40 protein-coding genes and 2 pseudogenes are annotated in these 47,337 nt (G+C 68.4%); 13 read left to right on the forward strand and 29 right to left on the reverse strand.

The genetic code is table 11. The features are described 5' to 3' along the window. Together ACEQX1_RS16425 and purD are read right to left on the reverse strand one after the other, a co-directional pair. Positions 1-1,562: acyl-CoA dehydrogenase (locus tag ACEQX1_RS16425; protein WP_370197101.1), on the reverse strand; the 1,562-nt coding region annotated here is incomplete at its 3' end. Between the two features lie 186 nt (positions 1,563-1,748). Next, the gene (gene purD / locus ACEQX1_RS16430) at positions 1,749-3,017 is read right to left on the reverse strand and encodes a phosphoribosylamine--glycine ligase (protein WP_370197132.1); all 1,269 of its coding nucleotides are present in this window, start codon (positions 3,015-3,017) and stop codon (positions 1,749-1,751) included. Between the two features lie 264 nt (positions 3,018-3,281). On the opposite strand from purD, the gene ubiA reads away from it, so the two are divergent. Continuing rightward, a complete protein-coding gene (ubiA, locus tag ACEQX1_RS16435; protein ID WP_370197103.1) occupies positions 3,282-4,289 on the forward strand; it encodes a 4-hydroxybenzoate octaprenyltransferase in 1,008 nt (335 codons plus the stop codon). A gap of 61 nt (positions 4,290-4,350) precedes the next feature. Here ubiA and ACEQX1_RS16440 read toward each other — a convergent pair whose 3' ends face one another. The 13 genes and pseudogenes from ACEQX1_RS16440 to ACEQX1_RS16500 all read right to left on the reverse strand — a co-directional run bounded on the left by ACEQX1_RS16440 (position 4,351) and on the right by ACEQX1_RS16500 (position 18,525). Next, positions 4,351-4,920: a DUF6101 family protein gene (locus tag ACEQX1_RS16440; protein WP_009210645.1), complete on the reverse strand. Its 570-nt coding sequence runs from the start codon at positions 4,918-4,920 to the stop codon at positions 4,351-4,353. 170 nt (positions 4,921-5,090) lie between these two features. Continuing rightward, positions 5,091-6,524: an FAD-binding oxidoreductase gene (locus tag ACEQX1_RS16445; protein ID WP_370193611.1), complete on the reverse strand. Its 1,434-nt coding sequence runs from the start codon at positions 6,522-6,524 to the stop codon at positions 5,091-5,093. An 87-nt stretch (positions 6,525-6,611) separates the two neighbouring features. Then, on the reverse strand, positions 6,612-7,580 hold the full coding sequence (locus tag ACEQX1_RS16450) for an L-threonylcarbamoyladenylate synthase (RefSeq protein ID WP_370193606.1): 969 nt from the start codon (positions 7,578-7,580) through the stop codon (positions 6,612-6,614). Positions 7,581-7,773: 193 nt separating this feature from the next. Continuing rightward, complete coding sequence (locus tag ACEQX1_RS16455) at positions 7,774-9,294, reverse strand: glycoside hydrolase family 25 protein (RefSeq protein ID WP_370193607.1); 1,521 nt, start codon at positions 9,292-9,294, stop codon at positions 7,774-7,776. A 398-nt stretch (positions 9,295-9,692) separates the two neighbouring features. Beyond that, complete coding sequence (glyS, locus tag ACEQX1_RS16460) at positions 9,693-11,984, reverse strand: glycine--tRNA ligase subunit beta (protein WP_370193608.1); 2,292 nt, start codon at positions 11,982-11,984, stop codon at positions 9,693-9,695. Between the two features lie 212 nt (positions 11,985-12,196). Beyond that, positions 12,197-12,640: an endonuclease domain-containing protein gene (locus tag ACEQX1_RS16465; RefSeq protein ID WP_370193609.1), complete on the reverse strand. Its 444-nt coding sequence runs from the start codon at positions 12,638-12,640 to the stop codon at positions 12,197-12,199. A gap of 34 nt (positions 12,641-12,674) precedes the next feature. Next, positions 12,675-13,571, reverse strand: coding sequence for a neutral zinc metallopeptidase (locus tag ACEQX1_RS16470; protein ID WP_370197105.1), 897 nt, complete (start codon positions 13,569-13,571; stop codon positions 12,675-12,677). A 115-nt stretch (positions 13,572-13,686) separates the two neighbouring features. Then, entirely contained in the window at positions 13,687-14,637 is a 951-nt protein-coding gene (locus ACEQX1_RS16475; protein ID WP_370197108.1) for a glycine--tRNA ligase subunit alpha, read from the reverse strand. Between the two features lie 196 nt (positions 14,638-14,833). Beyond that, a pseudogene (locus ACEQX1_RS16480) lies at positions 14,834-16,002 on the reverse strand (zinc-dependent alcohol dehydrogenase). A gap of 221 nt (positions 16,003-16,223) precedes the next feature. Then, the gene (locus tag ACEQX1_RS16485; RefSeq protein ID WP_228240113.1) at positions 16,224-16,418 is read right to left on the reverse strand and encodes a hypothetical protein; all 195 of its coding nucleotides are present in this window, start codon (positions 16,416-16,418) and stop codon (positions 16,224-16,226) included. A gap of 132 nt (positions 16,419-16,550) precedes the next feature. Then, positions 16,551-17,426: a S49 family peptidase gene (locus tag ACEQX1_RS16490; RefSeq protein WP_370192818.1), complete on the reverse strand. Its 876-nt coding sequence runs from the start codon at positions 17,424-17,426 to the stop codon at positions 16,551-16,553. An 87-nt stretch (positions 17,427-17,513) separates the two neighbouring features. Beyond that, positions 17,514-18,275 (reverse strand): methyltransferase, encoded by a 762-nt coding sequence (locus tag ACEQX1_RS16495; RefSeq protein WP_370192816.1) that lies wholly within the window; start codon positions 18,273-18,275, stop codon positions 17,514-17,516. A 31-nt stretch (positions 18,276-18,306) separates the two neighbouring features. Continuing rightward, positions 18,307-18,525, reverse strand: coding sequence for a DUF2007 domain-containing protein (locus ACEQX1_RS16500; RefSeq protein ID WP_370192815.1), 219 nt, complete (start codon positions 18,523-18,525; stop codon positions 18,307-18,309). Between the two features lie 294 nt (positions 18,526-18,819). Here ACEQX1_RS16500 and ACEQX1_RS16505 point away from each other — a divergent pair, with 294 nt between their 5' ends. The 4 genes and pseudogenes from ACEQX1_RS16505 to moaB all read left to right on the forward strand — a co-directional run bounded on the left by ACEQX1_RS16505 (position 18,820) and on the right by moaB (position 23,287). After that, a complete protein-coding gene (locus ACEQX1_RS16505) occupies positions 18,820-19,779 on the forward strand; it encodes a polyprenyl synthetase family protein (RefSeq protein ID WP_370192823.1) in 960 nt (319 codons plus the stop codon). A 206-nt stretch (positions 19,780-19,985) separates the two neighbouring features. Then, a complete protein-coding gene (locus ACEQX1_RS16510) occupies positions 19,986-21,803 on the forward strand; it encodes a tetratricopeptide repeat protein (RefSeq protein ID WP_370197111.1) in 1,818 nt (605 codons plus the stop codon). A 17-nt stretch (positions 21,804-21,820) separates the two neighbouring features. Then, positions 21,821-22,633 (forward strand): annotated as a pseudogene (locus tag ACEQX1_RS16515) (4-(cytidine 5'-diphospho)-2-C-methyl-D-erythritol kinase); the annotation flags it as partial. A 108-nt stretch (positions 22,634-22,741) separates the two neighbouring features. Then, a complete protein-coding gene (gene moaB, locus ACEQX1_RS16520; protein WP_009210659.1) occupies positions 22,742-23,287 on the forward strand; it encodes a molybdenum cofactor biosynthesis protein B in 546 nt (181 codons plus the stop codon). A 9-nt stretch (positions 23,288-23,296) separates the two neighbouring features. Here moaB and ACEQX1_RS16525 read toward each other — a convergent pair whose 3' ends face one another. Beyond that, a complete protein-coding gene (locus ACEQX1_RS16525) occupies positions 23,297-23,833 on the reverse strand; it encodes a hypothetical protein (RefSeq protein ID WP_024349945.1) in 537 nt (178 codons plus the stop codon). Between the two features lie 125 nt (positions 23,834-23,958). Between ACEQX1_RS16525 and ACEQX1_RS16530 the strand changes: the two genes are divergently transcribed. Further along, positions 23,959-25,116, forward strand: coding sequence for a PA0069 family radical SAM protein (locus tag ACEQX1_RS16530; RefSeq protein ID WP_370197114.1), 1,158 nt, complete (start codon positions 23,959-23,961; stop codon positions 25,114-25,116). Positions 25,117-25,211: 95 nt separating this feature from the next. Continuing rightward, positions 25,212-25,919 carry a ribonuclease HII gene (locus ACEQX1_RS16535; protein WP_370197116.1) on the forward strand — a complete coding sequence of 236 codons (708 nt, stop codon included), beginning with the start codon at positions 25,212-25,214 and terminating at the stop codon, positions 25,917-25,919. A 119-nt stretch (positions 25,920-26,038) separates the two neighbouring features. Here ACEQX1_RS16535 and ACEQX1_RS16540 read toward each other — a convergent pair whose 3' ends face one another. The 6 genes from ACEQX1_RS16540 to ACEQX1_RS16565 form a co-directional block, all read right to left on the reverse strand. Further along, positions 26,039-26,518 (reverse strand): F0F1 ATP synthase subunit B, encoded by a 480-nt coding sequence (locus tag ACEQX1_RS16540; protein WP_228240105.1) that lies wholly within the window; start codon positions 26,516-26,518, stop codon positions 26,039-26,041. Positions 26,519-26,528: 10 nt separating this feature from the next. Beyond that, positions 26,529-27,131: a F0F1 ATP synthase subunit B gene (locus tag ACEQX1_RS16545; protein ID WP_024349942.1), complete on the reverse strand. Its 603-nt coding sequence runs from the start codon at positions 27,129-27,131 to the stop codon at positions 26,529-26,531. Between the two features lie 74 nt (positions 27,132-27,205). Further along, positions 27,206-27,433 carry a F0F1 ATP synthase subunit C gene (locus tag ACEQX1_RS16550; RefSeq protein ID WP_024349941.1) on the reverse strand — a complete coding sequence of 76 codons (228 nt, stop codon included), beginning with the start codon at positions 27,431-27,433 and terminating at the stop codon, positions 27,206-27,208. Between the two features lie 81 nt (positions 27,434-27,514). Further along, positions 27,515-28,279, reverse strand: coding sequence for a F0F1 ATP synthase subunit A (locus tag ACEQX1_RS16555; RefSeq protein WP_370192807.1), 765 nt, complete (start codon positions 28,277-28,279; stop codon positions 27,515-27,517). Between the two features lie 133 nt (positions 28,280-28,412). Then, positions 28,413-28,805, reverse strand: a complete 393-nt coding sequence (locus ACEQX1_RS16560; protein WP_370192805.1) for an AtpZ/AtpI family protein — start codon at positions 28,803-28,805, stop codon at positions 28,413-28,415. Positions 28,806-28,847: 42 nt separating this feature from the next. Then, positions 28,848-29,897 carry a TerC/Alx family metal homeostasis membrane protein gene (locus ACEQX1_RS16565; protein WP_370192804.1) on the reverse strand — a complete coding sequence of 350 codons (1,050 nt, stop codon included), beginning with the start codon at positions 29,895-29,897 and terminating at the stop codon, positions 28,848-28,850. A 367-nt stretch (positions 29,898-30,264) separates the two neighbouring features. Here ACEQX1_RS16565 and ACEQX1_RS16570 point away from each other — a divergent pair, with 367 nt between their 5' ends. Beyond that, complete coding sequence (locus ACEQX1_RS16570) at positions 30,265-32,763, forward strand: heavy metal translocating P-type ATPase (protein ID WP_370197118.1); 2,499 nt, start codon at positions 30,265-30,267, stop codon at positions 32,761-32,763. 61 nt (positions 32,764-32,824) lie between these two features. Here the strand turns inward: ACEQX1_RS16570 and mmsB are convergent, their stop codons facing one another. Genes mmsB through ACEQX1_RS16585 form a run of 3 tightly spaced genes read right to left on the reverse strand, consistent with a single transcriptional unit; the run spans position 32,825 to position 35,906 of the window. Next, complete coding sequence (gene mmsB, locus ACEQX1_RS16575) at positions 32,825-33,688, reverse strand: 3-hydroxyisobutyrate dehydrogenase (protein WP_370197120.1); 864 nt, start codon at positions 33,686-33,688, stop codon at positions 32,825-32,827. Next, the gene (locus tag ACEQX1_RS16580) at positions 33,685-34,767 is read right to left on the reverse strand and encodes an enoyl-CoA hydratase/isomerase family protein (protein WP_370197122.1); all 1,083 of its coding nucleotides are present in this window, start codon (positions 34,765-34,767) and stop codon (positions 33,685-33,687) included. Before ACEQX1_RS16580 ends, mmsB begins: the two co-directional genes overlap by 4 nt. Continuing rightward, positions 34,764-35,906, reverse strand: a complete 1,143-nt coding sequence (locus tag ACEQX1_RS16585; RefSeq protein ID WP_024349934.1) for an acyl-CoA dehydrogenase family protein — start codon at positions 35,904-35,906, stop codon at positions 34,764-34,766. Before ACEQX1_RS16585 ends, ACEQX1_RS16580 begins: the two co-directional genes overlap by 4 nt. A gap of 301 nt (positions 35,907-36,207) precedes the next feature. On the opposite strand from ACEQX1_RS16585, the gene ACEQX1_RS16590 reads away from it, so the two are divergent. Beyond that, a complete protein-coding gene (locus ACEQX1_RS16590; protein ID WP_187391351.1) occupies positions 36,208-36,423 on the forward strand; it encodes a hypothetical protein in 216 nt (71 codons plus the stop codon). A gap of 151 nt (positions 36,424-36,574) precedes the next feature. Here the strand turns inward: ACEQX1_RS16590 and ACEQX1_RS16595 are convergent, their stop codons facing one another. Both ACEQX1_RS16595 and ACEQX1_RS16600 read right to left on the reverse strand, forming a co-directional pair. After that, positions 36,575-37,585, reverse strand: coding sequence for an aldo/keto reductase (locus ACEQX1_RS16595; protein ID WP_370192798.1), 1,011 nt, complete (start codon positions 37,583-37,585; stop codon positions 36,575-36,577). A 77-nt stretch (positions 37,586-37,662) separates the two neighbouring features. After that, complete coding sequence (locus tag ACEQX1_RS16600) at positions 37,663-38,847, reverse strand: CaiB/BaiF CoA transferase family protein (protein ID WP_370192797.1); 1,185 nt, start codon at positions 38,845-38,847, stop codon at positions 37,663-37,665. Positions 38,848-39,194: 347 nt separating this feature from the next. Between ACEQX1_RS16600 and ACEQX1_RS16605 the strand changes: the two genes are divergently transcribed. Genes ACEQX1_RS16605 through ACEQX1_RS16615 form a run of 3 tightly spaced genes read left to right on the forward strand, consistent with a single transcriptional unit; the run spans position 39,195 to position 42,180 of the window. Then, positions 39,195-40,169 (forward strand): Bug family tripartite tricarboxylate transporter substrate binding protein, encoded by a 975-nt coding sequence (locus ACEQX1_RS16605; protein WP_370192796.1) that lies wholly within the window; start codon positions 39,195-39,197, stop codon positions 40,167-40,169. Continuing rightward, complete coding sequence (locus ACEQX1_RS16610) at positions 40,156-40,617, forward strand: tripartite tricarboxylate transporter TctB family protein (protein WP_370192794.1); 462 nt, start codon at positions 40,156-40,158, stop codon at positions 40,615-40,617. The genes ACEQX1_RS16605 and ACEQX1_RS16610 overlap by 14 nt, the downstream gene beginning before the upstream one ends. 30 nt (positions 40,618-40,647) lie before the next feature. Beyond that, positions 40,648-42,180, forward strand: a complete 1,533-nt coding sequence (locus ACEQX1_RS16615) for a tripartite tricarboxylate transporter permease (RefSeq protein ID WP_370197124.1) — start codon at positions 40,648-40,650, stop codon at positions 42,178-42,180. 33 nt (positions 42,181-42,213) lie between these two features. On the opposite strand, the gene ACEQX1_RS16620 is transcribed toward ACEQX1_RS16615, so the two are convergent. Then, a complete protein-coding gene (locus ACEQX1_RS16620; protein WP_370192792.1) occupies positions 42,214-42,912 on the reverse strand; it encodes a GntR family transcriptional regulator in 699 nt (232 codons plus the stop codon). Positions 42,913-43,000: 88 nt separating this feature from the next. Beyond that, positions 43,001-46,108 (reverse strand): FAD-binding and (Fe-S)-binding domain-containing protein, encoded by a 3,108-nt coding sequence (locus tag ACEQX1_RS16625; protein ID WP_370197127.1) that lies wholly within the window; start codon positions 46,106-46,108, stop codon positions 43,001-43,003. 158 nt (positions 46,109-46,266) lie between these two features. On the opposite strand from ACEQX1_RS16625, the gene ACEQX1_RS16630 reads away from it, so the two are divergent. Continuing rightward, a partial coding sequence (locus ACEQX1_RS16630) for an alanine--glyoxylate aminotransferase family protein (protein WP_370197129.1) occupies positions 46,267-47,337 on the forward strand: 1,071 nt, incomplete at its 3' end.

Genomic DNA, 47,337 nt, shown 5'->3' on the forward strand with positions numbered 1-47,337 from the left:
CGCCAATGGCCGATGAAGGCGGCGTTCTTGGGCGCCGGTGCGGCCATGCCGCCGGTCCAGCCGCGCACGAAGCAGCGGAACGCATTGGTCAGCGAATGGCCGACATGCTTCCAGAAATGCGTGTCGAACTCCTTCAGTCCGCGATCCTCGTCCTCGTCGGACAGGGCCAGCAATTCCTTCAGCATGTAGGGATGGGCACGGATGGCGCCCTGCCCGAAGATCATCAGGTTGCGGGTCAGGATGTTGGCGCCCTCGACCGTGATGCCGATGGGCACCGACTTGTACTGGGCGCCGAGATAGTTCTTCGGCCCGTCGATGATGCCCTTGCCGCCATGGATATCCATCGCCCGCTCGACGGACTCACGCATGCGATAGGTGGCGTGGGCCTTCATGATCGCCGAGACGACCGACGGCTTGTGGCCCTCGTCGAGCGCCGCCACGGTCAGCCGCCGCGCGGCGTCGATCAGATAGGCGTTGGCGGCGATCTCGGCGAGCGGCTGCTGGATGCCCTCGAACATGCCGATCGGCACGTTGAACTGGGTGCGCACCCGGGCATAGGCGCCGGTGGTGCGGGCGCAGCAGGCGGCCGCCGCGGCCGATTGCGACGGCAGCGAGATGCCGCGCCCGGCGGCCAGTGCCGTCATCAGCATGGTCCAGCCCTGACCGATCTGCTCGGCCCCGCCGAGGATCCAGTCCAGCGGAATGAACACGTCCTCGCCGTAGAGCGGGCCGTTCTGGAAATAGGTGAAGGCCGGAATGTGCCGGTCGCCGGTGCGCACCCCTGGCGTGTCGGTCGGGATCAGCGCCACCGTGATGCCGAGATCCTCGCCGCGTCCCAGATGGTTCTCGGGGTCGAACATCTTGAAGGCGAGACCCATCACCGTCGCGACCGGGCCGAGGGTGATGTAGCGCTTGTGGAAGTTTAGCCGGATGCCGAGTTTGCGCTCGCCCTCGTGCTCGCCATATTCGACGACGCCGCGATCGGTCATCGCCGCCGCGTCGGAGCCGGCTTCCGGCGAGGTCAGGCCGAAGCAGGGGATCTCGCGGCCGTCGGCCAGCCGCGGCAGCCAGTGATCGCGCTGCTCCTGCGTGCCGAAATGCAGCATCAGCTCGCCGGGTCCGAGCGAGTTGGGCACCATCACCGTGACGCCGGCGACGACGCTGGCCGAGGAGACCTTGCGCACGACTTCCGAATGGGCGGTGTTGGAAAAGCCGAGGCCGCCATATTCCTTCGGGATGATCATGCCGAAGAACTTCTTGCGGCGCATGAAGTCCCAGACTTCCGGCGGCAGGTCGCGGTCCTCCCAGACCAGCTTCCATTCGTCGATCATGCCGCAGAGCTCGTTGACGGGGCCATCGAGGAAGGCCTGCTCGTCGGGCGACAGCCGCGCCGGCGGCATGGCGACCAGCTTGTCCCAGTCGGGATTGCCGGTGAAGAGCTCCCCGTCCCACCAGACGGTGCCGGCGTCGATGGCCTCGCGTTCCGTGGCCGAAATCGGCGGCATCACCGTCTTCGCCCATTTGAAGATCGGCCGCGTCAGCTTTTCCTGACGAAAGGACATGGGGTGCGCTCCCGGTTCGAAACTCCTGTGCGCCTAATGTATGGTCGCGCCGATGGTTTCCCAGCCATGGATGTGCATTGCCGCATGCGCGGACGCACGGCGACGCGTCACTGCGCCCTTCGACAGGCGCGGCGACGGGGATGCACGGGATGTGCGGGAGAATTCAGCGGCGACCGCGGCCTCGCCTCAGGCCTCGGTCATGATGGCGCGATGGCCGATGTCGGAGCGCCAGAAGCCCTCGGTCCAGTCCACCGCCTCGACCGCCTCATAGGCGCGGCGGGCCGCTTCCTTCACCGTGTCGCCGGTGGCGGTGACATTGAGGACGCGCCCGCCCGAGGCCACCAATCCGCCTTCGGTCAGGGTCGTGCCGGCCTGGAAGACCCGCATCGAGGCGTCCGGCGCCGGCAGGCTGCGGATCGCCGTGCCCTTGGCATAGGTGCCGGGATAGCCGTCGGCGGCCATGACCACGGTCAGCGCCCGGGCGTCGGACCATTCGGGGCGCACGCCGGAGACGTCGCCCTCGGCGGCCGCCAGCAGGATCGGCAGGACGTCGCTCTCAAGGCGCATCATCAGCACCTGGCACTCCGGATCGCCGAAGCGGACATTGTATTCGATCAGCTTCGGGCCGGTCTCGGTCAGCATCAGGCCGACATAGAGGACGCCCCGGAACGGCGTCCCGGCGGCGGTCATGCCGGCCAGCGTCGGCTCGACGATCTCGCGCATGACGCGCTTGGTCACCGCGTCGGTCATCGGCAGGGCCGGCGAATAGGCGCCCATGCCGCCGGTGTTCGGGCCGCGGTCGCGGTCGAAGGCGCGCTTGTGGTCCTGGGCCGTGCCGAAGAACAGCGCCCGCTCGCCGTCGCAGATGCAGAAGAGGCTCGCCTCCTCGCCCTCGAGGAAGTCCTCGACCACCACTTCGGCGCCCGGGCCGCCGAAGTCGCCCTCGAAGCAGGCGTCGACGGCGGCGATCGCCTCTTCCTTGGTCTCGGCGACGGTCACGCCCTTGCCGGCCGCCAGCCCATCGGCCTTCACGACGATCGGAACGCCGCCGGCATTGATGTAGTCGCGGGCCGCCGCGGCATCGGAAAAGCGCCGGTAGCGGGCGGTCGGGATGTCGTGCAGCGTGCACAGATCCTTCGTGAAGCCCTTCGAGCCCTCGAGCCGCGCGGCGGCCTTCGACGGACCGAACACCTTGATGCCGGCCTCGTTCAGCGCATCGGCCAGACCGTCGACCAGCGGCTGTTCGGGACCGACCACGACGAGGCCGATCTGATGGTCGCGGCAGAAGCCGGTGACGGCGGCCGCATCGGCCACGTCCAGGGCGACGATCTCGGCATGTTCGGCAACGCCGGGATTGCCCGGCGCGGCGAACAGTTTTCCCAGTTCCGGCGACTGGGCGATCTTCCAGGCGAGCGCATGCTCGCGGCCACCCGATCCGATGAGAAGAACATTGATCGTCATGCAGTCCTGCCAGCGTCTTTGTCGCGCGGGCGGAGATCGGCAAGTCCCCGCACCGGACGCGATGAATTTCCACGAGATTTCACGGCGGACGGACGGTCTTTGATCTTGGCAGACCTGTCCGTTCCGGCCGCGCCCGACAGCCGACGCTGCGGATTACGTTTCAGTCCGCCCTGCGGTCAAGTTCCCGACGCGAGAAAGTCGCACGGTTCTTCGTCGAAAAAACTTGACTGCGGCATTTTTGCGGACATGGTCGGAAGCATGTCGAATCTCAAAGGCACCCTCGTCGACAAGGCTGATCGCGTTGCCGACGCGCCGTCGAACAACTGGGTCTATCGCACGCTGCCGCGCGGCGCCTGGCCCTACGCGCAGCTCGCCCGCTGGGACCGCCCCATCGGCTGGCAGCTCCTGCTGTGGCCGTGCTGGTGGTCGGCCGCGCTGGCGCCGCAGGCGGTGGCCGCCGGCGCGGTGCATACGGGCCTGCCGAGCCTGTGGCACCTGGCGCTGTTCCTGATCGGCGCCATCGCCATGCGCGGCGCCGGCTGCACCTATAACGACCTCGTCGACCAGAAGATCGACGACATGGTCGCGCGCACCCGCTCGCGCCCCCTGCCCTCCGGCCGGGTCTCGCGGCGCCAGGCGAAGATCTTCCTCGCCCTGCAGGCCGCCGCCGGCTTCCTGGTGCTGATCCAGTTCAACAATTTCGCCATCCTGCTCGGCATCGCGTCGCTGGGCACGGTTGCGATCTACCCGTTCCTGAAGCGCTTCACCGACTGGCCGCAGCTCGGCCTCGGCCTCGCCTTTTCCTGGGGCGCACTCATGGGCTGGGCCGGCTATTGGGGCACGCTGTCGCTGGCGCCCGTGCTGCTCTATGCCGGCAGCATCCTGTGGGTCATCGGCTACGACACGATCTACGCCCATCAGGACAAGGAGGACGACGCGCTGGTCGGCGTGCGCTCCACCGCAAGGCTGTTCGGCGAGCGGACCAAGGGCGCACTGACGATCCTCTACCTGGGCACGCTGGCGCTGTTCCTCGCCGCCTTCGTCTCCACCGGGCAGGCCAGCGGCGGCGGGGTCAGCTGGCCGGCCTATGCGGGCCTGGCGATCGGCGCCTTCCAGATGATCTGGCAGATCCGCACCCTCGACATCGACGATCCGGACCAGTGCCTTGGCCTGTTCAAGTCGAACACGATCTTCGGCTGGATCGTCTTCTTCAGCCTGATCGTCTCGGCGCTCTGGTCGCTGTCCTTCCCGATCCCGGCAAGCTGAAACGCCGCGCATCCCTCACAGGATGCGCGGCGCTCGATCTGTTGCCGTCATCTGCCGACGATCAGTGGCGGGCGATGATCTCCTCGCCGCTGACGATCATGCGGATGCCGAGGCCCGGCTTGCGACGGGCGAGGAAGCGCGGCCGGCGCTGGCGGTTCGGCGAGCGCCGACGCGGTGCCGGAGCAGCCGCCTTGATCTTCCCCAGCGTCTCTTCGAGACTCTGGATGGTGCCGTCGGCCTCGACCATCAGCATCGGCAGGCCGAACAGGTCGGCCCAGCCGCGCCAGTCGGCGGCCACGTCGTAAAGGTCGCTGGCCACCAGGAGCGGCACGGTGCATTTGGGGTCGTGGTGATGCAGCTCGAGGGTGACGGTCACCTCGCCGTCGCCATTCTCCATGGCGCGGGCCGCGACGCCCTTGAAGGCGCGGGCCGGCAGCGCGATGGACACCGGAATGCCGGACTGATCGAGCTTGCGATGGACGACAGCGCCCCGGCGATCGACCTTGTAGGTGACCATTTCCCCGTCCTCGACCATCTCGATCGTCTGGCGACGGTCTGAGGCAGCGGGATCGAGGCGGACCGGAACGGTGGCCCAATTGGGCCGGGCTGCTGTGTTCGGAGCGATGCTCATGGATTGACGCCTTCTGCCTCTGTCGAGAGCCGATGTTTCGGTCTCTCCCTGTCAGCCGATGTCTCCCGGCTTTGATATGACGACAGTAGGATGCGCATCTTGAAGTCGCGCTAAGAAAGGCGGTTAAGTGTTCCTCACTCCGACGAGGGTTACCAAGACGAAAACTTGAATCAAACCTGAACGAGCTTACCGGGGTTCAAGATGTTGTTAGGATCGAACACCGTCTTGAGCCGCCGCATCAGCTCGATCTCGGCGCCCGCCTTGGTGCGGGCCAGCTCGTCACGCTTCAGCTGGCCGATCCCGTGCTCGGCCGAGAACGTGCCGTCCATCTCGGCGACGATGCCATGGACGAGGTCGTTCATCTCGTGCCAGCGGGCGAGGAAGGCATCGGCGTCGGCGCCGACCGGCTGCGAGATGTTGTAGTGGATGTTGCCGTCGCCGAGATGGCCGAAGGCGACGATCCGCGCGCCGGGAATGGCCTCCAGGACGGCCGCGTCGGCGGCGGCGATGAAGTCCGGCACCTTCGCCACCGGCACGGCCACGTCGTGCTTGATCGAGCCGCCTTCCGGCTTCTGCGCCCAGCTCATCTCCTCGCGCATCATCCAGAAATTCTCGGCCTGGGCCAGCGACTGGGCGATGGCGGCATCGGCGATGATCTCCGCCTCGAAGGCCGCGGTCAGGACGCCCTCCAGCGTCGTGGCCGCCTCCTCCTGTGACCGGCCCGAGGAGACCTCCATCAGCACATACCAGGGATGCTGCGATTCCAGCGGGTCGCGGGCGCCCTGGGTGTGGCGCAGCGTGAAGTCGAGGCCGATCCGCGGAATCAGCTCGAAGGCAGTCAGCTGCTGGCCGGCCTGCCGCTCGGCGAGCTTCAGAAGGTCCAGCGCCGCCGCCGGCGAGGCGAGGCCGACATAGGCCACCTCGCGTCCGGCGGGCTTGGGAAACAGCTTCAGCACCGCCGCGGTGATGATGCCGAGCGTGCCCTCGCCGCCGATGAACAGATGGCGCAGATCATAGCCGCGATTGTCCTTCTTCAGGCGGCGCAGGCCATGGATCACCTCGCCTGATGCCAGCACCGCCTCGACGCCGAGGCAGAGTTCGCGGGCATTGCCATAGGCCAGCACCCCGGTGCCGCCGGCATTGGACGACAGGTTGCCGCCGATCTGGCAGGAGCCTTCCGAGCCGAGCGACAGCGGGAACAGGAGACCGGCATCGTCGGCCGCTTCCTGGGCACGCTTCAGGACGACGCCTGCCTCCACCGTCAGGGTCCGCCCGACCGGGTCGACGTCGCGGATCCGGTCGAGCCGGGAGAGATTGACCAGCACCTCGCGCTTCGAGCGCGGCGACTGGGCGCCGACGAGGCCGGTATTGCCGCCCTGGGGCACGATCGCCGTGCCGGTCTCATTGGCAAGACGCAGGATGGCCGACACCTCCTCGACACTGCCGGGGCGCAGGACGAGCGCCGTCTGGCCGGCATACAGGTCGCGGGGTTCTTGCAGATAGGGCGCCACCATGTCCGGCGCGCGCAGCGCGTTGGCGTCGCCGACAATGGCGGCGAACCGGGCAAGAAGGGCTTCGGGAAGGGCGGTATCGATCTCGGTCATGCCCATGTGAATAGCCCGCACGGCGTGATCCGTCGAGACGGGGTCGCCGTGGCGACAAAGGCAGTCCGGATTGCGAAATCGTGTTGATCAGCCGCGCGGCGCAGCGGCCCGGCGCAGGCGGTCGTTGATCGCCTCGCCGAGACCCGCATGCGGGATCGGCGCCACGGCGATGGCGGTGATCTCCGGTGCGTCGAAACCCGCCAGCGCGGCGAAAAGCCCGGCCGCCGCCTCGCGCAGATCGCCGGAGGGACTGAGATTGACGATCGCCGCCGCCTGGTCCTGCCCGGCGACCGGAGCCGGCCCGAAGGCGACCAGATATTCGCCCGGCACCACTTCGGTCGCGTCGAGCCGCACCCGGCCGGCGGGCGCGTAATGCGAGGTCAGCTGGCCCGGCGCATTGATCGCCGCATCGCCGGCCGGATCGACCACCGGCAGGCCCGTCGCCCGCGCCAGTTCCGCCCGGCCGACGCCGCCGGCCCGCAGCAGGACCAGCCGATCGGCCTCGGGCATGACGATGGTCGATTCGACACCGACCTCGCAGGGACCTCCGTCCAGGATCAGCGGCAGGCGTCCGCCGAGACCGCGCAGCACCTGGCCCGCATTGGTCGGGCTGACCCGGCCGGAGGGATTGGCGCTGGGCGCGGCGAGCGGTCGTCCGAGCGCGGCGGCCAGCCGGCCGGCAATGCCCTGCGGCGCCCGGATGGCGACCGTGGCAAGGCCCGCCGTTGCCAGCGGATGCACGGGCGAACCCTCTTTCAGGGCCAAGACCATGGTCAGCGGCCCCGGCCAGAAGGCTTCTGCGAGCATCGCGGCGACCGGGCCGATCTCAGCCAGCGTCGCGGCCATGGCGAGGTCCGGCACGTGGCAGATCAGCGGGTTGAAGCGCGGCCGGCCCTTGGCCTCGAAGATCCGCGCGACGGCGGCCCCGTCGGTGGCGTCGGCGGCAAGGCCGTAGACGGTCTCGGTCGGAATGCCCACAAGTTCGCCCGCCGCCAGCAGCGCGACGGCACGGCGCACCGCATCGGGCGCATCGGCGGAGAGGAGTTCGGTCTTCACGGTCAGGACCGATTGCAGAAGCGGAGCGGAAAGGAAAGAGGCGCGGGCCCGATCAGGCGGCGCCGATGCTGTGCGGATGGCCGGGTTTCAGGCCGTGCCGCAGCGTGGTTTTCGCCGGCAGGCTGCGCGCCGGACAGCAATTCCTGCGGTAGTCGGCCGACCCTTTCTCGGGGTCGGCGGCCCGAAGCCGGTCTCAGCGGGTGGCGGCGAAGGCGCTCAGGATGCGGCGCTCGGGGCGCTCCAGGCCGGCATGGCGCTGGGCCTGCGGCACGACGCGGCTGCTGCGCTCGGAGGTGTCGGGGCCGAGCTGCGAGAGAACCCGCGCCGGCATCGGCAGGGCGTTGGCCCGCTGGGCGGCGGCGGCCGATTCGACGATGGCGAGGAAGCGCGAGCGCTGCTTCGGGTCGAGCCCGGCGCGGCGATCGGCGTTCGGCATCTCGTCGAGCTGCGGCGCGGACGCCCCTTCCGGGCGCGTCGCGGCTTCGGCACGGCCGATGAACAGGCGGTCGATCTCGTTCGCCGCATAGGCGATCGCGCCCTTCAGCGTCTCGACATGGTCGCCCAGCTGCTCCACCGCGGCCGTATCGAGAACGGCACCGGCCAGTGCAGCGCCCGGCTCGGCGACGACGCGCTTGGGACCGGCATGCTCCTTGCGAGCGACCTCGGTCAGGATCTTCAGCGGATCGAGCGTGGCATGGACCTCGCTCGGGCCATAGGCAGCCGCCACGGTCCCGGCGACCGGCGCGGACGGGGTGCCCTTGGCCTTCGCGACCTCGCTGCGCGGCTTGGCCGCCTTGGCGATCTCGGCCTTGGTGCCTTCATCGAGCGAGGCCACCAGCATGGCGGGATCGGTCTCCTGCTTCGGCTCGTCGATCAGTTCGGCGAAGGGCCAGGCGGCCTGCAGGCCGGCGACGTCGAGCGACGAGACATTGACGTCGATGTCGGTCTTGGCGCCCTTCACCCGGTAGGGGCAGCTGCGGCTGTTGCAATTGTGCATGGAGGAGAACTGCCACAGGGCGTAGCTCGGCCAGGTCTCTTCCGGGAACTTGCCGGTGATGTCCTCGCGGTAGCGGGCGTACCAGAGCGGCAGGCGCGACAGCAGCGGATATTCCGCCTTGTTCTGGGAGATGTAACGCGCCGTCGAACCGTTGGTGTAGAGGACAGGATAGCGGCCGGTGCGGATCTTGATCTGGTCGGCGAAGATCTCGGCGTCCGACAGGCTCATCCACTCGTCGCTGTTGTCCTCGATGTCGAGGGCGATCAGGTCGTCCTCGGCCGGCTCGGCGAAGTCGACGAAATGGTCGGCCTGCTCGCGCGGATTGCCCGGACGGCCGAGATGGTAGGCGCCCCACAGGAGCCCCTTCATCTTCGCCATCTCGCGACGGGTCATGTAGAGTTCCTTGGTGACGGAGTACTTCCACCACCGGTTCTTGCAGAGCTTGTAATCGTCACCGCTGGACTTGCCGCAGCTCCATTCGGGCGGCAGACCGTCGGAGGCCTTGTTGATGAAGCCGGCGATGCGCTTGTCGGAGGCGAGTTCCTGCCAGTTGATGGGATTGAACTCGTAGGCGTCGATGACGAGAGCGTTGTCCTCGGATTTCCAAGGCGCATTCCATTCTGCCTGTGCAGGCGTCGCGCTGACCAGCATGACGCCGGCAGCAAGAGTACAGGCGAATTTCAGGGCAGCCGCAAAGGCGGCGCTCGTCTTCGTCATTCGGTGGTTTCCCCTCGAAGTCTCTTGCAGTCGAATGGGCCGGGAGGCGATCCCCTGAGCATCCGCTCCAATCCGCCAATCGGCACTGTCAGACCCTTCTCATCGAATTCTGGCAGGTTCCGGGCATCCCGATCACGAAATGTTACAGCCTGCGGCGCGCTGTCCGAATTGCTGCGGGAATGCAAGCAATTTGACACAAGTCTTCATGTTATCGAAGCTTATGTTTACCCGAGGGTTAACGCCGCGGGCGCGCCGGGCCCGGCAGGCCTGAACCCCGGAGTTCGGTCACCCGATGACGCGCAGCGCGAGGCACAACGCAAAACGGCGCCCGCATGGTGTTGCGGACGCCGTCTGCTGTCGTGTCAGGCCTTGAGAGCTGTCTCAGGCGGCGAAGAGGGTCAGCCGGAGATGCGCGAAAAGTCCGCGACGCGACGCGTTGCCGCACGGATGCGGTCGAGCAGCGCCAGCCGGTTGGCGCGCACCGCCTCGTCCTCGGCATTGACCAGCACGGTCTCGAAGAAGGCGTCGACCGGAATGCGCAGTTCGGCGAGTGCCGTCATGGCGTGGGCGTAGTTCTCGACGGCGAGCGCTGCGTCGAGTTCCATCTCGGCCCGGTCGATGGCACCGGCCAGCACCTTTTCCTCGTGCTCGCTCAGGAGATCGAGCGACACGGCGTCGGCGACGCGGGTGCCCTTCTTCTCCTCGGCGGCGAGGATGTTGGCGGCGCGGCGGGTGCCGGCGAGAAGGTTCTGGCCGTCCTCTGTGTCGAGGAAGGCGCCAAGCGCGGTCACGCGGCGGGTGACGTCGAGAAGGTCGTCGCCGCGATCGCCGCCCGATCCGCCGGACAGCACCGCATCGACCAGATCGTGGCGGGCGCCGGATTCGCGCAGCTGCACCTTCAGCCGGTCATGGAAGAAGGCGAGAAGGTCTGCCTGAAGGTCGAGCGACAAGGTCTCCACCAAGACCAAGCTCTCCACATCATCAAAGCGTTGCTCGTCGACACGCGATAGGTTCTGATGGCCCAATGGGATTGCGAAGTGATCATATGCAAAAATGATCATTTTCCTAAGCGAATTAAGTAGCTTGTTCTCCAACACTAAGCGAATTGTGCCCAGCGCCGCACGGCGCAACGCATAGGGGTCCTTGGAGCCCGTCGGCTTCTCGTCGATCGCCCAGAAGCCGACCAGCATGTCGAGCTTGTCGGCCAGCGCCACGCAGATCGCCACCGGATCGGTCGGCACCGAATCCGTCGGCCCGAGCGGCTTGTAATGCTCTTCCAGCGCCGCCTGCACCGACGGGTGCTCGCCCTGCAGCGCGGCGTAATAGCGGCCCATCAGCCCCTGCAGCTCGGGAAACTCGCCCACTGCCTCGGTGGTCAGATCCGCCTTGGCGAGCACGGCCGCGCGCTTCACCAGCGTCTTGAGTTCGTCCGCCGACACCTTCGCGCCGGCGAGCGTCGCGCCATCGGGATACACCGTTGCGGCGATCTCCTGCGCCAGCGCCGCAATGCGGCCGACGCGTTCGCCCTGGGTGCCAAGCCTGGCGTGGAAGGTCACGCCCAGCGCATCGAGCTTGGCCATGCGCTGGTCGAGCGGTTTCGCCAGATCGAGCCCGAACTTTTCCGCCGCGGGGGCCAGCGCGTCACGGCCCGGCAGGTCGGCCTGGTCGGTCTGCCAGAAATACAGCGCGTCGGAGAGCCGTGCGCGGACGACCTTGCCGTTGCCGCGGGCGATCTCGGCGCCGCCGTCGCTGGCGGCGATGTTGGAGACCAGGACGAACTGGTTCGACAGCGTGCCGTCGCCGCCCTGCCGGCGGGTGACGAAGCACTTCTGGTTGACCTTGATGGTCAACTGGATGACCTCGGGCGGGATCTGCAGGAAGGTTTCCTCGAACTCGCCCATCAGCGTCACCGGCCATTCGACCAGTCCGGAGACCTCTTCCAGCAGCGCCTCGTCGGGCACCACTTCCAGCCCGCGGGCAAAGGCGAGGTTCTCGGCGTCGTGGCGGATCATGTCCTTGCGCCGCTCGGCGTCGAGAACCACGAAGGCTTTCTCCAGCCCGGCGACATAATCGTCGAAGCGGCGGACGCGGAATTCCTCGGCCGCATGGAAGCGATGGCCGCGCGTGACATTGCCGGCCCGGATGCCATCGACCTCGAAATCGACGACCACCGGCTCCTCGGTCTCGGGCCCGAAGGTACACAGGATCGACTGCAGCGGACGCACCCAGCGCAGGCTGCCGGGCGCGCGCGAGGCCGGGCCCCAGCGCATGGATTTCGGCCAGGGGAAGCCGCGGACGATGCCGGGCATCACGTCGGCGATGATCTCTTCCGCTGGCCGGCCGGGCTTGCGGATGGTGGCGACGTAGAAATCGCCCTTCTTGGGATCGGACTGGATCGTCGCCTCGTCGATCGAGGCGAGGCCGGCGCCGCGCAGGAAGCCCTGGATGGCCTTTTCCGGCGCGTCGGTGCGCGGGCCCTTGCGCTCGTCGACGACGTCCCTCGAGCGGGCATCGACGCCGCGCACGTCCAGTGTCAGCCGCCGCGGCGTCCAGTATTCGCGGGCGCCCTCATAGGTCAGCCCCGCCTCGACCAGCGCGTCGGTGACGAGTTTCCTGAGATCGCCCGCCGCCTTGCGCTGCATGCGCGCGGGGATTTCCTCGGAGCGGAGTTCGAGCAGAAGGTCGGGCATGGGCTCGGCTTATCCTCGCCCTCCCCTCGATGGGGAGGGTCGGCGCGTGTGCGCCGGGGTGGGTGGCAGGAACGACCGGTCCCCATCTGCCGCCTGCGCGGCCCCCGCAAGAGGAGGCTGGGGGCAAGATCATCGATCGTCCCACGTTCGGCGTCGCTCTTCGACCACGGCTCGGATCGTGTCAAGGATGGCAATGCGTGCGCTCGCCGCCGTCAGGAGCTGCCGGGCTTCGGCCGCGGACGCGGCTTGCCGACATGCGCCGGCTTCGCAGGTTCCTCGCCGGGGGGCAGCAGCATCCGCTCCGCAACGGTTGCGCGGATGCTGTCCATCACCGCCGCCGCATCGGCCCGCACGGCGCTGTTGGCAAAGCGCAGCACCAGGTAGCCACGGTCCGCCAGCCAGGCGTCGCGCACGGCATCCTTCGCCGCCTGTTCGGGACGCGCATGCTGGGCGCCGTCCACCTCTATGACCAGGCGCAGGCGATGGGAGACGAAGTCGGCCAGATACGGCCCGATCACCACCTGCCGATGGAAATGCGCTCCCTCGACCGGGATCAGGCGGATGCCGCGCCAGAGGCTCTCCTCCAGCGCGGTGGTCTGCGAAGCGATGGCGCGGCGCGCACGATGCGCCTTCGCCTCGCGGCGCGTCATCGCCATGGCGGCGAGCCGTCAGTTGCGAACGCAGCCGTCCTCAGATCGCGCCGTCCAGCGTGTCGCAGGCGGCGAAATCGCCGGTCTCGAAACCGCGGCGGAACCAGGTCTGGCGCTGTTCGGAGGTGCCGTGGGTGAAGCTGTCCGGCACCACCGTGCCCTGGCCGCGCTTCTGCAGCGTGTCGTCGCCGATCTGCCGGGCGGCGTTCAGCGCCTCGTCGATATCACCATCCTCGATATAGCCGGCCTGGCGTGTGTCGTGGCCCCAGACGCCGGCATAGCAGTCGGCCTGCAGCTCGACCCGCACCGACATGGCGTTGGCCTCGGCCTCGCTCATGTTCTGGCGGGCCTGGTTGAAGCGCGGCAGCACGCCGGTGATGTTCTGGATATGGTGGCCGACCTCGTGGGCGATCACATAGGCCTGGGCGAAGTCGCCCGGCGCGTTCAGCTGGTTGCGCAGCTGGTCGAAGAAGCTGAGGTCGATATAGAGCTTGCGGTCCGACGGGCAGTAGAACGGGCCGCTGGCCGAGCCGGCAATGCCGCAGGCCGATTGGACCCGGTTCTCGAACAGAACGAGGGTCGGCGCCGGATAGGTCTCGCCGGCCGCCTGGAAGCGCTGGCTCCACACATCCTCGGTGTCGGCCAGAACCGTCGCAACGAAATCGTCGGTCTCGTCCGCCGTGCCGGCAACGCCGGGGCCGGACCGGGTGGTCTGGACGCTGCCGCCGCCCCCGCCGCCGCCGGCCATGCCGAGCAGCTGCATCGGGTTGATGCCGAAGCCGAGCCACAGGACGAGTGCGACGATGATGATGCCGATGGTGCCGCCACCGCCGGCCCGCACCGGCAAGCGCATTCCGCCGCCACGGCCGCCGAAGCCGCCGCCCGAACCGCGCCTGTCCTCGATATTGCTGGATTGCCTGCGTCCGCGCCACTGCATGCGATCGACCCTCTGTTCGGCGGCAATCTCCTGTTCGGAGACGCCGGACCTTGTCGCTTGCGGGCGATATAACGGCCGCAGACGAAATTGGTACGTCGCGGACGCGTTTTCGGGATCAGGCGGCGGCGATCGCCGCAGACGCTCCGCCCGCTTCGGTCAGCAGAAACGCCTCGCCGCAGGCCTTGGCGAGGGTGCGCACCCGCAGGATGTAGCTCTGGCGCTCGGTGACCGAGATCACGCCGCGGGCGTCGAGCAGGTTGAAGACGTGGGAGGCCTTGATGCACTGGTCGTAGGCCGGCAGCACGCAGCGATGCAGCGGGCTCGCCCCCTCCGGCGCGCCGGCTTCGAGCACCGCCAGGCATTCGGCCTCGGCGTCCTCGAAATGCTTCAAGAGCACCGCCGTGTTGGCGATCTCGAAATTGTAGCGGGAATATTCCTGCTCGGCCTGCAGGAAGACGTCGCCATAGGTGACCTTCTCGTCGCCCTCGCGGCCGTTGAAGTTCAGGTCGTAGACGTTGTCGACATTCTGCACATACATGGCCAGCCGCTCGAGGCCGTAGGTCAGCTCGCCCGCCACCGGGGCGCATTCGATGCCGCAGACCTGCTGGAAATAGGTGAACTGCGACACTTCCATGCCGTCGCACCAGCATTCCCAGCCAAGGCCCCAGGCACCCAGCGTCGGGCTCTCCCAGTCGTCCTCGACGAAGCGGATGTCGTGCAGGTCGGTGTCGATGCCGATCGCCTGCAGCGAGCCGAGATAGAGCTCCTGCAGGTTCGACGGGTTCGGCTTCAGGATCACCTGATACTGGTAATAATGCTGCAGCCGGTTGGGGTTCTCGCCATAGCGGCCGTCCTTGGGCCGGCGCGAGGGCTGCACATAGGCGGCGTTCCAGGGCTTGGGGCCGAGCGCGCGCAGGGTCGTCGCCGGATGGAAGGTGCCCGCCCCGACCTCCATGTCGTAGGGCTGCAGCACCACGCAGCCGTAATCGGCCCAGTAGCGGTGCAGCGTCAGGATCAGCGCCTGGAAGGAACGGCGCGGGTCCATGTGCGGGGGAAGATCAGACATTTCGCGGAATCCGGCTTGCGGCCCCTCGAAGGAGGCGGGAATTGGCCGCGAGTTGCCACGAGCGCCGCGAAGCGGTCAAGGCACGGCGCATTTCGCCGGGCCGGAGGGGGCCGTGGCGAGGCGTTGCCAGCGGCCTGAATGACAACGGGGCGGATCATCGAGATCCGCCCCGTCTGCGATCGGTCGGGTCCGCGCCTTACGGCGTCAGCACCACCTTGGTGCAATTGTCGGTCTTGTCGCGGAAGGTCTTGTAGAGCTCCGGACCATCCTCCAGCGTGCCGCGATGGGAGATGAAGGAGGTGGTGTCGAACTGCCCCTGCTGGATGCGACCGAGCAGATCGTCGGCCCATTTGTTGACGTGGGTCTGGCCCATCTTGAAGCTCAGCGACTTGTTCATCGCCGCGCCGAAGGGGATCTTGTCGACGAGGCCGCCATAGACGCCCGGCACCGAGATCGTGCCGCCCGGACGGCAGACATAGATCATCTCGCGCAGGACATGCGGCCGGTCTGTCTCGGCCATGATCGCCTGCTTGGCGCGGTCGAACAGATGCTCGGCCTCGTAGCCCGAATGGGCCTCCATGCCGAACAGTCGATGCAGCATTCCGGGCCCTTGCCTTGGGTCAGGTCGTTCAGCCGCTCGACGGTGCTCTCTTCCTGGAAATTGATGGTGATGGCGCCCATCCGCGCGGCGATCGCCAGGCGCTCGGGCACCTCGTCGATCACCACCACCTGCTTGGCGCCCTGGATGATGGCGCTCTGCAGGGCGAAGAGGCCGACCGGACCGGCGCCCCAGATCGCCACCGTGTCGGTGGGCTGGATGTCGCAGTTCTTGGCGCCCTGCCAGCCGGTCGGCAGGATGTCGCCGAGGAACAGCACCTCCTCGTCGCTGAGGCCTTCCGGCACCTTCACGGGGCCGAAATCGGCGAAAGGCACGCGGACATATTCCGCCTGGCCGCCGGAATAGCCGCCGGTCAGATGCGAGTAGCCGAACAGGCCGGCGGTGGTGTGGCCGAACATCTTGGCCGCCGTCTCGGCATTGCGGTTGGAGCGCTCGCAGACGGAGAAATTGCCGCGCCGGCACTGGTCGCATTCGCCGCAGACGATGGTGAAGGGCACGACGACGCGGTCGCCGACCGCCAGCTTCTTGTTGTCCTTGCCGACCTCGACCACCTCGCCCATGAATTCATGGCCGACGATGTCGCCGGATTCCATGCCGGGCATGAAGCCGTCGTAGAAATGCAGGTCGGAGCCGCAGATGGCGCAGGCCGACATCTTGATGATGGCGTCGCGGCCATGCTCGATTTCGGGATCGGGCACCGTCTCGCAGCGCATGTCGTGCTTGCCGTGCCAGGTAATGGCTTTCATGGCGGAACTCCGGGATCATCGCGTTCGTGGGATGACCGGGTAATCCCCGCAAAGCGCGCCAAGTTCCGACGCCTGAGGCCTGCGAATAGGCAGCCGCCTACGCAACCGGTGGTCCACAAGGGATCAGCGGACCGGCGCGGGACAGGAAAGGCACGGGCGCGTCAACGCGCGTCGCGGCGCCGGATGGCGCCTCGCAATGCCAGGACCCGCGCTGGCGCGGATCAGTCCTTCTTGATGCGATAGACGCCGTCAGGGCCACGCACCAGCGTGCCTTGCGCGCCCGTGCGGCTTTCGGCCTCCGAGCGGCGATTGTTCTCCGACACCCGTTCGGCATCGCGCTTCATCTGCTTGTAGCCAAACAGCGCGGCGGCCCCCACGAGACCCAGAAGTAGTAACTGCGGCATGTAGGCGATCATCGCTCCGTTCCCCGACAATTATGCGCCGTGGCCACGACCTTGGCAACCAAAAGCGGCAGGATCACAGCGGCCCGCCCTTCACATTCGCGGCGAGGCGGCCGTGATCGTCAGGCCGCGCCGCCCGATGCCTGTTCACAGGCCGAAACGGGCCCACAGCGCCCGCTCCTCGGCGACGCCCATCACCTCGCGGGCAAAGCCGGCGCCGATCCCGGCCATCCCCTCGCCCGCCGCCATGCCGGCGTGAACGCCAGGCTGGGGGCGCCCGAACAGGGTGCGCTTGGCCTGCACCAGTTCCAGCTTCACCTTCTTGCCGAAGCGGGCCCGCAGCGTGCCGCGCAGATCGCCCAGCCGGTCGACGAGGCCGAGTTCGAGGCCGCGCAGGCCGGACCAGAACAGGCCGGTGAAGAGGTCGTCGTGGTCGGCGAGCCTGGCGCCGCGGCTGTCCTTGACCAGGTCGATGAAGGTCTTGTGCACCTCCAGCTGCAGCGACTTCAGATGCTCGACATCCTCGGGCCGCTCGGGCTGGAACGGGTCGAGGGTCGCCTTGTTGCTGCCGGCGGTGTGGACGCGGCGCTCGATTCCCAGCTTGGCGATCGCCTCGACGAAGCCGAAGGAGCCGGAGACGACGCCGATCGAGCCGACGATGGAGGACGGGTCGGCGATGATCTCGTCGCCGGCGCAGGCGATCATGTAGCCGCCGGACGCCGCCAGATCCTCGACGAAGACCAGCACCTGCTTGTCCTTCTCCTCGGCGAGATCGCGGATGCGCTGGTAGATCAGCCGCGACTGGACGGGCGATCCGCCGGGCGAATTGATGACGATCGCCACCGCCGGCGCCTTCTTGTGGGCGAAGGCCTTGGCCAGGAGCGGCGCGGCCGAGGCCAGCGACAGGGACGGCCGCAGCGCGGTGCCGCCCGAGGAGATCATGCCGCTGAGCCGCACCACGGGAATAACCGTGTGATCCGGGCGCAGGCGGGCAGGAATAAGTTTGGTCAGACGGTTCGCCAAGAGGATGGGCCTTTGTCGCAGAACAGGATGCCCTTCATGTAAGCGTCCCGCACCGCTTCGCAACGCGGGCGTGCAGCCTCGCCGCGACTAGCAGCCGAGATCGGCGGTCCCCTCCGCCACCGCCATCGCGAACTCGGTCAGCGTGCCGTCCGGCCGGTGCAGGATGCGCGCCGGCAGGAGGCTCAGCGGCGCCCGCGATCCCTTGCGGCCGAGCACCAGCAGCCGCGGCGCCGGCGCGTCGGCGCGCGCATGGATCGCCAGGAGCCGCAGCGCCCCGATCCGCCCGTCGCAGGCCGCCAGCAGCGTCGGCAGCGCGTCGGTGCGCACGATGGTGGCAAAGCGGCCGCCATGGGAGAGCAGCGCGGCACAGGCGCGCACCCAGCGGGCGAGGAAATCGCCGTCCGCCGCGCTCATCGCCGCGGCCCGCAACGGATCGGGCGAGATCCGGTGGTCATGCGGATGGTAGGGCGGATTGGTCAGGACATGGCCGAAGGTGCCGTCGCCGAGACCCGCCGCGGCGCGCGCCGTGCCGCCGGCGAGGATGTCGGCCTCGACGAGCCGCAGGCGCCCGGCCAGTTCGGAATTGGCCGGCAGCTCCAGTCCGCGCCGGGCGAGATCGGCCATGACTGGGCTGTTTTCCACCAGCGTGACGTCGACGGAGGCGTTGCGGAAGGCCGCCGCCAGCCCGACGGCGCCGGCCCCCGCGCCGATGTCGGCGAGACGCCCCGTCGCCGTCGCCGGCAGGGTCGCGGCCAGCAGCAGCGCATCGAGGCCGGAGCGATAGCCGCGGCCCTGCGGCTGCAGCAGGGCGAAGCGGCCACCATAGAAGCGGTCGCAGCGGGTCGCCATGTCGGCCCCGCAGGACGCGGGTGTTCGCGGCTCAGGAGAGTTCATGACCGAGGTCGGCATCCTTGAGGATGCGGCGGGCCTGATCCACGCGATCGGTGTCCACCAGCACGCGCCGCGGCAGGACGCCGATCGATCCATCGAGGATACTCATATGGACATCTGCGAGGAAATGCGGAATGTCCGCATCCTTCAGCAGTGCATCGACGAAGGACAGCAGCACCGCATCGTTGGACCGCATGAGTTCCTGCATGAATGGCTCCGCGAATCTTGACGACCGAAGCCGACGAACGGGACGGCCGATGACGACCGCAACGCCCCTTAAGTGCCTGAAGAGCGCCGGCCATAGCAAGCGCTCGAACCGCGAAGCCGCCGCGCCGCAGGCGACGCACCGTCGCGCGGCCTTTATAACCGCGATCGGGACGCCATCTGTGCCCTCGACAAGCCGCCTCGCCCGTGCGAGCGCAGCGACGCAAACCCACGGAGTAGCATTGTGAGCCTGGCCAGCCCCGTCGAGCGGACCGACAGCCGCGCCTCGATCGAGCCGATGATCGCGGTCACGGCGCCGGACATGGCTCGCGTCAACGACCTGATCCTCGCCATGGCCGGATCGAATGTCGAGCTGATCCCGGAAATCGCCGAGCATCTGATCTCGTCGGGCGGCAAGCGGCTGCGGCCGATGCTGACCATCGCATCCGCCCTGGCCCACGACTATCGCGGCGACGCCCATGTGAAGCTCGCCGCCAGCGTCGAGTTCATGCACACGGCGACCCTGCTGCACGACGACGTGGTCGACGAAAGCGACCTGCGGCGCGGCAAGAAGACGGCGCGCACCATCTGGGGCAACCAGGCCAGCGTGCTGGTCGGCGACTTCCTGCTCGGCCAGGCCTTCAAGACCATGGTCGAGGTCGGCTCGCTGACCGCCCTCGACATCCTGTCCACCGCCTCCTCGGTGATCGCCGAGGGCGAGGTCTGGCAGTTGTCGGCCGCCAAGCACATGACCACCAGCGAGTCCGACTATCTCGCCGTGATCGACGCCAAGACGGCGGCGCTGTTCGCGGCGGCCGCCGAAGTCGGCCCGGTCATCGCCGGCGCCGGCGAGGCCGAACGCACCGCCATGCGCGACTATGGCCGCAGCCTCGGCCTTGCCTTCCAGCTCGTCGACGACGTCCTCGACTATGGCGGCACCGCCGCCGCGCTCGGCAAGAACACCGGCGACGATTTCCGCGAAGGCAAGATCACCCTGCCCGTCATCCTCGCCTATCAGGCCGGCGACGACACCGAGAAGGCGTTCTGGCGCGAGGCGATGGAGGGTGGCCGCAACGACGACGAGGCGCTGGCCCGCGCCACCGCGCTGATCCACCAGCACGGCGCACTCGAGGAGACCGTCCAGCGCGCCCGCCAGTATGGCGAGGCCGCCTACGCCGCCGCCAGCGGCCTGCCGCAGAGCCCCAGCCGCGACGCGATGCTGGGCGTCGTGGAATTCTGCATCGACCGGGTGAGCTGACCCATCGTCGCATGGGCGAGGCTCCCGCCGCGGGTCGCATTCCCGACAATCTCTGCGTCCAGAACGGGCGGGACTTGCATTGCCGTGTGGCTTGGCTTCACCTCGGCGAATCGGCCAGACAGGTGACCGGCATCACATTCGACCACGAAACGCGGCGTTCGATCGTCTGCGGGCGTGCCCCGGGAAGAGGATTTCACGTGCACAGAATGCGGCTTCTGAGACTTCTCACCGTCACGCTTCTGGCCGGCGCCACCGCGGCGCCTGCCCTGGCCGCGGCGGATACGGCAGCGAGCGAACCGGCCCCGATCACCGCCCAGTCCCTGTCCGGCGCCTATCTGGCTGCCAAATCCGCCCAGATCGGCGGCGACATGGCGACGGCCAGCGATCTCTTCGTCCAGGCCCTGTCGATGGACCCGACCTCGCAGCTCCTCCAGCAGGACGCGATGTTCGCCTTCCTCGCCGATGGCCGCTTCAAGGACGCCGTCGACATCGCATCGAAGCTGCGCGACGTGCCCGAGGCCGGCAAGGTCGCGCGGATCGCTTTGGGCGTCGATGCCCTGTCGAAGGGCGCCTTCGACGCCGCGATCGCCGAGTTCGACGTGGTCGATCCCAGCGACCTCGACGCGCTGCTGCTCGGCGAGCTGATGGCCTGGGCCGATGTCGGCGCGGGCCGCGTCGACGAGGCGCTGCTGCGCATCGACAATCTGCAGGGCGCGCCGTGGTTTTCGGTCTTCAACGCCTATCAGAAGGGCCTGATCGCGGTCGTCGCCGGGCGCGACGACGTCGCCCGCCGCGCGCTGCATCTCGTCGTCGACGACCAGAACAACGCCCGCACCTCGCCCGACGCCTATCTCGGCGCCGCCGAGGCGCTGGCGCGCCTGGAAGTGCGCGACGGCAAGACGGACGCGGCGCTGGCGGCGCTCCAGACCGGCCTCGACCTCGTGCCGACCTACGACCCGCTGCTGCATCTGAAGGGCCGCATCGAGAAGGGCGAGACCATCGAGCCCGCCGTCGCCAGCGTGCAGGAGGGTGCGGCCGAAACGCTCTACATCCTCGGCCAGGCGATCAATCGCGGCGACGGCCAGCAGGTCGCGCTCCTGTATTTCCAGATGGCACGGGCGCTGGCACCGCGGAACCCGTCGCTGCTCACCGCGCTCGGCGGCATTGCCGAACGCTCGGAGCGGCTGGAACAGGCGATCGCCTTCTACCGCGAGATCCCGGAGAACTCCGCCTATCGCCGCACGGCTGAGCTGCAGATCGGCCTCGACCTCTGGTATTCGGACCAGAAGGAGGAGGCCAAGGCGCATCTGGAGCGCGCCGTGCGCAGCTATCCGGAGGACCCGAAGGCCCACACCGCGCTGGCCGACGTGCTCGCCGCCGACCAGGACTACGCTCCGGCCGCCAAGGCGCTGGACACGGCGATCGAACTGACCGAGGCGACCGGCGAAGCCAGCTGGAACCTCTATTACCAGCGCGGCATCGCCTTCGAGCGGACCGACCAGTGGGACAAGGCGGAGAAGGATTTCCGCAAGGCGCTGGAACTGTCGCCCGACCAGCCGCAGGTGCTGAACTATCTCGGCTATTCCTGGGTCGACAAGAACGAGAACCTCCAGGAAGGTCTCGACATGATCCGCAAGGCCGTCGAGCTGCGGCCGAATGACGGCTACATCATCGATTCCCTCGGCTGGGCCTATTACCGCCTCGGCCGCTACGACGAGGCCGTCGAGCAGCTCGAACGCGCCGTCCTGATCACGCCGATGGACCCGACCATCAACGACCATCTCGGCGACGCCTACTGGCATGTCGGCCGCAACCGCGAGGCCCGCTTCCAGTGGGAGCGCGCCCTGATCGGCCAGCCCGAGCCGGAAGAGGACGTCAAGGCGACGATCCGCGCCAAGATCGAGGACGGCCTGACCGCGGCCAACGAGCGGGCCGAAGCCGAGGACGGCGACGACACTCGCAAGGCCGCGTCCGCCGAGGCACCGGCACCGGCGGGCGACGCGCCCGCCACCAAGGTCGAGTGAGCGGCAGCCGGGCGGATATGACGTTCACGCTGGCGGAGCCGCTGCGCCTGACGGCGCCGGCCAAGGTCAATCTCGCCCTGCATGTCGTCGGGCAGCGCCCTGACGGCTATCATCGCCTCGAAAGCCTGATCGCCTTTGCCGGCGATGCCTGCGACGTCCTGACGATCGCCGCAGCGCCCGAGGGCGCCGACCGCCTCGTCATGGCCGGGCCGTTCGGTTCGGGCCTGCCGACCGGTGCGGACAACATCCTCCACCGCACCATCGCCGTCGCCCGTCAGGTGCTGACCGATGCCGGCCTGCGGCTGCCGCCGCTCACCATCACGCTGGACAAGCACCTGCCGGTCGCGGCCGGGATCGGCGGCGGCTCGGCCGATGCGGCGGCGCTCCTGCGGATGATCGGCGAGGCTGTGCCCGCCATTCGCGACGCCCTCGTCGCCAAGGCCACCACGCTCGGTGCGGACGTTCCCATGTGTGTTGCGGGCCGTGCCGCGCGCGTCTCCGGCATCGGCGAGGAGATCGAGCCCCTCGCGCATCTGCCGGCCCTGCACATGCTGCTGGTCAATCCGGGCGTGCCGGTCTCGACACCCGCCGTCTTCGCCGCACTAGAACAGCGCGACAACGCGCCGTTGCCGCCGGTCCCGGCCGAGGGGTTCACGACCGCCGCCGAACTGGTCGCCTGGCTTCACACCACCCGCAACGATCTCGCCGCACCGGCGGAAGGGCTCGCACCGCAGATCGTCGCCGTGCGCGACGCGCTGGCCGGCGAAGGGGCGCTGATCGCCCGCATGTCCGGCTCGGGCGCGACCGTCTACGGATTGTTCGAGGACGCCGCCGAGCTTGCCCGCGCCCGCGGCCGGATCGCCGCGTCCCATCCCGAATGGTGGCTGTCCGGTGCCGAGCACTGCGCCGCCCCCCGCAGACATGCCAAGGGAGGCCCCATGAGCGACGAACGCTCCTTCATCGCGCTGTCCATCGCGATCCTCACCGTCTCCGACACCCGCAGCCTCGACGAGGACCGCTCCGGCTCGCTGCTGGTGGAACGGCTGACCGAGGCCGGCCACCGGGTCGCGGACCGGCAGATCGTCACCGACGACGTGCCGGCGATCCAGGAGGTCGTCCAGGGCTGGTGCAAGCGCGACGACGTCGATGTGGTGATCACCACCGGCGGCACCGGCTTCACCGGCCGCGACGTGACCCCCGAGGCGCTGGAGCCGCTGTTCGAGAAGCGCATGGACGGCTTCTCGGCGGTCTTCCACCGCATCTCCTACGACAAGATCGGCGTCTCGACGATCCAGTCGCGGGCGACGGGCGGCGTCATCGACGCCACCTTCGTCTTCGCCCTGCCCGGCTCGCCCGGCGCCTGCCGCGATGCCTGGGATCATATTCTCAAGGCGCAGCTCGACTATCGCCACAAGCCCTGCAATTTCGTCGAGATCATGCCGCGTCTGGACGAGCATCTGCGCCGCGGCGGCCGGACCGCCTGAACCGCACGGTCAGCTCGCGGGCCGGCCCCGGACCGCCGGGCGGATGAAGGCCCGCATCCGGGTCACCGCGACGCCCTTGGCGACCTCCTCGAGGCTGAAGGCGAGCTTCGACAGGCCGATCGCCTGGCGCTTCTGGACCAGGAACCCTTCGGCCATCGCCGTGCGAATCTGGCGCAGCCGCGCAAAGAAACCGGGCTGGTCGTTCGGCGCCCGCCGAAAGCGCGCCGCCTGCGTCTTCGCCCGTCCCGCCCCCACCATGTCGGCATGCTCGACCACGGCCTCCATCCAGCCGGGCAGAAGCCGCGCCCCCGGCTCCAGCAGCAGCAGCCAGTCGCCGCGCGCCGTCTCGATGGCGTCGCGGAAATCCTCCGCCGCGACGATCCGGCACCCGGCATGGTCGGAGACCTTGCGGGCATTGTCCCCCATGCCGCGATCGACCAGCACGACCTCGCGCACCAGCCCCTCGACGGCGCCGGGTATCAACGGCGCGAGGGTCGCCGCCAGCCAGTGATCCTCGGGTCCACAGTCGATGAAAACGCTCAGCATCCCTTTCGTCTAGCCGAGCCCATCGGCCCTGACCAGATCGGAACGTTTTTGTTCTTGTCTTGTTCTCTTAACGGGTTTAGGACATCAGTCACAGAACGCAGCCGGAACATGGGGAGAGCAACGTCATGCAGGACATCGCCAAGGCCGATCAGGCCGCCTTCTCCGCGCCGGACGGCGTCGACATCGCCAACCATATCATCGGCGAGGCCGGGCTGCGCATCGGCTTCGAGCGGCGGCGCGGCCGCGGCGCCGGGCTCAACCCCAGCGGACGCTTCGAACCGTTCAAGCGGCAGGCCGTCGACGACGGCTGGAACACGCTGGACGAGCTGCCGGCCTTCAAGACCGACGTGCAGGTCGAGAAGCCCAAGACCATCATCAGCCGCAACACCTCGCCGGACATCTCCTTCGACCGCTCGATCAATCCGTATCGGGGCTGCGAGCATGGCTGCGTCTACTGCTTCGCCCGGCCGTCCCACGCCTATATGGGCCTGTCGGCCGGCCTCGATTTCGAATCCAAGCTCTTCGCCAAGCCCAATGCCGCCGAGCTCCTGGAACGCGAATTGTCCAAGCCCGGCTATCAGGTGAAGTCGATCGCGATCGGCACCAATACCGATCCCTACCAGCCGATCGAGAAGAGCTGGCGGGTGATGCGCGAGATCCTCGAGGTGCTGGAGGCGGCCAACCATCCGGTCGGCATCGTCACCAAGTCGGCGCTGGTCCTGCGCGACATCGACATCCTGTCGCGCATGGCGGCCAAGGGGCTGGCCAAGGTCGCGCTGTCGGTGACCACCCTCGACCGGACGCTGGCGCGGGCGATGGAGCCGCGGGCGGCGACCCCGACCAAGCGGCTGGAGGCCGTCAAGACCCTCAGCGAGGCCGGCGTGCCGACCATGGTGATGACCGCGCCGATCATTCCCGGCCTTACCGATTCGGAGATCGAGCGGCTCCTGGAAGCGGCGCAGACCGCCGGCGCGCGGGAGGTCGGCTACGTCCTCCTGCGCATGCCGCTGGAAGTCTCCCCGCTGTTCAAGGACTGGCTGCTGCGCCACTACCCGAACCGCTACCGGCATGTCCTGTCGCTGCTGCGCTCGATGCGCGACGGCAAGGATTACGACGCCGAATGGGGCAAGCGGATGCGCGGCACCGGGCCCTATGCCTTCCAGATCCGCCGGCGCTTCGAAATGGCGGCGCGCCGGCTCGGCCTGAACGAGAGCCGCACGCAGTTGCGCTGCGACCTGTTCACCCCGCCGCGCGGCGCAGGCGTCCAGCTCGCTCTGCTCTGACGCCAGGGATACCCCATCGTCCGGCCTCCCCCTCGGCCGGATGGTCTCGCCGGTTTGCCACCCCGAACACGGCGAGGCTTGTGGAGAATCGGAGAATGCGCGAGTCTCGCCGCAACATGGCTCGCCGTTCCTCCGATTCTCCCGTTCGCGCAAAGAAACCCGCGCGCCGCCCCGCCATCGCGGCCGGGCCCGACTTTTCGCGCGAGGCCGGGCTCCTGGCCGACGGCAAGCGCTTCATCGCCGGCATCGACGAGGCCGGACGCGGGCCGCTGGCCGGGCCGGTGGTCACCGCCGCGGTGATCTTTCCCACCCGCGACTTTCCCGACGGACTGAACGATTCCAAGAAACTCACCGCCGAGGACCGCGAACGACTGTTCGCCGAGATCGTCGCCAAGGGCTGGGTCGGGATCGCCTCGGCCAGCGCCGACGAGATCGACCGCTTCAACATCCGCGGCGCGACGCTCCTCGCCATGCGGCGGGCGCTGCATGCTTTGCCCGAAGCCCCCTGCCATGTCCTCGTGGACGGGCGCGACGTGCCGCCGGCGCTGCGCTGCGCCGGCACGGCGGTCATCTCCGGCGACGCCCTCAGCCTCAGCATCGCCGCCGCCTCGATCGTCGCCAAGGTCACGCGCGACCGGATCATGGCGCGCGCCTGCCGGGCCTATGCGGGCTACGGCTTTTCCCGCCATATGGGCTACGGCACGCCCGAGCATCTTGGCGCCATCGCCCGGCTCGGCCCGACGCCGATCCACCGGATGAGCTTCAGCCCGCTACGCCGCGACCTGCTCGACGCCGCCGAATAGGCCGGACGCCGCCACTCCGCTCAGCCTTCCGATGACCGCACAACGAAAAAGGGCCGCCGATGGCAGCCCTTTGAACGTTCCGTCGCAATGCTGGTCCCGGAGCGGGACCGCCGCCGGGCTCAGTTGAGCCGGCTGCGAACCTCGGCGATGGAGGATTCGGTGAACTGGCCGGCATTGCCGCCCGAATTGCGGTCGGCGATGATCTTGGCGGCGGCAGCCACCGCCACGTCGATCGCCGTCGCGCGGACTTCGGCGATGGCGTCGGTCTCGGCCTGCGAGATCTTCGTCTCGGCCATGGCCGTGCGACGCTCGACATATTCCTCGTTCTTGCGACGCGTATCGGCGAGCATCAGCTCAGCCTCGCGCTTGGCGGCGGCGACGATCTCCTTCGCCTCCTCCTCGGCCTCCTGGCGGCGGCGCTGATACTCGGCCAGCTGCTGCTTGGCCTCTTCCTTCAGCTCGCGCGCTTCCTCGATCTCGTTGCGGATCCGGTCGGCCCGCTGGTCGAGCGTGGCACCAACCTTGGCCGGCGCCTTCAGATACCAGACGATGGCCAGGAAGATGATGAGGGCGGCAAAGGCCCAGAATGAGTTGTCCATGGTCGGCTCCTCAGCTGCGAACGGCGGTCACGGCGCTGGCGACCTCCTCGCGGGAGACCTCCAGGCGTATGACGTCGCGCAGAATGGCGTCGGCGGTGGTCTCGGCGATCTGGCCGACATCCTTCATCGCCTCGTCGCGGACGGCGGCGATGCGCAGCTGCGCGGCTTCCAGCTTCTCGTCGAGCTCTGCGTCGAGGCGCTGGCGCTCGGCTTCGGCGTCGCTGCGCGCCGCTTCACGGGCGTCGTGGCCGATCTTGTGGGCGCGGTCGCGGGCCTCGGCGAGCTCCTGCTCGTAGGCTGCCTTGGCCTCGTCCGAATCGGACTTCATCCGCTCGGCGGCTTCCAGATCGAGGGCGATCCGGTCGCGGCGGTTTTCGAGCGTTCCGGCGATCCGCGGCAGGATCACCTTCTTCAGAACCAGATAGAAGATTCCGAAGGTGATCGCGAGCCAGAGGATCTGCGACGGGAAATATTCGGCATTGAAAGGCGGGAAGCCGCCATGCTCGCCTTCTACATGGATCGTTTCGCCATGCATCTCGGCGGTGTCGCTCGCAGGCGGCAGTTCCACGGCATCGAGCGAATCGGCCTGTGCGAAGGCTTGGGTGACGAACATCGAGGGCTCCCGGCATAGGGGACCGGCGACAGAAGCTGCCGCCGGCCGGTCTTCTTACCTGCGCTGGACGCCGATTAGACGGCGAAGAGCAGCAGCAGGGCGATGAGCAGCGAGAAGATGCCCAGGGCTTCCGTGACGGCGAAGCCGAAGATCAGGCGGCCGAACTGGCCGTCGGCGGCCGACGGGTTGCGCAGCGCGCCGGCGAGGTAGTTCGCGAACATGTTGCCCAGACCGAGGGCGGTCATGCCCATACCGAAACAGGCGAGGCCGGCACCGATGAACTTTGCTGCTTCCGCTTCCATGTCGAAACTCCTTTTGAAACTGTTCGATTGCGGGTGGTTGCGGCGGCTTCCACGCCGCCCCGTTGTATCCTGGAACTTGTCTTAGTGGCCTGGATGGATCGCGTCGTTGAGATACATGCAGGTCAGAACCGCAAAGACGTAGGCCTGCAGTGCGGCGACCAGGAATTCGAGTGCCGTCAAAGCGACGGTCATGAGCAGCGGAAGGATCGCACCGGCAATCCCGAGCGCACCGAAGGCGCTCAGCGACACCACGAAGCCGGCGAAGACCTTCAGCGTGATGTGGCCCGCCAGCATGTTGGCGAAGAGACGAACCGAGAGCGACACCGGCCGCGACAGGAACGAAACCACCTCGATCACCACGACGAGCGGCAGCACGGCGGCCGGCACGCCCTCGGGCACGAAGAGTTTGAAGAAGTGCAGGCCGTGCTTCATCAGGCCGTAGACCACCACGACGCCCATCACCAGGAGGGCCAGCGCGAAGGTCACGATCAGATGGCTGGTCACCGTGAAGAAATACGGGACCATGCCGAGAAGGTTGGCGACCAGGATGAACATGAACAGCGAGAAGACGAACGGAAAGAACCGCATGCCGCCGGAGCCCGCCGCGTCGCGCAGCATGTTGGCAACGAACTCGTAGGAGAGCTCGCTCACCGACTGCATGCGGCTCGGCACGAGGCCGCGCCCGCGGGTCGAATAGTAGAGGAATGCGGTCGCCACAGCGACCGTCACCACCATGAACAGGGCGGAGTTCGTGAACGAGAAGTCCAACCCGCCGATCTCGATCGGAACGATGTTGGAAATCTGGAACTGGTGGATTGGATCTGTCGGGTTCGTCGCCAAACTCACTGGTCCTTCGTCATCTCGTGGCAGGCCCTGGCGCGGGCCGTCCTGCCCATAGCGTCCCGGACTGCGCTTCGCAACACCCCGTTGTCAGATTGACCACTGCAAACGCACGCGGAACGAGCGCGAAGGGGCAGGTTCAGGCCGGGCCGCGGCCATGGGGCGGGGTTGTGCCCGAAACGCCACGGATCACATTGAGCACGCCGGCGGCGAATCCGATCATCAGGAAGACGATCAGGCCGAAGGGCGTCGTGCCGGCCAGCTGGTCGATCAGATAGCCGATGCCGACGCCCACGAGGATGCCGGCGACGAACTCACTGGCGATCTTGAGCCCCTGGGCGACGCCCTGCATGCCGCTGGTGCGGTCGGCAGGCTCGTCGCGCAGCTGCGGCATGCGCTGGCGCTGCTCGGCCAGACGCCGGGCCAGCGCCGCGCTGCGGGCGTCGAGATCGCCCGCGCCGGGACCGGCTGCGACCGCAGGCCGCGCCGCGTCGGCCGGCTCGGCGGCCTGGCCGTGTTTCGGATCATCCATCGGACGCCGTTCCCTTCTTGGAGCCGCGGCGGACGGGCAAGCTCAATGCTCCTCGCCCGGCCGGTCGGCCGCCCGGTTGGCGACCATGCCCGAGCGTATCAGGCTGGCCACGGTCGTGACCACGAGAATCCCGACGATGACCGCCAGCGAGAAGCTGGTCGAAATATGCGGCAGGCCCTCGATGGGCTGGCCGTCATTGATGAAGCCCAGCGTATTGGCCTCCATCGCATGGACGATCAGCTTGGCGCCGATGAAGCCGAGGACGAGCGCCAGGCCGAAGCCGAGATAGACCAGCCGGTCGAGCAGTCCGCCCAGCAGGAAATAGAGCTGCAACAGCCCCAGCAGCGCGAAGGCATTGGCCGTGAAGACGATGTAGGGCGCGTCGGTCAGGCCGTAGATCGCCGGGATCGAATCGAGGGCAAAGAGCAGGTCGGTCATGCCGAGGGCGACGATGACGACGAACATCGGGGTGAAATAGCGCAGGCCGTCGCGGCGAATCGTCAGCGCGCCGCCGGCGAACTCCGTGGTGGTGCGCACATTGCGCTGGAACCACTTCACCACCGCGTTGGGCTCGTATTCCTCGTCGGTGCTGTGGCTATGAGAGAAGCTCTCCACCGCCAGCTTGTACGCCGTCCACAGGAGGAAGGCGCCGAACAGGTAGAACACCCAGGAGAAGCGCTCGATCGCGGCCGCGCCGACGGCGATGAAGATGCCGCGCATGATCAGCGCCAGCACGATGCCGATCAGCAGCGCCTTCTGCTGATGGACCCGCGGCACCGCGAAGCTCTTCATGATGATGACGAAGACGAAGAGATTGTCGACCGACAGGCTCTTCTCGGTGATGAAGCCGGCGAAGAACTCGACCCCGTGGGTCTTGTCCCAGAAATACCAGACGCCAAAGCCGAAGAGGATCGCCAGCACGATGTAGAAGACCGACCAGGCCGCCGCTTCCTTGAAGCTCGGCTCGTGCGCCTTGCGGACGTGGGAGAGGAAATCGAAGATGAACAGGCCGGCGATGCCGCCGATCGTCGCCGCCCAGATCCAGAGCGGTATTTCCTCGGCCACCATGCCGCCAATCGCAGTCGAATCCACCAGAATGTTCCTATCCGGGCGTCGGATGTCCCGGTCTCGAATTGTCTTTCGCCAACGTCGTCCGCCGGCGTGGGCAAGCTGCCGGTGGCGTTGCGGCGGGCGGCAGACATGCGTCACCGCTCGCGCGGCGAGCACCGTGCGTCGCCGCTAGGTGGGTAAGCGGCCGCGCCGTTCAAAGACCGTCGCGCAGAAATATCGCGTGCAGGAACAGGCGGCCCCGCGCCCATGGGGATCGGGAGACGCCGACGCTGGCGAGGCGACGCGGCTTCGATCGGACGCCCGCTGCCCTTGACCTTCCAGTGGCTGGAATCTCCATCTTGCAGCCAATCCGCCTGCGGGCGGTCATCCTTTCGCAGCGAGCGCTCCCATGTCCGAGACCAGCACCGCCTGTCATCACCCGCACCACGATCACGGCCACAGCCATGAGGACGACGACGGCGGGGCCGTCACCCGCGATCCGGTCTGCGGCATGCTGGTCGATCCCGAGGCCGGCAAGCCGAAGGCGGAGCATGACGGCCAGACCGTGCATTTCTGCTCGCAGGGGTGCCACGACAGATTCGTCGCCGCGCCGCAGGATTATCTGACGGCGAAGGACCCGGTCTGCGGCATGAGCGTCGAACGCATCGATGCCCGGCACATGGCCAAGCATGGCGGCGAGCGGTTCTATTTCTGCTCGGCCGGCTGCAAGACGCGGTTCGAGGCCGATCCCGACGCCTTTCTCGGCGACCGCCCGGCCCCCGAACCCATGCCCGAAGGCACGCAGTACACCTGCCCTATGCATCCGGAGATCGTTCAGGATCATCCCGGCGACTGCCCGAAATGCGGCATGGCGCTGGAGCCGATGGGCGTGCCGACCGGCGAGGAAGGCCCCAATCCGGAACTGATCGACTTCACCCGCCGGCTCTGGGTCAGCGCGCTCTGCACCATCCCGCTGTTCATCATCTCGATGGGCCCGATGGTCGGGCTGCCGATCCGCGACTGGATTGGCGAGGAGCTGTCGGTCTGGCTGGAATTCGCGCTGGCGACGCCGGTGGTGCTGTGGGCGGCCCTGCCCTTCTTCAAGCGAGGCTGGGCGTCGATCGTCAATCGCTCGCCCAACATGTGGACGCTGATCGCCATCGGCGTCGGCGCGGCCTATGGCTACAGCGTGGTGGCCACCCTCCTGCCCGGCCTGTTTCCGGCCTCGTTCCGCCAGGACGGTGTCGTGCCGGTCTATTTCGAGGCCTCGGCGGTGATCGTCGCGCTGATCTTCGTCGGCCAGGTGCTGGAGCTGAAGGCGCGCGAGCGCACCGGCTCGGCGATCCGCGCGCTGATGGATCTGGCGCCGAAGACCGCCCGCCGCATCGCGGCCGACGGAACCGAGGACGACGTGCCGCTCGATGCCCTGGCGTCCGGCGACCGCCTGCGGGTGCGGCCCGGCGAGAGCGTGCCGGTGGACGGCACGCTGGTCGAGGGCCGCTCCTCGGTGGACGAATCGATGATCACCGGCGAGCCGGTGCCGGTCGAGAAGAACCCCGGCGACACGGTCACCGGCGGCACGCTCAACCGCAATGGCGGCTTCGTCATGCAGGCCGAGGCGGTCGGCGCCGACACCACCCTGTCGCGGATCGTCGAGATGGTCGCCAAGGCGCAGCGCTCGCGCGCCCCGATCCAGGGGCTGGCCGACCGGGTCGCGGGCTATTTCGTCCCCGCCGTGGTGCTGTCGGCGATCGTCGCCTTCGTCGTCTGGGCGCTGGTCGGGCCGCAGCCGGCCATGGTGCACGGGCTGGTCGCCGCCGTCTCGGTGCTGATCATCGCCTGCCCCTGCGCGCTGGGGCTGGCGACGCCCATGTCGATCATGACGGCCACCGGGCGCGGCGCCTCGGCCGGCGTCCTCATCAAGGATGCCGAGGCGCTGGAGCGCTTCGCCAAGGTCGATACGCTGGTGGTCGACAAGACCGGCACGCTGACCGAGGGCCGGCCGCAACTGACCGACGTGGTCGTGCTTGAGGGTGACGAGACGGCGTTCCTGTCGGCCGCGGCGAGCCTCGAGCGCGGCTCGGAACATCCGCTGGCTGAGGCGATCGTCGCCGGGGCGCAGGAACGCGGCGCGGAGCTTTCGGAGGCCACCGGCTTCGACGCGGTCACCGGCAAGGGCGTTCGGGGCGAGGTCCGCGGCTCGGCCATCGTTCTCGGCAACCGGGCGATGCTCGCGGCGGAGGGCATCGATGCCGCCGCCCTCGACGCCGACGCTCGGACCCTGGAGACCGACGGCAAGACGGTGATGTTCGTCGCCATCGACGGCCGGGCGGCGGGGCTCATCGCGGTCTCCGACCCGATCAAGCCGACGACGGAGGCCGCCATCCGCGCCCTGCACGAGAGCGGCATGCGGATCGTCATGGCGACCGGCGACAACGAGCGCACGGCCAAGGCCGTCGCGTCGGCGCTCGGCATCGACGAGGTGCGGGCCGGCCTGTCGCCGCAGGACAAGCAGGCGCTGGTGGAAGAACTGCGCAATGGCGGTGCGAAGGTCGCGGTCGCCGGCGACGGCGTCAACGACGCGCCGGCGCTGGCGGCGGCCGATGTCGGCATTGCCATGGGCACCGGCGCGGACGTCGCCGTGGAAAGCGCCGGCATGACGCTGGTGAAGGGCGATCTCAACGGCATCCTGCGGGCGCGCCACTTGGCCCGCGCCACGATCCGCAACATCAAGCAGAACCTGTTCTTCGCCTTCGTCTACAACACCGTCGGCGTGCCGGTCGCGGCCGGCGTCCTCTACCCGGTCTTCGGCCTGCTGCTGTCGCCGATGCTCGCGGCGGCGGCGATGAGCCTCTCCTCCGTCTCGGTGATCGGCAACGCGCTGAGGCTGCGCACGCTCAAGCTGTGACGCCGGCCTGAGGTCCAGGTGCAGCGGCAGGCCTGGCCGAGGGGCCTGCCGCGCTACGGCGCTACTGCTTCGCCAGCTTGTCGAGGATCGCCGAGAAGTCGCGGTCCTTGCCGCCGCCGGACTCCACGAAGGCCGCGTAGATGTCGCGGGCGTGTCGACCGAGCTCGGTGGTCGCGCCGGCGGTTTCCGCCGCGGTCTGCGACAGGTTGAGGTCCTTCAGCATCAGATCGGCGGCAAAGCCCGGCTTGTAGTCGTTGTCGGCCGGGCTCTTCGGGCCGATGCCCGGCGCCGGGCAATAGGTGTTGATCGACCAGCAGGAGCCCGACGAGGTCGAGGCCACGTCGAACATTGCCTGGCGGTCGAGGCCGAGCTTGTCGGCGAGGTGAAACGCCTCGCAGACGCCGATCATCGAGATGCCGAGGATCATGTTGTTGCAGATCTTCGCCGCCTGGCCGGCACCGGCCTCGCCGCAATGCACCGCCTTCTGGCCCATGATGTCGAAGAGCGGCTTGCCCTTGGCGAAGGCTTCGTCGCTGCCGCCGACCATGAAGGTCAGCGTGCCGGCCGCCGCGCCGCCGGTGCCGCCGGAGACCGGCGCGTCCAGCGACAGGAGCCCCGCCTCGCGGGCCATGTCATGGGCGGCGCGGGCGCTGTCCACGTCCACCGTCGAGCAGTCGATGAGCAATGCCCCTGCTTCGGCCTGCCGCACGATATCGGCATGGACGGCGCGCACGATGTCGCCATTCGGCAGCATGGTGATCACCGCCTCCATGCCCGTCACGGCCTCGGCGAGCGTTGCGGCCGGGGCGACACCCTCGGCGGTGACGCCGGCCGCGTCGTAGCCGCTCACCGCATGGCCGGCCTTCGCCAGATTGGCCGCCATCGGCGCGCCCATGTTGCCGAGACCGACGAAACCGATCTTCATGGCCGTTCCTCCCCTGCCTGTTGGTCGAATGTCAGTTCGTGTTCGCCCAGCGGCGCCAGCATCGCGGCGACCCGCTCCCGCGGCAGGTCCTCGATCCGCGCCGGCGACCATTTCGGCGCGCGGTCCTTGTCGATCACCGCGGCGCGAATGCCCTCCAGCAATTCGCCCTCGTCGATCGAGCGGTAGGTGAAGCGGTATTCGTTGCGCAACGCCGCCTCGATGGTCGGCTCGGCGCGCGCCGCCCGCACCAGCTCCAGCGTCGCGCCGACCGAGATCGGCGAGCCCTTGCGGATCAGCGCGGCCGTGCGCTGCGCCCATTCCCCGCCGTCGAGAGCGAGGCGCTGCAGGATGTCGGCCGCGTCGACGCCCGAGAACGCCGCGTCGATCGCCTCGGTCTGTTCGGCCAGCGTCGAGGGGGGCGGCGCGTCGGCAAAGCGCGCGATCACCTGCGGATCGCCGCTTTCGACCAGCGCCGCGGTCAGTCCGGCGAGATCGTCGGAGCGGATGCAGGTGTCGGCGAAGCCGGCGGCGATCGCCTCGCCCGGCCCCATGCGGAAACCGGTCAGCGCCAGATATTCGCCGAGCCGGCCGGGCGCGTTGGCGAGGATCAGCGTCGCCCCGACATCGGGCACGAGGCCGATGGCGCATTCGGGCATGGCGACCATCGAGCGCTCGGTGACGACCCGGTGGCTGGTATGGCCGCCGAGGCCGACGCCGCCGCCCATGACGATGCCGTCCATCAGCGCCACGACCGGCTTGGGATAGCGGGCGATCTTGGCGTTCAGCCGGTATTCCTCGGCCCAGAAGCGGCGCGCGGCCGACAGGTCCCCGGCGCGGCTGTCGTGATAGATCTTCTGGATGTCGCCGCCGGCGCAGAAGGCCCGGTCGCCGGCCGCGTCCATGATCACGAGGTCGATCGCCGGGTCGGTGGCCCAGCCGTCCATCGCCGCCTCGGTCGCCAGCGACATGGCGTGGGACAAGGCGTTCAGGGATTTCGGCCGGTTGAGGGTGATGCGCCCCGCCCGCCCCTCGGCGCGGATCAGGACGTCGTCATTGGCTGCGTTGGTCTCGATGCTCATGAATGCTCCGCCAGGAGTGCGCGTGCGGTGATCATCCGCATGATCTCGTTGGTGCCTTCCAGGATCTGGTGGACCCGGAGATCGCGCACGATCTTTTCGATGCCGTAATCGGCGAGGTAGCCGTAGCCGCCATGCAGCTGCAGGGCCATGTTGGCGACGTTGAAGCTGGTGTCGGTGACGAAGCGCTTGGCCATGGCGCAATGCTTGGTCGCGTCGGGCGCCTTGGTGTCGAGCTTCCAGGCGGCCTGGCGCAGGAAGATGCGCGCCGCCTGCAGCTCGGTCTCCATGTCGGCCAGCCGGAACTGCAGCGCCTGGAATTCGGTGAGGCTCTTCCCGAAGGCCTGGCGGTCCTGCATGTAGGCGACCGACTTGTCGAGCGCCGCCTGGGCCGCGCCCAGCGCGCAGGCCGAGATGTTCAGCCGGCCACCGTCGAGGCCCATCATGGCGTAGGCAAAGCCCTTGCCTTCCTCGCCGAGGAGGTTGCCGCCGGGCACGCTGCAGCCGTCGAGGCGCACCTCGGCGGTCGGCTGGGCGACCCAGCCCATCTTCTTCTCCAGCGCGCCGAAGGACAGGCCCTCGGTGCCGTTCTCGACGAGAATGGCGGAAATGCCCTTCGGCCCCGCGTCGCCGGTCCGCGCCATCACGACATAGAGGTCCGAAAATCCGGCCCCGGAAATGAAGCTCTTGGTGCCGTTGAGCACGTAACCGTTACCGTCCGGCTTCGCGCTGGTGCGCAGTGCGGCGGCGTCGGAGCCCGAGCCCGGCTCGGTCAGGCAGTAGCTCGCGACCTTCTCCATCGACGCGAGCTTGGGCAGCCATTCGGCCCGCTGCTCCTCGCTGCCGAAGCTGTCGATCATCCAGGCGACCATGTTGTGGATCGACAGGAAGGCCGACACCGACGGGTCGCCATAGGACAGGGCCTCGAAGATCAGCGCCGCGTCGAGCCGCGACAGGCCGGAGCCGTAGTCGTCGCGCACATAGATCGCCGCCATGCCGAGCCCGGCCAGTTCGGTCAGCACCTCGCGCGGCAGCGCCTTCTCGTCTTCCCAGCGGGCGGCATGGGGCGCCATCTTCTCGGTGGCGAAATCCCGCGCCATGGTGAAGATCTGGCTCTGCTCGTCGGTGAGCGCAAAATCCAAGACGATTCCTCCCGAAATCCCGGCCCGTGGCCGTCGGCCGCCTTGCGGCGGACTCCTCCCCAACTGGTCTAGAAGCCTGTCCCACGCGCATCAAGCGCCGAAATGCCCGGCGATCACCGCTGCACGCCGCGCCGGCTGGCGCATGCGGTCGCGCCGGTCATTTGATGGTTGCGTATAGCAACGACCCCGTCATCCGAAACAAATAACTGCCGCTTATGAACTATAGGAATGGCGCTGATGGAATTGACTCCGGTCGATCTTCGTGGGCCAAATAGAAATGTCCCAGTCGGAGGTAACTCGGATGACCGCCCAGGAATTTGGTGCGTGGCTGGACCATATGTGGTTCTCCCACGACGATGCCGCGTCACGCCTCGGCCTTCCTGCCGAACAGATCGCCGCTTTCGAACGTGAGGGGGCGCCGGGCACCGTCGGCCTTGCCTGTGCGGCGATCGCGACGGGCCTGGCGGCATGGCAGCCGCCACGCCGCGGCGGCCGGCAGAGCCAGCAGGCCGCCTGACCCCTTTCTCTTCCCGCATCGATCGCGGCCTCGCCGCGCCCTGCCCCATCCGTGCTTGCGTTGCCATCAGCCGGCCCGCCGCGCCGCCGTGCCCGGCGCAAGGTGACAGCGGCGATGCCCGGCAGGGCACCAGCCGCCGGCAACCTCGCCGCTAGAAGCGCAGCACGCGGCCGCGATACGGATAGCGCGGATCGCTGTGGCCGACGACGGGCGTATGGCCCGACGCACAGAGCCCGCTCAGGAACGCCTCGTCTTCCGCGTCGTAGCGGGCGCCCACCACGCCGAGATAGCCGTCGAGCTGCGCGAGGCTGCGCGGCCCCATCAGGATGCTCGCTACGGCGGCATTCGCCAGCAGCCAGCTCAGTGCCATGGCGCCCGGATCGCGGCCGGACTGCTCGGCATAGTCGGCCGCCTTGTTGGCCGCCTCGATCGTGCCCGGCAGGAACTCGGCCTCCAGCATGCGCTTGTCGCCGCGCGCGGCACGGGAATCGTCCGGCACGCCGCCGCGATACTTGCCGGTGAGGATGCCGCGACCGAGCGGCGAATAGGGTACGACCCCAATGCCGAAATGGTGGCAGGCGGGCAGGTAATCGGTCTCCGACGTGCGGTTGAGCATGTGGTAGTAGGGCTGCGCCACGACCGGCCGCGCCACGCCCAGCCTGTCGGCGATGCGGACCATGTCGGCGATCTTCCAGCCGCGGAAATTGGAAAAGCCCCAGTGGCGGATGGTGCCCTTGGCGATCAGCTCGCCCAGCGCACCGATCACCTCGTCCAGCGGCGTCGTCTCGTCGTCGAGATGCAGGTAATAGAGGTCGATCGTCTCGGTCTGCAGGCGCTCGCGCGACATCTCCGCGGCCCGGGCGATCCATGCCGGCGACAGCCCGCCCGATCCCTCGACATCGGTGACCGGATTGCCGACCTTGGTCGCCAGCACGCAATCGGCGCGGCGCTCCTTCAGGAGGCGCCCCAGCATCGCCTCGGACTTGCCGCCGGTATAGGAATCGGCGGTGTCGATGAAATTGCCGCCGGCCTCGAAATAGCGGTCGAGCATGCGCGCCGCTTCGGCCTCGTCGGTCCGGTCGGCGAACATCATGGTGCCGAGACAGAGGCGCGCCACCTCCGGTCCGCCGCTGAACAGGGGAATCGTCGGGATCGTCGTCATGGCATGGTCCTCCAGAGTTGTTCGATCAGGCGAGCGTTCGCCGGAGGGCGACCAGCGACCGCCCCGGCAGCCGGCGGTCAGACGACGCCGTCCGCCCGCAATTGTGCGATGTCGGCGGCATCATAGCCGGCTTCCGCCAGCACCGCCTCGGTGTCCTGCCCGAGATCGGGCGCCGGATGGCGCACCTGCGACGGCGTCTTGGCGAATTTCATCGGGAAGCCGGTCATCCGCACGGTGCCGTGGCCGGGATGGGGAACGTCGAGCACCATCTCCTGCGCGGCGACCTGCGGGTCCTCGAACACCTCGCCGAGGGTCTGGACCCGGCCGCAGGGCACGCCCGCCGCGTTGAGCCTCTCGATCCAGACATCCTGGGTCTCGTGGCACATGGCCGCGTCGATCAGGGCGTTCAGCGCCGCGCGGTTGGCCACCCGGTCGGCATTGGTGGCGAAGCGCGGCTCGTCGAGAAGGCCGATCAGCCCGATCGCCTCCAGAAAGCGGCGCAGGGTCGGCGCGGTCGAGGGCGCCACGGCGACATGGCCATCGGCGGCGCGAAACAGCCCGTAGGGCGAGGCGATGGGATGGTCGTTGCCGGTCGCCGGCGGCGTCTTCCCGGTCGCCAGTTGCGCGGCCGAGAGATAGGCCAGCATCGACATCATGCCGCCCATCATCGAGGCCTCGACCGCCTGCCCCTCGCCGTCGCGATCGCGCACCCGCAGCGCCGCGACGATGGCGAAAGCCGTGTAGAGCCCGGCGATCAGGTCGGTCAGCGGCGGCGCGGCGCGCATCGGCCCGCTCTCCTGCGAGCCGTTCACCGACATGAAGCCCGACATCGCCTGGGTGATGAAGTCGAAGGCCGGGCGGTCGCGATAGGGGCCGGTGGAGCCGTAGCCGTTGACCGATCCGACGACGAGCCGCGGGTTGATGGCGTCCAGGGTCTCCCGGTCGAAGCCCATCGCGGCCAGGACGCCGGGCCGGTAGTTTTCCACCAGCACGTCGGCGTCGGCGAGAAGCCGGCGCAGCACCGCCTTGCCGGCGTCGCTCTTCAAATCGAGGGTCAGGGAGCGCTTGTTGCGGTTGAAGCCGGCGAAGTACCAGGACATGCCGTCGACGATCGCCCCGAGGCCGCGCACATGATCGCCCTGCCCCGGCGCCTCGACCTTGATCACGTCGGCGCCGAGATCGCCGAGCAGCATCGAGCAGAACGGGCCGGACAGGATGCGCGTCAGGTCGACGACGCGGATACCGGCGAGCGGCTGGTCCATACGGGTCAACGCCTCGCCGTGGCGACGGTGATCCGGCATCCCGCGCGCACCGGCATCGGCAGCATCTTGCCTGCGTCGGCCATCGCCCCCTCCATTTGTTTCGCTGGCGTTACGGTCCCCATACGCGACGGGCCCGCCGAAAGTAAATTTCGAAATCTCATGCTGCATCGCGGCACGGGTTTCTTCCGCGTTGCAGCACAAGAGAGCATCGCATCAGCCTTGACCGCCCGAATGCTTCGATGTCATCCACTAGGGAAGGCACACGGGAGAATGCCGCTGTCGGCACGATCTCCCACGGCCGACAAAATGGCGGGGACGCAAGAACTGCCGCCTGAGGGAGGGAAGTCATGTTTCTGAAACGTTTGTTGATGGCCGCGGCCGTGGCGGCGATCGCCATGCCCGCTGCCGCATTCGAGCCGTCGAATGTCGAATGCATCGCACCGGCCAATCCGGGCGGCGGCTGGGACTTCACCTGCCGCACCGTCGGCCGCATCCTGCAGGACGAAGGCTTGGTGCCGGGCGCCGTCCAGGTGACCAACATGCCGGGCGCCGTCGGCGCGGTGGCCTTCGCCAATGTCGCGTCCAAGCGCAATGACGACCCCAATCTGATCGTCGCGACCTCGACCGTCGGTATCACCCAGATCGCCCAGGGCAAGTATCCGGCCGGCATCGACCAGATGCGCTGGCTGGGCATGCTCGGCGCCGATGTCGGCACGATGCTGGTCAACAAGGACTCCGAATACGATTCGCTCGACGCCGTTCTCGCCGCGGTCAAGGCAGACCCGGCCGGCGTCGTGGTCGGCGGCTCCTCCTCGATCGGCGGCTGGGATCATCTGCGGTTCCTGATCCTCGCGCAGGAAGCCGGCGTTCCGACCGACCAGCTCAAGGACATCCGCTGGGTCGAGTTCTCCGGCGGCGGTGACGCCGTCACCCAGCTGCTCGGCGGCCATATCGACGTGGTCCTCACCGACATCGGCGAGATCGGCGGCTTCATCCAGTCCGGCGACGCCAAGGCGCTCGCGGTCATGTCCGACGAGCGGCTGCCGGCCTATCCGGACATCGCTACCGCCAAGGAGCAGGGTGTCGACGCGGTCGGCTACAACTGGCGCGGCTTCTACATGGGCGGCGAAGTTCCCGACGACGCCTATGATTTCTGGGTCGAGAAGATGAACGCGCTCTACGATTCGGAAAGCTGGCAGACGGCCGCGACCGAATCCGGCCTGACGCCGATCTGGCGCGGTGGCGAAGAGTTCAACGCCTTCGTTCGCGAGTCCGAGAAGAAGGCAGCCGAGATTTCGAAGGCCATCGGTGTCATCAACTAGACCGACCCCGAGCCTGCGTCTCAGTGACCGTATCGCGGGGGCGATTCTGCTCGCCCTCGCGATCTGGTACTGGATCGCCGCCGGCGGCTACAGCGTCGCCTACGGCGATCCGGCCGGCCCGAGCCTGTTTCCGCGCATGGTCGCGGTGCCGCTGGGGCTGTTTGCGGCCTTCCTGATCATCAAGCCGGATCCCGATCCGGTCTGGTTCCGCTGGCCGCATGTCTGGGGCCAGATCGCCATGCTGGCGGTCCTCATCGTCTATCCGATCATCCTCGAACCGGCGGGCTTTCCGCTGTCGACGAGCGTTGCGGCGCTTCTTTTGGCCCGCATCCTCGGTGCCAGTTGGCTGCAGGCCGTCATCACCGGACTGGTGATCGGTTTCGGGCTGTTCTTCCTCTTCGACGGCGTTTTCGGCCTGCCCCTGCCGACGGGACCGCTCTTCGGTTAGTCACCGCCTGGCTGGTGCCAAGGAGATCACGTGGAAATTCTTGGTTTTCTCGCCGACGGTTTCGCCACCGCCCTGACCCCGACCAATATCGGGCTGGCGCTGTTCGGCTGCTTCATCGGCACGATCATCGGCGCGCTGCCCGGCCTCGGCCCGGTCAACGGCGTGGCGATCCTCATCCCGCTGGCCTTCTCGCTGCAACTGCCCGCGGGCTCGGCGCTGATCCTGCTCGCCTGCGTCTATTACGGCTGCATGTATGGCGGCCGCATCTCGTCGATCATGCTCAACATCCCCGGCGACGAACCGGCGATGATGACCTGCCTCGACGGCTACCCGATGGCCCAGCAGGGCAAGGCGCCCGAGGCGCTGGCGATCTCAGGCATCGCGTCCTTCGTCGGCGCCGTGACCGCGACCATCGGCCTGGTGCTGTTCGCCCCGCTCTTGGTGCAGTTCGCCATCCGCTTCGGCCCGGCCGAGTATTTCGCGCTCTATGTCATGGCCTTCGCGACGATCGGCGGCATCACCGGCGCCAATCCGGCCAAGACGCTGCTGGCGGCCGGCATCGGCCTCGCCCTGGGCACGGTCGGGATCGATCCGCAGAGCGCCGTGCCGCGCTACACCTTCGGCAGCTTCCATCTTTATGACGGCTTCCATGCCATCGTCGCCATTGTCGGCCTGTTCGCCATCTCCGAAGCGCTGATCCTTCTGGAACACGGGATCGGCGGCCATTCCGGCGCGGTGCCGGTCAACCGCGCCTTCGCCCGCTGGCCCGATATCCGCAAGTCGCTGGGGGCGATGTTCCGCGGCTCCGGCCTCGGCTTCATCTCCGGCATCCTGCCCGGCGCCGGCGCGTCGCTCGGCTCGTTCATCGCCTACACGCTGGAGAAGCGCTACTCGAACAGCGACGACACCTTCGGCAAGGGCGATCCCCGCGGCGTCGCCGCACCGGAAGCCGGCAACAATGCGGCGGCCGGCGGCGCGCTGGTGCCGATGCTGGCGCTCGGCGTGCCGGGCTCGGGCACGACGGCGGTGCTCCTGGCGCTGCTCATCTCGCTGAACATCACGCCGGGGCCGTTGCTGTTCCAGAACCAGCCGGACATCGTCTGGGGGCTGATCGCGGCGCTGTTCATGGCCAACGTCTTCCTCCTGATCCTCAACCTGCCGCTGGTCGGCCTGTTCACCCGGATGCTCTCCATCCCGATGTGGGCGCTGATGCCCTTCGTGGTGATGATCTCCTTCGTCGGCATTTATTCGATCAGCCATTCCACCTTCGACCTGCAGGTCATGGTCGGCTTCGGCGTGCTCGGCTTCGTGCTGCGCAAGTTGGAGATCTCGGTGGTGCCGGTCGTGCTCGGACTGCTGCTCGGCGGCGAGATGGAAAGCATGCTGCGGCGGGCGCTGGCGATCTCCGGCGGCGATGCCGGCATCCTCGTGTCGAGCTGGATCTCGATCGGCCTCTACACGATCACCGGCTGCTTCCTGCTCATCGCGGTGGTGCTGGCCATGCGCAAGCCGCGCCGGCCGGCCGCGCAGCCCGCAGCCGACACCGATTATGTCGGCGACTGACCGGCAGGCCTGCCGCGCGGCGGTGACGGCGTCCTAGCCGGCGGTGCCGGCGGCCGCCTCGGTCTCGGCATGGGCGAGCAGCGATTGCAGCTTGTGGGTCAGATGCGCCTTCATCAGGCTGCCCAGCAACGGCCCGTCGCGCGCCTCCAGCGCGGCCTGGATGCCCTCGTGCTCGCGGGTCGCCGTCAGCCAGCGCTCCGGCGTCAGATTGGCCTGGTAGCGCGCCCGGTAGACCCGCCGCGCCACCATGGCATGGTGCTGGGAGAGCGTCGGATTGGCCGCGGCGGCCAGGATGGCGCTGTGGATCGCCTGGTTGATCTCGAAATAGGCCGGCCGGTCGCGCGCCTCGTAGGCGGCGCCGAGCCGGCGGGTGAGATCGGCGATCGCCGCGATCTCGGCCTCGGAGGCGCGCTCGGCCGCCAGTTCGCCGGCCAGGCCCTCCAGCGCCGCGACCAGCGGAAACAGCTCGGTCAGCTCGTTCATCGTCTCGCCCGAGACGATGGCCCCGCGGTTCGGCACCAGCTGCACGAAGCCTTCGTGGGCGAGCACCTTCAGGGCCTCGCGCACCGGCGTGCGGGAGACGCCGAAGCGCTCCGTCAGCGCCTTTTCGGGCACCTTCTCGCCGGCCTGGAGTTCGCCCTCCATGATCATCCGGCGCATCCGGTCGGTCAGTTCCACGGCCAGCGCGGGGCGCGAGAGCGGCGCGTCAAAATCGGTATCGGCAAGGCTCATGCGTCGTGTCCCGTCGTGGAATGACCGGCCCCGCGGATACGGGCCGCATCGAGCGCCGGCGGCCGGGAGCCAACCCGAACCGGCGCCATTACGGCGCAGCTCCATGGAGCGCGCCCGCCAGCACTTCCGCCACATGCACGGCGCGGCGTGCGGCGCCGTCGGCGATCTGGTGCCGGCAGGAGGTGCCGTCGGCGACGATCACCGCATCGGCCGGTGCCGCGCGCACCGCCGGCAGCAGCGACAGCTCGCCCATGGCCAGTGACACGTCGATGGTCTCGGCATCATAGCCGAAGGCGCCCGCCATGCCACAACACGACGATTCGATCACCTTCAGGTCGAGGCCGGGGATCATCCGCAGCGCGCCCTCGACGGCCGACATGGCGCCGAAGGCCTTCTGGTGGCAGTGACCGTGCAGATAGGCCTCGCGACCGATGCCGTCGAGAGGCAGGGACAGGTGCCCGGCCTTGTCCTCGCGCATCAGGAACTCCTCGAACAGCATGGCCGACGCCGCCACCGCTTCCGCTGCCTCGCCCGGCACCAGCGCCAGGAACTCGTCGCGCAGCGTCAGGATGCAGGAGGGCTCCAGCCCGACGATCGCCTTGCCGGCCCGCACATGCGGCAGCAGCGCGTCGATGGTGCGCTGCGCTTCCGTCTTGGCCCGGTCGGCCATGCCGGCGGCGAGATAGGTCCGCCCGCAGCACAGGGGTCGTTCGTTGCGGCCGAGGCTGGCGGTCTCGACCTGGTAGCCGCCCGCCTTCAGCACCTTGACCGCGGCGCGCAGCACCTGCGGGTCGAACCAGCGGTCGAAGGTGTCGGCGAAGAGGACAACACCGGTCACCCGGTCCGGATGCGGCGCCGGGCCGGTGCGCTCGACGCCGCGCTGATCCGCGCGGTTCGCCGTCGCCGTGTCGCCGCCGGCTCCCTCCGGGTTCAGGACGATCCCGTCCCCTGCCCCGCCAACGTTCTCCGCCGCCGCGGCCCGGCCCTGATGGGCAGATGATCCGGCCCCGGCCGCCATTACGCCCGCGACATCACCTTCGGCGTCGCGGAACCAGTCCTTGCGGAAGGCCGGCAGCGAGCGGCGGGCGGAAAAGCCGGCCATCTTCTCCGACAGGGCCGCGAAGGCGGGGACGCGGTCGCGCAGGCCCATCAGCCAGCCCATGCGGGCGGCGGCCGGCGCATAGCGCGGCAGGTCGGCGATCAGACGGTCCTTCAGCGAGAAGCCGTTGGTCTTGCCGCGCTGGTAGAGCACCTCGGCCTTCATCTTGGCCATGTCGACGCCGGTCGGGCATTCGCGCCGGCAGGCCTTGCAGGAGACGCACAGCTTCAGCGTCTCGGCCATCTCGTCGGAGGCGAGCGCGTCCGGGCCGAGCTGGCCGGAGATCGCCAGCCGCAGCGTGTTCGCCCGCCCGCGGGTGACGTCGCGCTCGTTGCGGGTCACCCGGTAGCTCGGGCACATCACCGCCCCGGCCGATTTGCGGCAGGCGCCGTTGTTGTTGCACATCTCCACGGCGCCCTGCAGGCCGCCGGAGGCGCCCGGCCAGGCCGACCAGTCGAAGGCCGTCTGGATCTCGTCCACCGCGTAGCCGGGCGGATAGCGCAGCAGGCTGCGGTCATCCATCTTCGGCGGCGCGACGATCTTGCCGGGGTTGAGGCGCGTATGCGGATCGAAGGCGGTCTTCACCTCCTGAAAGGCGGCGACGATGCGCTCGCCGAACATCTGGGTGTGGAATTCCGAGCGCACCAGCCCGTCGCCGTGTTCGCCCGAATGCGAGCCCTTGTATTCGCGGACCATGGCGAAGGCCTCCTCGGCGATCGCCCGCATGGTCTTCACGTCCTTGTCGAGCTTGACGTTGAGGACCGGGCGCACGTGCAGGCAGCCCTCCGAGGCATGGGCGTACCAGGTGCCACGGGTGCCGTGCTTCTCGAAGATCGCCGTCAGCCGGTCGGTATAGTCCGCCAGATGCTCCAGCGGCACGGCGCAATCCTCGACGAAGGAGACCGGTTTGCGCTCCTCCTTCATCGACATCATGATGTTGAGCCCGGCGGCGCGCAGTTCGGCGATCGCCGCCTGCAGCTTCAGATCGGCGACCGGCACCACGCCGCCCTCGTGATCGCCGCCGCGGCCGAAGCCGTAGCCGAGATCGCTCATCACGTCCTGCAGCGCCGCGATGCTGGCGTCGTTTTCCTCCGCCGTATCGGCGAATTCGACCAGCAGCAGCGCCGCCGGATCGCCCTCCACGAAGGCCTCCAGCGTCGGCACGAACATGTCGATCCGGCGGGCGAGCCCGATCATGGTCGCATCCACCAGCTCGACCGAGGTCGGCTTCAGGGCGACGATGTGCTGGGCCGCCTCCATTGCCGCGCGGAAGGTCGGGAAGTGGCAGGCGCCGAGGATCTTGGTGGCCCTGGGCAGCGGCGACAGCCGGATCTCGATGGCGGTGGAGACCCCGAGCGTGCCTTCCGAGCCGACCAGCAGATGGGCGAGGTTGATCGGGTCGTCGGAGGGCACCAGCGCGTCGAGATTGTAGCCGCCCACCCGGCGCTGCACCTTGGGGAAGCGCGCCGCGATCTCGCCGGCCTCGCGGCGACCCAGCGCCAGCATGGCGGCGACGAGTTCGCGCGGCGGCTCGTTGGCGGCGTTCTGGTCGAGCTGGGCGAAGCGTCCGGCCGTGCCGTCGGCGAGGATCGCGTCGATGGCGATGACATTGTCGCGCATCGTGCCGTAGCGCAGCGAGCGCGAACCGCAGGAATTGTTGCCGGCCATGCCGCCGATGGTGGCGCGCGAAGCGGTGGAGACGTCGACGGGGAACCACAGGCCGTGCGGCTTCAGAAGCCGGTTGAGATCGTCGAGGACGATGCCCGGCTCGACCACCGCGCGGCGGCCGGCGACGTCCAGCTCCAGGAGCTTGTTCAGATGCTTCGACGTATCGACGATCAGGCCGGAATTGACGGTCTGGCCGCATTGCGACGTGCCGCCGCCCCGCATGGTCAGCGGCAGGCCTTCCTCGCGGCAGGCGTCGAGCGCCGCCGCCACGTCGTCGCCGGTGCGGGCGACGACCACTCCGGCGGGCATGATCTGGTAGATCGAGGCGTCGGTGGCGTAGCGCCCGCGGTTGAAGCGGTCGAAATAAACGTCGCCGGCAATTTCCCGCTCAAGCCGGCGGCTCAGGCCCGGCCGGATCATTTCCCCCATCTGTGTGGACCCCTCCCGGCGGCGATCTGCAGAATGCCGCTTGACACGCATAATGAATTCATAATCCAATTGGACCTGAAAACAGGCACGTCGGCAAGAGCGTGCGACGAGGAAACGGACCGGCGGACAAAGCGTCGCGGTCCCCGGGAGACGCCATCGTGACCTACAAAGCCGGCCGGCATTTTCTGCAGATTCCAGGACCGACCAATGTGCCCGACCGGGTGCTGCGGGCCATGGACATGCCGACGATGGATCATCGCGGCCCCGAGTTCCAGGAGATGGCCAAGCGCGTCCTGACCGGCATCCGCACGATCTTCCAGACCCAGAACCCGGTGGTCATCTATCCGGGCTCGGGCACCGGCGCCTGGGAAGCGGCGCTGGTCAACACGCTGTCCCCCGGCGACCTCGTCCTCATGTACGAGACCGGCCATTTCGCCTCGCTGTGGAAGAAGCTCGCCGAGCGGCTTGGCCTGCGCACCGAGTTCATCGCCGGCGACTGGCGCCATGGCGCCGACGCGGCGGCCATCGGCGAGCGGCTGAAAGCCGATAGCGGCCACGAGATCAAGGCGGTCTGCGTCGTCCACAACGAGACCTCGACCGGCTGCGTGACGCCGGTCGGCGACGTCCGCAAGGCGATCGACGCCGCCGGCCATCCGGCGCTGCTACTCGTCGACACCATCTCCTCGCTCGGCTCGGTCGACTACCGGCACGACGAATGGGGCGTCGACGTCACCGTCGGCGGTTCGCAGAAGGGCCTGATGCTGCCGCCGGGCCTGTCCTTCAACGCACTCTCCGACAAGGCGATCGCGGCACAGGCTTCGGCCAAGCTGCCGCGCTCCTACTGGGCCTGGGACGAGATGCTGGCGATGAACCCCAACGGGTTCTTCCCCTCCACCCCGGCGACCAATCTTCTCTACGGCCTCGATGCGGCGATCGAGATGCTGCACGAGGAAGGGCTGGACAACGTCTTTGCCCGGCACCAGCGCCATGCCGCCGCGACGCGCGCCGCCGTCGAGGCCTGGGGGCTGGAAGTCCTCTGCGCCGACCCGGCCCAGCATTCGGGCGCGCTCACCGCCGTCCTGATGCCGGAGGGCAAGGGCGCCGACGCATTGCGGAAGGTCATTCTCGAGCGCTTCGACATGTCGTTGGGAGCCGGCCTCTCGAAGCTTGCCGACAAGATCTTCCGCATCGGCCACCTCGGCGACTACAACGACCTGACCCTGATCGGC

This window comes from Aurantimonas sp. (assembly GCF_964217435.1).
GTDB classification, from domain to species: Bacteria; Pseudomonadota; Alphaproteobacteria; order Rhizobiales; family Rhizobiaceae; genus Aurantimonas; species Aurantimonas coralicida.

Excerpts from the sequence above, each read along its gene's own strand:
- ubiA (WP_370197103.1), top strand. The coding sequence starts at position 3,282 with ATGTCGAATCTCAAAGGCACCCTCGTCGACAAGGCTGATCGCGTTGCC.
- ACEQX1_RS16440 (WP_009210645.1), bottom strand. The coding sequence starts at position 4,920 with ATGAGCATCGCTCCGAACACAGCAGCCCGGCCCAATTGGGCCACCGTT.
- ACEQX1_RS16445 (WP_370193611.1), bottom strand. The coding sequence starts at position 6,524 with ATGACCGAGATCGATACCGCCCTTCCCGAAGCCCTTCTTGCCCGGTTC.
- ACEQX1_RS16455 (WP_370193607.1), bottom strand. The coding sequence starts at position 9,294 with ATGACGAAGACGAGCGCCGCCTTTGCGGCTGCCCTGAAATTCGCCTGT.
- glyS (WP_370193608.1), bottom strand. The coding sequence starts at position 11,984 with ATGCCCGACCTTCTGCTCGAACTCCGCTCCGAGGAAATCCCCGCGCGC.
- ACEQX1_RS16465 (WP_370193609.1), bottom strand. The coding sequence starts at position 12,640 with ATGGCGATGACGCGCCGCGAGGCGAAGGCGCATCGTGCGCGCCGCGCC.
- ACEQX1_RS16470 (WP_370197105.1), bottom strand. The coding sequence starts at position 13,571 with ATGCAGTGGCGCGGACGCAGGCAATCCAGCAATATCGAGGACAGGCGC.
- ACEQX1_RS16475 (WP_370197108.1), bottom strand. The coding sequence starts at position 14,637 with ATGTCTGATCTTCCCCCGCACATGGACCCGCGCCGTTCCTTCCAGGCG.
- ACEQX1_RS16485 (WP_228240113.1), bottom strand. The coding sequence starts at position 16,418 with ATGATCGCCTACATGCCGCAGTTACTACTTCTGGGTCTCGTGGGGGCC.
- ACEQX1_RS16495 (WP_370192816.1), bottom strand. The coding sequence starts at position 18,275 with ATGGCGACCCGCTGCGACCGCTTCTATGGTGGCCGCTTCGCCCTGCTG.
- ACEQX1_RS16500 (WP_370192815.1), bottom strand. The coding sequence starts at position 18,525 with ATGCAGGAACTCATGCGGTCCAACGATGCGGTGCTGCTGTCCTTCGTC.
- ACEQX1_RS16505 (WP_370192823.1), top strand. The coding sequence starts at position 18,820 with ATGATCGCGGTCACGGCGCCGGACATGGCTCGCGTCAACGACCTGATC.
- ACEQX1_RS16510 (WP_370197111.1), top strand. The coding sequence starts at position 19,986 with ATGCGGCTTCTGAGACTTCTCACCGTCACGCTTCTGGCCGGCGCCACC.
- moaB (WP_009210659.1), top strand. The coding sequence starts at position 22,742 with ATGAGCGACGAACGCTCCTTCATCGCGCTGTCCATCGCGATCCTCACC.
- ACEQX1_RS16525 (WP_024349945.1), bottom strand. The coding sequence starts at position 23,833 with ATGCTGAGCGTTTTCATCGACTGTGGACCCGAGGATCACTGGCTGGCG.
- ACEQX1_RS16530 (WP_370197114.1), top strand. The coding sequence starts at position 23,959 with ATGCAGGACATCGCCAAGGCCGATCAGGCCGCCTTCTCCGCGCCGGAC.
- ACEQX1_RS16535 (WP_370197116.1), top strand. The coding sequence starts at position 25,212 with ATGCGCGAGTCTCGCCGCAACATGGCTCGCCGTTCCTCCGATTCTCCC.
- ACEQX1_RS16540 (WP_228240105.1), bottom strand. The coding sequence starts at position 26,518 with ATGGACAACTCATTCTGGGCCTTTGCCGCCCTCATCATCTTCCTGGCC.
- ACEQX1_RS16545 (WP_024349942.1), bottom strand. The coding sequence starts at position 27,131 with ATGTTCGTCACCCAAGCCTTCGCACAGGCCGATTCGCTCGATGCCGTG.
- ACEQX1_RS16550 (WP_024349941.1), bottom strand. The coding sequence starts at position 27,433 with ATGGAAGCGGAAGCAGCAAAGTTCATCGGTGCCGGCCTCGCCTGTTTC.
- ACEQX1_RS16560 (WP_370192805.1), bottom strand. The coding sequence starts at position 28,805 with ATGGATGATCCGAAACACGGCCAGGCCGCCGAGCCGGCCGACGCGGCG.
- ACEQX1_RS16570 (WP_370197118.1), top strand. The coding sequence starts at position 30,265 with ATGTCCGAGACCAGCACCGCCTGTCATCACCCGCACCACGATCACGGC.
- mmsB (WP_370197120.1), bottom strand. The coding sequence starts at position 33,688 with ATGAAGATCGGTTTCGTCGGTCTCGGCAACATGGGCGCGCCGATGGCG.
- ACEQX1_RS16580 (WP_370197122.1), bottom strand. The coding sequence starts at position 34,767 with ATGAGCATCGAGACCAACGCAGCCAATGACGACGTCCTGATCCGCGCC.
- ACEQX1_RS16590 (WP_187391351.1), top strand. The coding sequence starts at position 36,208 with ATGACCGCCCAGGAATTTGGTGCGTGGCTGGACCATATGTGGTTCTCC.
- ACEQX1_RS16595 (WP_370192798.1), bottom strand. The coding sequence starts at position 37,585 with ATGACGACGATCCCGACGATTCCCCTGTTCAGCGGCGGACCGGAGGTG.
- ACEQX1_RS16600 (WP_370192797.1), bottom strand. The coding sequence starts at position 38,847 with ATGGACCAGCCGCTCGCCGGTATCCGCGTCGTCGACCTGACGCGCATC.
- ACEQX1_RS16605 (WP_370192796.1), top strand. The coding sequence starts at position 39,195 with ATGTTTCTGAAACGTTTGTTGATGGCCGCGGCCGTGGCGGCGATCGCC.
- ACEQX1_RS16620 (WP_370192792.1), bottom strand. The coding sequence starts at position 42,912 with ATGAGCCTTGCCGATACCGATTTTGACGCGCCGCTCTCGCGCCCCGCG.
- ACEQX1_RS16625 (WP_370197127.1), bottom strand. The coding sequence starts at position 46,108 with ATGGGGGAAATGATCCGGCCGGGCCTGAGCCGCCGGCTTGAGCGGGAA.